Annotated in this window: 70 protein-coding genes, 2 rRNA genes, 1 pseudogene and 2 other annotated features (1 of these 75 running past the window's edge); of the genes and pseudogenes, 1 reads left to right on the top strand and 72 read right to left on the bottom strand. The window is 42.8% G+C overall.

Translation table 11 applies throughout. From position 1 onward, the window contains the following. Positions 1 to 114 carry the 3' portion of a spore germination lipoprotein GerD gene (gerD, locus tag BMZ06_RS12875; protein WP_089752399.1) on the top strand. 531 nt of this gene lie to the left of the window's left edge, so 114 of the gene's 645 nt are visible here — the last part of the coding sequence; the start codon falls outside the window, past its left edge; the stop codon is at positions 112 to 114. Between the two features lie 46 nt (positions 115 to 160). On the opposite strand, the gene BMZ06_RS12870 is transcribed toward gerD, so the two are convergent. From BMZ06_RS12870 to BMZ06_RS12510, 72 genes and pseudogenes are all read right to left on the bottom strand, one after another. Beyond that, positions 161 to 1,213 carry an Mrp/NBP35 family ATP-binding protein gene (locus BMZ06_RS12870; protein WP_014641458.1) on the bottom strand — a complete coding sequence of 351 codons (1,053 nt, stop codon included), beginning with the start codon at positions 1,211 to 1,213 and terminating at the stop codon, positions 161 to 163. 73 nt (positions 1,214 to 1,286) lie between these two features. Beyond that, positions 1,287 to 2,015 carry an N-acetylmuramoyl-L-alanine amidase CwlD gene (gene cwlD, locus BMZ06_RS12865; protein WP_089752398.1) on the bottom strand — a complete coding sequence of 243 codons (729 nt, stop codon included), beginning with the start codon at positions 2,013 to 2,015 and terminating at the stop codon, positions 1,287 to 1,289. A 134-nt stretch (positions 2,016 to 2,149) separates the two neighbouring features. Beyond that, positions 2,150 to 2,542, bottom strand: coding sequence for a 30S ribosomal protein S9 (gene rpsI / locus BMZ06_RS12860; RefSeq protein ID WP_014641454.1), 393 nt, complete (start codon positions 2,540 to 2,542; stop codon positions 2,150 to 2,152). A 19-nt stretch (positions 2,543 to 2,561) separates the two neighbouring features. After that, the gene (gene rplM / locus BMZ06_RS12855) at positions 2,562 to 2,999 is read right to left on the bottom strand and encodes a 50S ribosomal protein L13 (RefSeq protein ID WP_089752397.1); all 438 of its coding nucleotides are present in this window, start codon (positions 2,997 to 2,999) and stop codon (positions 2,562 to 2,564) included. 189 nt (positions 3,000 to 3,188) lie between these two features. Beyond that, positions 3,189 to 3,932 (bottom strand): tRNA pseudouridine(38-40) synthase TruA, encoded by a 744-nt coding sequence (gene truA / locus BMZ06_RS12850; RefSeq protein ID WP_089752396.1) that lies wholly within the window; start codon positions 3,930 to 3,932, stop codon positions 3,189 to 3,191. A 15-nt stretch (positions 3,933 to 3,947) separates the two neighbouring features. Continuing rightward, positions 3,948 to 4,745, bottom strand: a complete 798-nt coding sequence (locus BMZ06_RS12845) for an energy-coupling factor transporter transmembrane component T family protein (protein WP_089752395.1) — start codon at positions 4,743 to 4,745, stop codon at positions 3,948 to 3,950. After that, the gene (locus BMZ06_RS12840; RefSeq protein ID WP_089752394.1) at positions 4,738 to 5,610 is read right to left on the bottom strand and encodes an energy-coupling factor ABC transporter ATP-binding protein; all 873 of its coding nucleotides are present in this window, start codon (positions 5,608 to 5,610) and stop codon (positions 4,738 to 4,740) included. The genes BMZ06_RS12845 and BMZ06_RS12840 overlap by 8 nt, the downstream gene beginning before the upstream one ends. After that, the gene (locus tag BMZ06_RS12835; protein WP_089752393.1) at positions 5,586 to 6,425 is read right to left on the bottom strand and encodes an energy-coupling factor ABC transporter ATP-binding protein; all 840 of its coding nucleotides are present in this window, start codon (positions 6,423 to 6,425) and stop codon (positions 5,586 to 5,588) included. The genes BMZ06_RS12840 and BMZ06_RS12835 overlap by 25 nt, the downstream gene beginning before the upstream one ends. Before the next feature lie 197 nt (positions 6,426 to 6,622). Beyond that, the gene (rplQ, locus tag BMZ06_RS12830; RefSeq protein WP_089752392.1) at positions 6,623 to 6,982 is read right to left on the bottom strand and encodes a 50S ribosomal protein L17; all 360 of its coding nucleotides are present in this window, start codon (positions 6,980 to 6,982) and stop codon (positions 6,623 to 6,625) included. Positions 6,983 to 7,025: 43 nt separating this feature from the next. After that, entirely contained in the window at positions 7,026 to 7,970 is a 945-nt protein-coding gene (locus BMZ06_RS12825) for a DNA-directed RNA polymerase subunit alpha (protein ID WP_014641447.1), read from the bottom strand. Positions 7,971 to 8,149: 179 nt separating this feature from the next. Beyond that, the gene (rpsK, locus tag BMZ06_RS12820) at positions 8,150 to 8,545 is read right to left on the bottom strand and encodes a 30S ribosomal protein S11 (protein ID WP_089752391.1); all 396 of its coding nucleotides are present in this window, start codon (positions 8,543 to 8,545) and stop codon (positions 8,150 to 8,152) included. Positions 8,546 to 8,574: 29 nt separating this feature from the next. After that, positions 8,575 to 8,940: a 30S ribosomal protein S13 gene (rpsM, locus tag BMZ06_RS12815; RefSeq protein ID WP_014641445.1), complete on the bottom strand. Its 366-nt coding sequence runs from the start codon at positions 8,938 to 8,940 to the stop codon at positions 8,575 to 8,577. Between the two features lie 23 nt (positions 8,941 to 8,963). Beyond that, entirely contained in the window at positions 8,964 to 9,077 is a 114-nt protein-coding gene (gene rpmJ, locus BMZ06_RS12810) for a 50S ribosomal protein L36 (protein ID WP_002509257.1), read from the bottom strand. Between the two features lie 29 nt (positions 9,078 to 9,106). Next, entirely contained in the window at positions 9,107 to 9,325 is a 219-nt protein-coding gene (gene infA / locus BMZ06_RS12805) for a translation initiation factor IF-1 (RefSeq protein ID WP_035543089.1), read from the bottom strand. Next, the gene (locus BMZ06_RS12800; RefSeq protein ID WP_014641443.1) at positions 9,303 to 9,638 is read right to left on the bottom strand and encodes a KOW domain-containing RNA-binding protein; all 336 of its coding nucleotides are present in this window, start codon (positions 9,636 to 9,638) and stop codon (positions 9,303 to 9,305) included. Before BMZ06_RS12800 ends, infA begins: the two co-directional genes overlap by 23 nt. Before the next feature lie 16 nt (positions 9,639 to 9,654). Further along, on the bottom strand, positions 9,655 to 10,401 hold the full coding sequence (gene map / locus BMZ06_RS12795) for a type I methionyl aminopeptidase (protein WP_089752390.1): 747 nt from the start codon (positions 10,399 to 10,401) through the stop codon (positions 9,655 to 9,657). Then, positions 10,398 to 11,051 carry an adenylate kinase gene (locus BMZ06_RS12790; protein ID WP_014641441.1) on the bottom strand — a complete coding sequence of 218 codons (654 nt, stop codon included), beginning with the start codon at positions 11,049 to 11,051 and terminating at the stop codon, positions 10,398 to 10,400. The genes map and BMZ06_RS12790 overlap by 4 nt, the downstream gene beginning before the upstream one ends. 41 nt (positions 11,052 to 11,092) lie before the next feature. Further along, on the bottom strand, positions 11,093 to 12,385 hold the full coding sequence (gene secY, locus BMZ06_RS12785) for a preprotein translocase subunit SecY (protein ID WP_089752389.1): 1,293 nt from the start codon (positions 12,383 to 12,385) through the stop codon (positions 11,093 to 11,095). After that, positions 12,385 to 12,825, bottom strand: a complete 441-nt coding sequence (rplO, locus tag BMZ06_RS12780) for a 50S ribosomal protein L15 (protein WP_089752388.1) — start codon at positions 12,823 to 12,825, stop codon at positions 12,385 to 12,387. The genes secY and rplO overlap by 1 nt, the downstream gene beginning before the upstream one ends. 27 nt (positions 12,826 to 12,852) lie before the next feature. Beyond that, positions 12,853 to 13,038 carry a 50S ribosomal protein L30 gene (gene rpmD / locus BMZ06_RS12775; RefSeq protein WP_014641438.1) on the bottom strand — a complete coding sequence of 62 codons (186 nt, stop codon included), beginning with the start codon at positions 13,036 to 13,038 and terminating at the stop codon, positions 12,853 to 12,855. A gap of 18 nt (positions 13,039 to 13,056) precedes the next feature. After that, the gene (gene rpsE, locus BMZ06_RS12770) at positions 13,057 to 13,554 is read right to left on the bottom strand and encodes a 30S ribosomal protein S5 (RefSeq protein WP_014641437.1); all 498 of its coding nucleotides are present in this window, start codon (positions 13,552 to 13,554) and stop codon (positions 13,057 to 13,059) included. 20 nt (positions 13,555 to 13,574) lie between these two features. Continuing rightward, positions 13,575 to 13,937, bottom strand: a complete 363-nt coding sequence (rplR, locus tag BMZ06_RS12765) for a 50S ribosomal protein L18 (protein WP_089752387.1) — start codon at positions 13,935 to 13,937, stop codon at positions 13,575 to 13,577. Positions 13,938 to 13,972: 35 nt separating this feature from the next. Beyond that, entirely contained in the window at positions 13,973 to 14,509 is a 537-nt protein-coding gene (rplF, locus tag BMZ06_RS12760) for a 50S ribosomal protein L6 (protein ID WP_089752386.1), read from the bottom strand. A 31-nt stretch (positions 14,510 to 14,540) separates the two neighbouring features. After that, complete coding sequence (rpsH, locus tag BMZ06_RS12755; RefSeq protein ID WP_089752385.1) at positions 14,541 to 14,939, bottom strand: 30S ribosomal protein S8; 399 nt, start codon at positions 14,937 to 14,939, stop codon at positions 14,541 to 14,543. Positions 14,940 to 14,969: 30 nt separating this feature from the next. After that, the gene (locus BMZ06_RS12750; protein ID WP_014641433.1) at positions 14,970 to 15,155 is read right to left on the bottom strand and encodes a type Z 30S ribosomal protein S14; all 186 of its coding nucleotides are present in this window, start codon (positions 15,153 to 15,155) and stop codon (positions 14,970 to 14,972) included. A 26-nt stretch (positions 15,156 to 15,181) separates the two neighbouring features. Continuing rightward, the gene (gene rplE, locus BMZ06_RS12745) at positions 15,182 to 15,721 is read right to left on the bottom strand and encodes a 50S ribosomal protein L5 (RefSeq protein ID WP_014641432.1); all 540 of its coding nucleotides are present in this window, start codon (positions 15,719 to 15,721) and stop codon (positions 15,182 to 15,184) included. A 26-nt stretch (positions 15,722 to 15,747) separates the two neighbouring features. After that, positions 15,748 to 16,059 carry a 50S ribosomal protein L24 gene (rplX, locus tag BMZ06_RS12740; RefSeq protein WP_089752384.1) on the bottom strand — a complete coding sequence of 104 codons (312 nt, stop codon included), beginning with the start codon at positions 16,057 to 16,059 and terminating at the stop codon, positions 15,748 to 15,750. A 39-nt stretch (positions 16,060 to 16,098) separates the two neighbouring features. Next, on the bottom strand, positions 16,099 to 16,467 hold the full coding sequence (rplN, locus tag BMZ06_RS12735) for a 50S ribosomal protein L14 (protein WP_014641430.1): 369 nt from the start codon (positions 16,465 to 16,467) through the stop codon (positions 16,099 to 16,101). 42 nt (positions 16,468 to 16,509) lie between these two features. Then, complete coding sequence (gene rpsQ / locus BMZ06_RS12730; protein ID WP_089752383.1) at positions 16,510 to 16,773, bottom strand: 30S ribosomal protein S17; 264 nt, start codon at positions 16,771 to 16,773, stop codon at positions 16,510 to 16,512. A 24-nt stretch (positions 16,774 to 16,797) separates the two neighbouring features. Further along, positions 16,798 to 16,998, bottom strand: coding sequence for a 50S ribosomal protein L29 (gene rpmC / locus BMZ06_RS12725; protein WP_008636054.1), 201 nt, complete (start codon positions 16,996 to 16,998; stop codon positions 16,798 to 16,800). Next, positions 16,988 to 17,422, bottom strand: a complete 435-nt coding sequence (rplP, locus tag BMZ06_RS12720) for a 50S ribosomal protein L16 (RefSeq protein WP_014641428.1) — start codon at positions 17,420 to 17,422, stop codon at positions 16,988 to 16,990. The genes rpmC and rplP overlap by 11 nt, the downstream gene beginning before the upstream one ends. Continuing rightward, a pseudogene (gene rpsC, locus BMZ06_RS12715) lies at positions 17,416 to 18,082 on the bottom strand (30S ribosomal protein S3). The gene rplP and the pseudogene rpsC overlap by 7 nt, the downstream one beginning before the upstream one ends. A 3-nt stretch (positions 18,083 to 18,085) precedes the next feature. Beyond that, positions 18,086 to 18,427, bottom strand: a complete 342-nt coding sequence (gene rplV / locus BMZ06_RS12710; RefSeq protein WP_014641426.1) for a 50S ribosomal protein L22 — start codon at positions 18,425 to 18,427, stop codon at positions 18,086 to 18,088. Between the two features lie 19 nt (positions 18,428 to 18,446). Then, complete coding sequence (rpsS, locus tag BMZ06_RS12705; protein WP_014641425.1) at positions 18,447 to 18,725, bottom strand: 30S ribosomal protein S19; 279 nt, start codon at positions 18,723 to 18,725, stop codon at positions 18,447 to 18,449. Between the two features lie 57 nt (positions 18,726 to 18,782). After that, positions 18,783 to 19,616, bottom strand: a complete 834-nt coding sequence (gene rplB, locus BMZ06_RS12700; RefSeq protein WP_014641424.1) for a 50S ribosomal protein L2 — start codon at positions 19,614 to 19,616, stop codon at positions 18,783 to 18,785. A gap of 34 nt (positions 19,617 to 19,650) precedes the next feature. Continuing rightward, complete coding sequence (rplW, locus tag BMZ06_RS12695) at positions 19,651 to 19,938, bottom strand: 50S ribosomal protein L23 (RefSeq protein ID WP_089752382.1); 288 nt, start codon at positions 19,936 to 19,938, stop codon at positions 19,651 to 19,653. Then, positions 19,938 to 20,561 (bottom strand): 50S ribosomal protein L4, encoded by a 624-nt coding sequence (gene rplD, locus BMZ06_RS12690; RefSeq protein WP_089752381.1) that lies wholly within the window; start codon positions 20,559 to 20,561, stop codon positions 19,938 to 19,940. Before rplD ends, rplW begins: the two co-directional genes overlap by 1 nt. 22 nt (positions 20,562 to 20,583) lie before the next feature. Next, positions 20,584 to 21,216, bottom strand: coding sequence for a 50S ribosomal protein L3 (gene rplC / locus BMZ06_RS12685; RefSeq protein ID WP_014641421.1), 633 nt, complete (start codon positions 21,214 to 21,216; stop codon positions 20,584 to 20,586). A gap of 31 nt (positions 21,217 to 21,247) precedes the next feature. Further along, complete coding sequence (gene rpsJ, locus BMZ06_RS12680) at positions 21,248 to 21,556, bottom strand: 30S ribosomal protein S10 (RefSeq protein WP_014641420.1); 309 nt, start codon at positions 21,554 to 21,556, stop codon at positions 21,248 to 21,250. A 409-nt stretch (positions 21,557 to 21,965) separates the two neighbouring features. Beyond that, positions 21,966 to 23,156 (bottom strand): elongation factor Tu, encoded by a 1,191-nt coding sequence (gene tuf, locus BMZ06_RS12670; protein WP_089752380.1) that lies wholly within the window; start codon positions 23,154 to 23,156, stop codon positions 21,966 to 21,968. A 133-nt stretch (positions 23,157 to 23,289) separates the two neighbouring features. Further along, complete coding sequence (gene fusA, locus BMZ06_RS12665) at positions 23,290 to 25,368, bottom strand: elongation factor G (RefSeq protein WP_089752379.1); 2,079 nt, start codon at positions 25,366 to 25,368, stop codon at positions 23,290 to 23,292. 42 nt (positions 25,369 to 25,410) lie between these two features. After that, complete coding sequence (gene rpsG, locus BMZ06_RS12660; RefSeq protein WP_014641417.1) at positions 25,411 to 25,881, bottom strand: 30S ribosomal protein S7; 471 nt, start codon at positions 25,879 to 25,881, stop codon at positions 25,411 to 25,413. Between the two features lie 52 nt (positions 25,882 to 25,933). Continuing rightward, entirely contained in the window at positions 25,934 to 26,347 is a 414-nt protein-coding gene (gene rpsL / locus BMZ06_RS12655) for a 30S ribosomal protein S12 (RefSeq protein WP_014641416.1), read from the bottom strand. 97 nt (positions 26,348 to 26,444) lie between these two features. Beyond that, entirely contained in the window at positions 26,445 to 26,696 is a 252-nt protein-coding gene (locus tag BMZ06_RS12650) for a 50S ribosomal protein L7ae-like protein (RefSeq protein WP_089752378.1), read from the bottom strand. A gap of 143 nt (positions 26,697 to 26,839) precedes the next feature. Continuing rightward, complete coding sequence (gene rpoC / locus BMZ06_RS12645) at positions 26,840 to 30,448, bottom strand: DNA-directed RNA polymerase subunit beta' (RefSeq protein ID WP_089752377.1); 3,609 nt, start codon at positions 30,446 to 30,448, stop codon at positions 26,840 to 26,842. Positions 30,449 to 30,521: 73 nt separating this feature from the next. Next, a complete protein-coding gene (gene rpoB / locus BMZ06_RS12640) occupies positions 30,522 to 34,049 on the bottom strand; it encodes a DNA-directed RNA polymerase subunit beta (RefSeq protein ID WP_089752376.1) in 3,528 nt (1,175 codons plus the stop codon). Between the two features lie 319 nt (positions 34,050 to 34,368). After that, complete coding sequence (locus tag BMZ06_RS12635) at positions 34,369 to 34,971, bottom strand: class I SAM-dependent methyltransferase (RefSeq protein ID WP_089752375.1); 603 nt, start codon at positions 34,969 to 34,971, stop codon at positions 34,369 to 34,371. A gap of 78 nt (positions 34,972 to 35,049) precedes the next feature. Then, positions 35,050 to 35,415, bottom strand: coding sequence for a 50S ribosomal protein L7/L12 (gene rplL, locus BMZ06_RS12630; protein ID WP_014641411.1), 366 nt, complete (start codon positions 35,413 to 35,415; stop codon positions 35,050 to 35,052). Between the two features lie 54 nt (positions 35,416 to 35,469). After that, a complete protein-coding gene (gene rplJ / locus BMZ06_RS12625) occupies positions 35,470 to 35,970 on the bottom strand; it encodes a 50S ribosomal protein L10 (RefSeq protein ID WP_089752374.1) in 501 nt (166 codons plus the stop codon). 40 nt (positions 35,971 to 36,010) lie between these two features. After that, positions 36,011 to 36,164, bottom strand: a sequence feature (ribosomal protein L10 leader region). Positions 36,165 to 36,218: 54 nt separating this feature from the next. Then, the gene (gene rplA, locus BMZ06_RS12620; protein ID WP_014641409.1) at positions 36,219 to 36,914 is read right to left on the bottom strand and encodes a 50S ribosomal protein L1; all 696 of its coding nucleotides are present in this window, start codon (positions 36,912 to 36,914) and stop codon (positions 36,219 to 36,221) included. A 115-nt stretch (positions 36,915 to 37,029) separates the two neighbouring features. Next, the gene (gene rplK, locus BMZ06_RS12615) at positions 37,030 to 37,455 is read right to left on the bottom strand and encodes a 50S ribosomal protein L11 (RefSeq protein ID WP_014641408.1); all 426 of its coding nucleotides are present in this window, start codon (positions 37,453 to 37,455) and stop codon (positions 37,030 to 37,032) included. A 153-nt stretch (positions 37,456 to 37,608) separates the two neighbouring features. Next, on the bottom strand, positions 37,609 to 38,145 hold the full coding sequence (gene nusG / locus BMZ06_RS12610) for a transcription termination/antitermination protein NusG (RefSeq protein ID WP_014641407.1): 537 nt from the start codon (positions 38,143 to 38,145) through the stop codon (positions 37,609 to 37,611). 126 nt (positions 38,146 to 38,271) lie between these two features. Continuing rightward, positions 38,272 to 38,448, bottom strand: coding sequence for a preprotein translocase subunit SecE (gene secE / locus BMZ06_RS12605; RefSeq protein ID WP_014641406.1), 177 nt, complete (start codon positions 38,446 to 38,448; stop codon positions 38,272 to 38,274). A 42-nt stretch (positions 38,449 to 38,490) separates the two neighbouring features. Then, positions 38,491 to 38,655 (bottom strand): 50S ribosomal protein L33, encoded by a 165-nt coding sequence (gene rpmG, locus BMZ06_RS12600; protein ID WP_281244471.1) that lies wholly within the window; start codon positions 38,653 to 38,655, stop codon positions 38,491 to 38,493. A 61-nt stretch (positions 38,656 to 38,716) separates the two neighbouring features. Then, positions 38,717 to 39,373, bottom strand: a complete 657-nt coding sequence (sigH, locus tag BMZ06_RS12595; RefSeq protein WP_089752372.1) for an RNA polymerase sporulation sigma factor SigH — start codon at positions 39,371 to 39,373, stop codon at positions 38,717 to 38,719. A gap of 81 nt (positions 39,374 to 39,454) precedes the next feature. Further along, positions 39,455 to 39,964 carry an NYN domain-containing protein gene (locus BMZ06_RS12590; RefSeq protein WP_089752371.1) on the bottom strand — a complete coding sequence of 170 codons (510 nt, stop codon included), beginning with the start codon at positions 39,962 to 39,964 and terminating at the stop codon, positions 39,455 to 39,457. A 2-nt stretch (positions 39,965 to 39,966) separates the two neighbouring features. Beyond that, a complete protein-coding gene (rlmB, locus tag BMZ06_RS12585; RefSeq protein WP_089752370.1) occupies positions 39,967 to 40,710 on the bottom strand; it encodes a 23S rRNA (guanosine(2251)-2'-O)-methyltransferase RlmB in 744 nt (247 codons plus the stop codon). Beyond that, on the bottom strand, positions 40,703 to 41,113 hold the full coding sequence (locus BMZ06_RS12580; RefSeq protein ID WP_089752369.1) for a Mini-ribonuclease 3: 411 nt from the start codon (positions 41,111 to 41,113) through the stop codon (positions 40,703 to 40,705). Before BMZ06_RS12580 ends, rlmB begins: the two co-directional genes overlap by 8 nt. A gap of 4 nt (positions 41,114 to 41,117) precedes the next feature. Beyond that, on the bottom strand, positions 41,118 to 42,518 hold the full coding sequence (gene cysS, locus BMZ06_RS12575) for a cysteine--tRNA ligase (RefSeq protein ID WP_089752368.1): 1,401 nt from the start codon (positions 42,516 to 42,518) through the stop codon (positions 41,118 to 41,120). A 1-nt stretch (position 42,519) separates the two neighbouring features. Then, entirely contained in the window at positions 42,520 to 43,170 is a 651-nt protein-coding gene (cysE, locus tag BMZ06_RS12570) for a serine O-acetyltransferase (RefSeq protein WP_089752367.1), read from the bottom strand. A gap of 68 nt (positions 43,171 to 43,238) precedes the next feature. Next, positions 43,239 to 43,452, bottom strand: a binding site (T-box leader). A 44-nt stretch (positions 43,453 to 43,496) separates the two neighbouring features. Next, positions 43,497 to 44,966, bottom strand: coding sequence for a glutamate--tRNA ligase (gene gltX / locus BMZ06_RS12565; RefSeq protein WP_089752366.1), 1,470 nt, complete (start codon positions 44,964 to 44,966; stop codon positions 43,497 to 43,499). A gap of 56 nt (positions 44,967 to 45,022) precedes the next feature. Then, positions 45,023 to 46,213 carry a bifunctional 2-C-methyl-D-erythritol 4-phosphate cytidylyltransferase/2-C-methyl-D-erythritol 2,4-cyclodiphosphate synthase gene (locus tag BMZ06_RS12560; RefSeq protein WP_089752365.1) on the bottom strand — a complete coding sequence of 397 codons (1,191 nt, stop codon included), beginning with the start codon at positions 46,211 to 46,213 and terminating at the stop codon, positions 45,023 to 45,025. Positions 46,214 to 46,332: 119 nt separating this feature from the next. After that, entirely contained in the window at positions 46,333 to 47,433 is a 1,101-nt protein-coding gene (locus BMZ06_RS12555) for a PIN/TRAM domain-containing protein (protein ID WP_089752364.1), read from the bottom strand. Between the two features lie 156 nt (positions 47,434 to 47,589). Beyond that, a complete protein-coding gene (gene disA, locus BMZ06_RS12550) occupies positions 47,590 to 48,663 on the bottom strand; it encodes a DNA integrity scanning diadenylate cyclase DisA (RefSeq protein ID WP_089752363.1) in 1,074 nt (357 codons plus the stop codon). Next, a complete protein-coding gene (radA, locus tag BMZ06_RS12545) occupies positions 48,664 to 50,043 on the bottom strand; it encodes a DNA repair protein RadA (protein ID WP_089752362.1) in 1,380 nt (459 codons plus the stop codon). A gap of 170 nt (positions 50,044 to 50,213) precedes the next feature. Beyond that, entirely contained in the window at positions 50,214 to 52,673 is a 2,460-nt protein-coding gene (gene clpC, locus BMZ06_RS12540) for an ATP-dependent protease ATP-binding subunit ClpC (RefSeq protein ID WP_089752361.1), read from the bottom strand. Between the two features lie 19 nt (positions 52,674 to 52,692). Next, positions 52,693 to 53,763, bottom strand: coding sequence for a protein-arginine kinase McsB (gene mcsB / locus BMZ06_RS12535; RefSeq protein ID WP_089752360.1), 1,071 nt, complete (start codon positions 53,761 to 53,763; stop codon positions 52,693 to 52,695). Next, positions 53,763 to 54,311, bottom strand: coding sequence for a protein-arginine kinase activator protein McsA (gene mcsA / locus BMZ06_RS12530; protein ID WP_089752359.1), 549 nt, complete (start codon positions 54,309 to 54,311; stop codon positions 53,763 to 53,765). Before mcsA ends, mcsB begins: the two co-directional genes overlap by 1 nt. Before the next feature lie 20 nt (positions 54,312 to 54,331). Continuing rightward, positions 54,332 to 54,796 carry a CtsR family transcriptional regulator gene (locus BMZ06_RS12525; protein WP_089752358.1) on the bottom strand — a complete coding sequence of 155 codons (465 nt, stop codon included), beginning with the start codon at positions 54,794 to 54,796 and terminating at the stop codon, positions 54,332 to 54,334. Positions 54,797 to 54,957: 161 nt separating this feature from the next. Further along, the gene (locus BMZ06_RS12520) at positions 54,958 to 55,650 is read right to left on the bottom strand and encodes an MgtC/SapB family protein (RefSeq protein ID WP_089752357.1); all 693 of its coding nucleotides are present in this window, start codon (positions 55,648 to 55,650) and stop codon (positions 54,958 to 54,960) included. Positions 55,651 to 55,724: 74 nt separating this feature from the next. After that, positions 55,725 to 55,838, bottom strand: a 5S ribosomal RNA gene (rrf, locus tag BMZ06_RS12515). 94 nt (positions 55,839 to 55,932) lie between these two features. Continuing rightward, a 23S ribosomal RNA gene (locus tag BMZ06_RS12510) occupies positions 55,933 to 56,078 on the bottom strand; the annotation flags it as partial.

The raw sequence follows: 56,078 nt of genomic DNA, 5'->3' as shown, positions 1-56,078 counted from the left end.
GAAAAAATGAAAACCGGTGAAGGTTCTTCTTCCGGAGGAGAAGGCCAGCAAGGTGGAAGTGAAGAACAATCCGGCAGCGGCAGCCAGGAACAGGGTGGCGAATCTTCTCAGTAAAAATCACGCGTTTCCCTTTATTTAAGGGAAACGCGTGATTTCTTATTTAATACTTATCGATAATTTTAGCAGCAATATTCCGGTAGCTTAACCCAATTGGGTGATCGGATTGGTAAACGGAAGGAGCAAAGACATCTTCATCTTCGTACGGCTGCTGTAGAGGAATATGACCGAGCACGCCGGTTTGCAGTGTCTCAGCAAGCTTCGTTCCTCCTCCGCGTCCAAAGACAAATTCTTTATTTCCTGTTTCCTTACTTTCAAAGTAAGCCATATTCTCGATAACTCCCAAGATTTCATGCTCTGTCTTCAAAGCCATCTGCCCAGCTCGTGCAGCTACAAAGGCCGCAGTTGGGTGAGGAGTCGTCACAATAATTTCCTTAGACGAAGGAAGCATGGAGTGAACATCCAAAGCTACATCCCCTGTTCCTGGCGGTAAATCAAGAAGTAGATAGTCAAGGTCGCCCCACTCCACTTCTTTAAAGAAGCTGGTCAGCATCTTGCCAAGCATAGGACCTCTCCAAATGATCGGAGAGTTATCTTCCACGAAGAAGCCCATGGAAACGACTTTTACTCCGAATCGCTCAACAGGGATAATCTTTTCCCCGCGTACAACCGGGCGCTCTTCCACACCCATCATATCCGGAACACTGAAGCCATAGATATCAGCGTCAATGATTCCTACTTTTTTACCTAATCGCGTAAGTGCTACTGCCAAGTTGACCGTAACTGTTGATTTACCAACGCCGCCTTTACCGCTGGCAATGGTAAGGAATTTTGTATTGGAGCCGCCATCCAGTAACGATTCTTCCTGCTGACTTTCTGCTTCCGGTTGAAATTTATTGATTACGTCTTCTGGAAGCTGGTCAAACCGGAGCCCTACAGTAGCTGCTCCGCCACTCTTCAGTGCATTCACTATAGTCTGTTGAAGTTCCATTTGTTCTGCCGTGTTTGTCTTTGCAATCAAGACCTTAACACTTACATGGTTTTTTTCTTCTTTAATTGATATATCTTCAATCCCACCGGTTTCTTCTAACGTTTTATGTAAAAACGGATCTTCGATTGGATGAAGGATTTCGAGTACTTTTTCTTGTGTTAACAAAGCCGTTCACCATCCTTAGAAATGTTCAATAATGCTAGTATAACATATCTGAAACGCTTTCTAAGTAATATGCTTACAATCCATTTTCAGAAGAATATTCTCTCTCTGTCACATAGCGAAGTACACCCTGGTAAATGGAGGCGGCCATTTTTCTTTGATATTCCTCCGACTTTAGCAGCTCCCGTTCTTCTCCGTTCGAGAGAAAACCGGCTTCCACCAGTGCACCTGGTGCCTCTACATGTTTAAGAAGATAAATGGATGTCAAATCCATGGCCTGCCGGTCGGTGTTTTCAAGATTTGTTCTAATTTCAGATTGAATGAATTTAGCCAGATGTTCACTTTGGGGGTTGTTTGAATTAAAGAAAGTCTGAGCTCCTCTCCATTTAGGAGATGGAATAGCGTTTAAATGAATGCTTAAATAAAAATCCGCTTCTTTTTCTTTAATGTACTGGACTCTGTTCCGAATATCTTCTGATTTCCGTCTTGATAAACTTCCGGCATTTTCAGAAGCGAGATCCTTATCTTCGTTTCTGGTTAAATACACAAGCGCCCCTGCTTCTTGCAGATAATCACGTAAGTACTCACTCATACGAAGCGTGATCTCTTTCTCCTGTGTACCATCTGTTCCTTCTGCACCACCGTCCAGCCCTCCATGTCCCGGATCAAGAACAATAATCTTTCCCGATAAAGGAGATGACCACATAGTCCAGGCGTCTTTTGCTTCCTGCAGTGGATAAGATACAAGGCAGACAAGTATAATTATTCCCACTAACCATAAGGGGGTCTTCATTTTACGGATCATTATTCCACACTCCTTACACTCCCTAATTCACTATATGGGACAAGAGTGAAGAATATGAACAGGTGAAATGTCATACCTTTTAGAAACCAAAAAACCCTCCGGCCGGATAGGCCAGAGGGTTTGATAAAAAGATATTAACGCTTGGAGAACTGTGGAGCACGACGAGCACCTTTAAGACCGTATTTCTTACGCTCTTTCATACGTGCGTCACGCGTTAGCAATCCTGCGCGTTTTAGTGGTGTACGGTATTCTGGATCTGCTTCTAACAAAGCACGAGCGATACCGTGACGGATTGCACCAGCTTGTCCAGTGAATCCTCCACCGTCTACGTTTACATAAACATCATAGTTACCTTCTGTTTCTGTAACAGCTAGAGGCTGTTTCAGAATCATGCGAAGAGTTTCATATGGAAAGAAGTCTTCAGCATCACGTTTGTTGACTACTACACGACCAGTTCCTGGAACAAGACGTACACGAGCAGTTGATTTCTTACGACGTCCAGTACCGGAGTATTGTACTTGTGCCACTCTTGATTACCTCCTTTTATTATCCGCGAAGTTCGTAAACTTCTGGTTGTTGTGCTTCATGCTTGTGTTCGTTACCAGCATAAACATGAAGTTTTTTGCCCATCTTACGTCCAAGGCTTCCTTTTGGCAGCATACCTTTAACAGCAAGTTCTAGCATTTGCTCTGGGTATTTATTACGCATTTCGTTAGCTGTACGGGCCTTCAAACCACCTGGGTGGTTTGAATGACGATAGTAGATCTTGTCATTGATTTTGTTGCCAGTCAGTTGAATCTCTCCAGCGTTGATGATGATTACATGATCACCTGTATCAACATGGGGAGTGTACGTTGGTTTATTTTTACCGCGAAGGATCGCAGCAACTTCGCTTGATAAACGGCCAAGTGTCTGCCCTGCAGCATCCACAACATACCATTTACGTTCCACGTTGTTTTCATTTGCCATGAAAGTTGTGCGCATGTCGGTTTCCCTCCTGAATTGTTAATTTTTACAAAGCTTCGTTTATTTATCTCAAATACGATTAGTTTCCGGGGCTAATCGTGGTATAGAAATAAAATGCCATAGAATATAATATAACACTCTTATTACTAATGTCAAGAGAATACACACCAGGAATCGTTGTTATTATAAAAAAATTACTATCCGCCCTTATTCATAATCGACCTTCCATAAGAAAAGTCCATGAGGAGGAGCCGTATTTCCTGCGAATTCACGATTCTCTTTCTCAATAATAAACGGAATATCTGCTGGTTCTCTTTCGTGATGCCCTACTTCAAGCAATGTGCCTACAATGATTCTCACCATATTATACAAGAAACCTGAACCTTTGAATTGAAAGATAAGTTCTTCACCCCTCTGGGCAACAGAAGCCTGATGAATGGTGCGTACTTTGCTGCCTTTCACATCTGACTTTGGTGAACAAAAAGAAGTAAAGTCATGCTCCCCTTCTATATACCGGCAAGCATCTTTCATAGCCGGGACATCCAATTCTTTTCTAATATGATAATAGTAGTGGCGCTTAAAAATATTGGGTTCTTTAGAATTCCAAATGAAATAGCGGTATTCTTTTCCAGTGGTATCATAGCGAGCATGAAAATCACTGCTTACTGGTTCCGCTTTTGTTACCGTGATGTCTGCAGGAAGCATAGTAGCCAGAGCACGCTTCCAATTCTCCATTGGAAGCGTCAGCTCGGTATCAAAATGAATGACTTGTCCGATCGCATGCACCCCGGAGTCCGTTCGCCCCGAAGCTATTACTTTTATTCTCCGGCCCTTATGCATTTTAGTAAGAACTTTTTCTAACTCCTCCTGTACGGTGTTTCCATTTAGTTGAACTTGATACCCCGCGTAGTTGGTACCGTCATATTGAATGATACATCGTATTCGCTGCAAAACGTGTTCCTCCATTTAACTTCTGGTTAAGAAAAGCCCGATCACTAATAAAATGAACAAAATATATAAATAGACATCTGTTTTACCTAAGTGAAGTTCTCTTAATTTTGTCCGGCCTTCACCGCCTTGATACCCTCGCGCTTCCATGGCCATAGCAAGCTCCTCAGCTCTTTTGAAAGCACTGACAAATAAAGGTACCAAAAGAGGGATTACAGCCTTCACACGGTCCTTAAATGAGCCTGTGCGGAAATCTACTCCCCGGGAAGCCTGTGCCTTTGATATTTTCTCTGTTTCTTGCATAAGAGTAGGAATAAATCTTAGAGAAATAGACATCATTAAGGCCAGTTCGTGTACAGGAAAGTTAACTTTTTTCAAGGGACCTAAAAGCTCTTCTATCGCATCAGTAATTTCAATAGGTGTAGTCGTAAATGTTAAAAGGGACGTCACCATGATTAATAGAAAGAATCGAAGGGATATCGCAGCTCCCTGAATAAGACCCTCTTCATATATCTCCCACCCTAATATACTGACCAATACTTCTCCCTGTTTGGTTACTATAAGGTGAAGAAGAAAAGTGAAAATCACCAAAAACCATACGGGTTTTAAGCCCTTCATAATATAACTGAGCGGGATACGGGAAGTAGCAGCACTACCGATAGCAAATAAAGCAAGAAGTCCATAGCTCATAACAGAATTAGCAAAAAACACAATGATGACAAAGAAAAAAATAATTGCAATTTTAGACCTTGGATCCAGCCGGTGAACAAAAGAATCACCAGGGATATACTGACCGATGATCATTGAATTACTCATACACCCGGTCCCCTTTCACTATACGGGTTAATTCCTTTGCTAATTCTGCTATGCTCTGACCCGTGTATTCAAGTTCCACTCCGAGCTGATCCCTGACTTTTGTTACAAACTGTATAACCTCAGGAACATCAAGCTGCACATCTTCAAGCGCTTGTTGTTGTTTAAAGATCTCCAAAGGAGCACTTTCCATATAAACTTTCCCCTGATTGAGAATCACAATATGATCTGCATAAGCAAGTGCATCTTCCATGCTGTGAGTGACAAGAATCGTAGTGAGTTGTTTATCTTTATGCAGTCGATGGAACATATCCATAATTTCTTTCTGGCCATTAGGATCCAGACCTGCAGTTGGCTCATCAAGCACAAGGACTTGTGGATTCATAGCAAGAACTCCCGAAATAGCTACCCGACGCATTTGACCTCCACTTAGATCAAAAGGAGATCGTTCAAGGAGATCCTCATGAATTTGAGTTGCTTTTACGGCTTCTCGTGTTCTTCGGTGGATTTCTTCTTGCGGCACCCCAAAATTCTGAGGACCAAATGCAATATCCTTTGCTACGGTTTCTTCGAATAACTGGTGCTCCGGGTACTGAAAAACAACCCCTACTTGTTCACGGAGCTTTCTAAGCTGCTTGTTTTTTTCATTAGCCTTAAGGTGGTACTCTCCAACTTTTACCTCACCACTAGTCGGTTGAAGCAATCCATTCAAATGCTGGATAAGAGTCGATTTACCTGATCCTGTATGACCTATTACAGCTACGTAGGAACCGGAGTTGATCCTAAAGGAGACCTCATCCAACGCTCGGTGCTCAAACGGGGTATTAGGTTGATAGGTATAACTTACCTTGTCGAATGAAATGTCCATAATTCCTCCAGTAACTCCTGGTGATTCAGTGGCTCACGTGTTAGAGGCAGACCAGCGTCCTTTAATTCATCTGCCAGTTTGCTTACAAAAGGAGTATCTAAGCCAATTTCAATTAATTGTTCCTTCTTAGCGAAGAGTTCTCTTGGAGTACCTTCCATCCAAATCTCTCCCTTGTTCATTACAATCACCCTGTCCGCCTGTGTAACTTCTAATAAATCATGAGTAATAGTGATGAGAGAAAGATCCCGCGCGGATTGCACTTCTCGAATGGTTTCCATAATTTCTTTTCGACCTTTAGGATCAAGCATCGCAGTTGCTTCATCCAAAATAATATATTGGGGCGATACGGCTAGAACACTGGCAATGGCAACCCTTTGTTTTTGCCCTCCAGAAAGCCGATGAGGTTCATGGCGTTCATAACCATTCATCCCAACGGCTTCTAAGCTCTCTGTAATACGTTCTAACATTAAGTCTCTTGCCATACCGTGATTCTCCATACCAAAAGCCACGTCATCTCTAACAGTAGTACCAACAAATTGGTTGTCCGGATTCTGAAAAACCATTCCTACTTTCCTCCGTATATCCCATACAGTAGAAGCGGTTACGGGCTGTCCGTCTACTAGGATTTCCCCTTCTTGAGGAAATAACAAACCATTCATTAACTTAGCAATGGTAGATTTCCCAGAGCCGTTATGACCAATCATCGCTACCCATTCATTATTATAAATCGTAAAACTTACGTCTTTCAGAACCCACGGCATATCTTCCTGGTACCGAAATGAAACATTTCTAAACTCGATCTGAGTGTTCCCCATTCAATTCTCCTCCACTCATCTGACTATTTCCCAGGAAATACGACATATTTCAGGATTTCAGACTTTTGCTTACATCCATAACATATTTTTGAGACCTTCAGGCCAAAGTATATATAGTATTTTTGACAAATAAAAAAAGGGCTGGATTCAACCTCACGATGAGATTCATTCCTGCCCTTTTATACCAGTGGTAGTCATTAAACTAATTCAATGATCGCCATTTTAGCTCCATCACCTTTACGCTCGCCTAGCTTAAGCACGCGAGTGTAACCACCTTGACGGTCCTCATAGCGTGGGCCAATGTCAGAGAATAGCTTTTGTAAAGCTGTTTGATCTCCTTCTTCATCAGCGTCAGCCTTATAGAGGAATGACTCAGCTTGACGACGGGCATGAAGATCGCCGCGTTTACCTAGAGTAATCATTTTTTCTACTACAGAACGAAGCTCTTTTGCTTTAGCTTCTGTTGTTTCTAAACGCTCATGAATGATCAAGTCGGTCGCTAAATTGCGAAGAAGCGCCATACGTTGATCAGTTGTACGTCCTAGTTTTCTAGCCATTGATAATCCCTCCCTTACCGTTAACTCTGTGATGCTCTATTAATCAGTCTTCTTTTCTTAAACCTAGTCCAAGTTCATCCAACTTGTACTTCACTTCTTCAAGTGACTTGCGTCCAAGGTTTCGGACTTTCATCATATCTTCTTCCGATTTATTCGCAAGTTCCTGTACTGTATTGATACCAGCACGCTTCAAGCAGTTGTATGAACGAACGGAAAGATCAAGCTCTTCAATCGTCATCTCGAGAACTTTCTCTTTTTGGTCCTCTTCTTTCTCAACCATGATTTCAGCTTTTTGAGCTTCATCAGTTAAGCCGACAAAGATATTGAGGTGTTCCATATAGATCTTAGCTCCAAGAGAAATGGCTTCTTCGGGACGAATGCTTCCGTCTGTCCACACGTCCAAAGTAAGTTTATCGAAGTTTGAAGTTTGACCAATTCTTGTATTTTCAACTTGATACGTTACGCGGGATACTGGCGTAAAGATTGAATCAACCGGGATCACGCCAATTGGCAGGTCCTCATGGTTGTTTCCTTCTGCAGGTCGATATCCTCGACCACGTTCCGCTGTAATACGCATGCGAAGATTAGCTGTGCTATCTAATGTGGCGATATGAAGATCCGGGTTAAGAACTTCAACATCACTATCATGCGTAATATCTGCAGCTGTGACTTTTCCTTCACCCTGAACATCAATCTCTAAAGTCTTTTCTTCGTCAGAATAAACTTTCAAAGCTAGTTTCTTCAGATTCAAAATGACAGTGGTTACATCTTCTACGACACCATCAATAGTCGAGAATTCGTGAAGAACACCCTCAATTTGAACTGATGTTACAGCAGAGCCAGGAAGTGAGGATAATAGGATACGACGCAAGGAGTTACCTAGAGTTGTACCATACCCACGCTCAAGCGGTTCTACGACGAACTTACCAAAAGTGGACTCATCGCTGATCTCAACCGTTTCAATTTTTGGCTTTTCAATTTCGATCATTTACACTAAACCCTCCTTCAAAACGTCGAAACCCCGGTTAGACCTCTAGTCTAACCGAAATTCCTCAGGTAGGCAGTTCCGATACAAAGACAACTGCTTTTTTCACTGTCTACATGCGATTGATTTAAAAACCTATCATAACCCATTATAGACAGGGTGACAAATTCTATTCAGAACTATTATACGCGACGACGTTTTGGTGGACGGCAACCATTGTGTGGAACTGGAGTCACGTCACGGATTGCCGTGATATCAAGACCTGCTGCTTGTAGTGAACGGATCGCTGCTTCACGACCTGCACCAGGGCCTTTAACTGTAACTTCTAGAGTTTTCATACCGTTGTCCATAGCATCTTTCGCTGCAGCTTCTGAAGCCATTTGAGCAGCAAATGGAGTAGATTTACGGGATCCTTTGAAACCTAGGGAACCTGCACTGCTCCAGCTGATGACGTTTCCTTGAACATCAGTGATCGTAACGATTGTGTTGTTGAATGTAGAGCGGATGTGTGCCATTCCCGACTCTATATTCTTTTTCGCCTTACGTTTACGAGTACGTGTGTGTCCTTTACGTGCCATAAGGTTAGCTTACCTCCTTTATCTTTCGTTTATTTACGCTTGTTGGCCACTGTACGACGTGGGCCTTTACGTGTACGAGAGTTGTTTTTTGTCTTTTGTCCACGAAGCGGAAGCCCGCGGCGGTGACGGATTCCACGGTAAGAACCGATCTCAATCAAACGTTTAATGTTTAGAGAGTTCTCACGGCGAAGATCACCTTCAACGTTTTGGTTATCAACTGCTTTACGAATCTTAGCAAGTTCGTCTTCTGTAAGATCGCGAACACGAGTGTTCTCTGAAACGCCGGCTTCAGCCAGAATCTCAGCAGCTAGTGATTTACCAACACCATATATATAAGTTAATGAAACGACGATGCGCTTATCGCGCGGAACGTCTACACCTGCTATACGTGCCATGTGCTACGTACACCTCCTTCAGATTAACCTTGTTTTTGTTTATGCTTAGGGTTTTCACAGATTACCATGACTTTACCTTTTCGTTTGATGACTTTGCATTTTTCGCAAATTGGTTTTACAGAAGGCCTTACCTTCATCATCCATACCTCCTTTAAGATCGGAGTTTTTATTTATAACGGTACGTAATACGTCCTTTAGTTAAATCATACGGGGAAAGCTCAACCGTCACTTTGTCCCCTGGTAGAATTCGAATGAAGTGCATGCGAATTTTACCAGAAACGTGCGCTAATACGGTATGACCGTTCTCGAGTTCAACCTTAAACTGTGCATTTGGTAAGGTTTCAACGATTGTCCCCTCTACTTCAATTACATCGTCTTTCGCCATCGAGTTGATCTCCCTTCTTCAAATCAGTCACTGCTTCATTGACATATTTTGATACGGCAAATCGAAGCTTGCCATTTGTGACACGACCAGTTTCTAGAAGGCTGTTCTGGACTTCCGGAGAGATGAAATCCATAAGCTCAATATGCTGCAAATTCTTTTTCTTTGGTCGATCATACTTACGTTTCTCTCCGTCGGCAAGCAGCACAAAGCGGCCATCCAGTACATCGATAACTACCGCATACTGTCCTGCCTCACGCCCCTGCACAATACGAACAATTTGACCTATTCGTGGACTCGACTCAGATTCGTTCAAACACGATCACCTTCATTTAGGATTTTGTTAATACTTCGTAACCCTCTTCTGTAATCGCGATGGTGTGTTCAAAATGCGCACACATTTTACCATCTTTTGTGACCACAGTCCAACGATCCGGCAGGGTCTTCACATAACGTGTCCCCGCGTTCACCATTGGTTCTACAGCCAATACCATTCCAGGCTTAAGCCGAGGACCTTTATTCGGTGGACCATAATGAGGGATCTGGGGATCCTCATGAAGCTCCTTACCTACTCCGTGTCCTACATACTCACGTACAATCGAATATCCTTTCGATTCAGCATAGCTTTGAATGGCATGGGATATATTTGAAAGGCGCTCACCTGGGTTTGCTTCATCAAGTCCTTTGAACAATGATGTCTCTATCACTTTTAGCAAATCCAATGTTTTATCATCTACAGTACCGACTGGATAAGTCCAGGCGGAGTCACCATGATAACCTTGGTATTTAGCACCAATATCAATACTGATAATATCTCCTTCATCCAATACCCGATCACCAGGTATTCCATGGACGAGCTCTTCATTGACCGATGTGCAAATACTACCACGGAATCCATTATAACCTTTAAAAGATGGGATTGCATCCATACTGCGTATGAAATCATCAGCAATCTTATCCAATTCGCCAGTTGTAACGCCTGGCTGGATATTTCGTTCCAACTCCTGGTGCGTTAAGGCGACTATTCTGCCAGCTTCACGCATAATATCTAATTCCCGTGGTGTTTTACAACTAATCATTTAGACAGGTCTCCAAGTACTTCATCAATGTTTTTGAATACGTCGTTGATATCCTTATCCCCTTCAAAAGATACTAAATATCCTTTGTCACGGTAGAAGTCCAGAAGTGGCTGTTGTTGTTCCACATTCACTTCAAGGCGCTTCCTTACAGTTTCCGGCTGATCGTCTTCTCGTTGAATCAACTCAGAGCCATCATGGTCGCATTTTCCTTCCTCTTTTGGAGGATTGAATACTACATGATAAGTGGCACCGCAAGTCGGGCAGATGCGTCGTCCAGTCAGACGCTCGATGAGTTGGTCTTTTGGAACATCAATATGAAGCACATGATCTAACGTGTCATCCATATCGCTTAACAAATTTTCAAGGGCGTCAGCTTGAGCAATGGTTCTTGGAAAGCCATCCAGAAGGAAGCCTTCCTTACAATCCGGTTTGCTCAGACGCTCGCGAACGATTCCGATTGTAACTTCATCCGGAACCAATTCGCCTTTGTCCATATATGATTTTGCTTCCTTACCTAGCGCTGTTCCTTCTTTGATAGCTAAACGGAACATATCTCCAGTTGAGATATGAGGGATGTTATATTTTTCGACTATCTTCTCTGCCTGTGTGCCTTTACCAGCACCAGGAAGACCCATCAGAATTAAGTTCAACGTGTTCCCCTCGCTCTCATTATTCATTAGTTCTTCACTAATTATTTAATAAAACCTTTATAGTGACGTTTTACAAGCTGACTCTCCAGCTGTTTCATCATTTCCAGAGCAACCCCAACAACGATGAGTAAGCTGGTTCCGCCAATTTGAACGGTTGGCGGCAGTTGTGCCACAGAACCTAAGATGATCGGCAGGATTGAGACTGCTGCCAGGAAGATAGATCCTACAAACGTTAACCGGTACATCACTCGCGTCAAATACGTTTCTGTATTTGCACCAGGACGTATACCCGGGATATACCCGCCTTGCTTCTTCAAGTTCTCTGCCATTTGTTCTGGGTTAACCTGGACAAATGTATAGAAATAAGTGAAGGCAATGATCAACGCTACATAGATTATCATTCCAGGCCAATTCTGGTAATCAAAGATATATTGAATAACAGATGCTATTTCACTATTTTCGAAGAATCCAGCTACTGTTCTAGGCGCGATAATAAAGGATATCGCGAAGATTACCGGAATTACTCCCGCAGCATTAACCTTGATTGGCAAATGTGTTGAATGTCCTCCAACAGGAGAACGGTTTACCAAGCGCTTGGCATACTGGATAGGAATTTTACGCAGTGCCTGCTGGATGAAAATAACTCCAACTACAACGGCCACTATAACAAGTGCGATTAACGCAATGATCACAAGATTGATAAACAGCTGATCTCCTGCACCGGAGATATACTGATCATACAACTGGTTAACACCGGTAGGAATCGCAGCTACAATACCCGCAAATATCAGAATGGAAATACCATTTCCGACGCCGTGGGATGTGATTTGTTCACCAAGCCACATTAGGAAAGCTGTTCCGCCTGTTAATACCAGAGCAATTACCAGGAATTTCGTAACGCCTGGATCTACGATCAATTGACCGCCTGCCAGGGCATTAAATCCGATTGACATTCCAATTGCCTGAATGAAAGCGAGAGCGATCGTTCCATAGCGGGTAAACTGAGCTAATTTTCGACGGCCAACTTCACCTTGCTTTTTCCATTCCGCAAACTTAGGGACAACATCCATCTGTAACAATTGCATGATGATTGAGGCTGTAATGTAAGGCATGATCCCCATGGCAAAGATGGAGAAATTCTGTAATGCCCCGCCTCCAAATGTGTTCAAAAAGCCGAAAGCGTTTTGTTCATCCATGAAGTTAATAGCATCTCTGTTTGTAAATGGAACAGGAATGAATGTCCCTAACCGGAATACGATCAACATAGCTAAAGTGAAAAAGATTTTCCGTCGAATATCACCCACGCGCATAAAATTGGAGATTGTACGGAACATTAAATCACCTCAGTTTGACCGCCCGCTGCTTCAATTGCTTCTTTCGCTGAAGCAGAGAACTTATGAGCTTTCACTGTAAGTTTTTTATCGATAGATCCTTTACCAAGAACTTTAATTCCGGATTTTTGGTTGCTTACCGCACCAGAATCAAGCATTAGTTCAGGAGTAACCTCTGTTCCCTCTTCAAAACGGTTAAGAGCATCAAGGTTGATAATCGCAAATTCCTTACGGTGTACGTTAGTGAAACCACGTTTTGGAAGACGCTGGAATAATGGCATTTGTCCACCTTCGAAGCCTGGACGAGTCTTGCTTCCAGAGCGCTGACCCTGTCCTTTGTGGCCACGACCAGATGTTTTACCATTTCCAGAAGCCATTCCACGACCTACACGATTACGTTCTTTACGAGCGCCTTTTGCCGCTTTTAGTTCATGCAGTTTCATGCGAGCACCTCCTTATTTCTTTTCTAGTTAAACTTCTTTAATCGATACAAGGTGAGATACCTTATTAGCCATACCTCGGATCGCTGGGTTATCTTCAAGTACGACAGTTTGGCGGATCTTATTCAGACCCAGCGCCTTGACAGTAGAGCGTTGATCCTTCGGTCTACTAATAACACTGCGCGTGAGGGTAATTTCTAATTGTTTTTTAGCCATTATATTTCCCTCCTTATCCTACAGTTCTTCTACGGACTTCCCACGAAGTCTTGCAACGTCTTCTGCGCGCTTAAGCTCGCTAAGTCCAGTAAGTGTTGCACGCACCATGTTAATTGGTGTGTTAGAACCTAGTGACTTAGAAAGGATGTCTTGAACACCTGCAAGCTCAAGTACCGCACGGACAGGTCCACCTGCGATGACTCCAGTACCTTCAGCAGCTGGTTTCATCAAGATGCTTCCTGCACCGAAACGTCCAGTGATCTCGTGTGGAATAGTCGTATCTTTAATTGGTACTGTAATTAGGTTTTTCTTAGCATCATCAATTGCCTTTTTGATAGCTTCTGGTACTTCTTGAGCTTTCCCTGTACCAAAACCTACATGACCATTTTTATCTCCTACAACAACCAATGCAGCAAAACGGAAACGGCGTCCGCCTTTTACAACTTTTGCAACACGATTGATTGTTACTACGCGTTCTTCAAGATCTAATTTATTAGGGTCAATTTTGTTATTCATTTATGTCCCTCCTTTAACGATTAAAATTGTAGGCCGGCTTCACGCGCGGCTTCTGCTAGAGCTTTCACACGTCCATGGTACAAGTAACCTCCGCGGTCAAATACTACGGCTTCATAACCGTTATCAACCGCACGCTTCGCAAGCAATTCGCCGACTCTTTGAGCAGCTTCTACGTTACCTGTTACGTCTAGATCAAAGCCGTTTTCCATAGTAGATGCGCTCGCTACAGTTACTTGGCTCTCGTCATTGATTAATTGAGCATAAATGTGTTTGTTAGAGCGATATACGTTCAAACGCGGACGTTCAGCTGTTCCGAAAACATTCTTACGAACGCGTGCATGACGCTTTTTACGAACGACATTCTTATCTGCCTTTGTGATCATCTGGGTCACTCCTTTCTATACATTACCTACGAATCTTACTTAGCTGTTTTACCTTCTTTACTGCGTACACGCTCACCCTGGTAACGAATACCTTTACCTTTATAAGGTTCTGGTGGACGAATCGCACGAATTTTAGCAGCAACAGCTCCGACTAATTCTTTGTCGATACCTTTGATGGTTAACTTCGTGTTGGTAGGGACTTCAATTTCAATACCTTCGCGGCTAGGGACCTCAACAGGGTGGGAATAGCCAGCGTTAATAACGACTTTTTCCCCCTGCTTTTGAGCACGATAACCTACACCAATAATTTCAAGGGATTTTTCGTATCCTTTGGAAACACCTTCAACCATGTTAGCGATCAGGCTGCGGGTAGTACCGTGAAGAGCACGATGTTCTTTGTGGTCACTAGGACGCTCTACTGTAAGAACATTATCTTCAATCTTCACTGTCATGTCCTTGTGGAAAGTACGAGTCAATTCGCCTTTTGGACCTTTTACTGTGATTGTATTGTTATCCTGATTGATTTCTACACCTTCAGGAATTTCTAATGTTTTTAAACCTACGCGAGACATATTTTTGCACCTCCTGTCTTATCTGAGTTTTCTACCAGATATAAGCTAGGACTTCGCCACCGATGGCTTGTTCACGAGCTTCTTTATCTGTTAATACACCTTTTGAAGTAGATACTACGGCTATACCAAGTCCATTAAGAACTTTTGGAAGCTCTTCAGCTTTTGCGTAAACACGTAGTCCTGGTTTACTGATACGTTTTAGACCGCTGATTACACGTTCGTTGCTTTGTCCGTACTTAAGGAAGATGCGAAGAACGCCTTGTTTACTGTCTTCAACATATTCATAATCACGTACAAAACCTTCACGTTTTAGAATGTCAGCAATCTCTTTCTTTAAGTTGGAAGCTGGGAGCTCAAGCTTCTCGTGACGTACCATGTTAGCGTTACGAATACGCGTAAGCATATCTGCAATTGGATCTGTCATTGTCATAACTCATTTACCTCCTTCCCTGTCTCGGGTTTACCAGCTGGCTTTTTTGACACCAGGGATTTGTCCTTTATATGCAAGTTCACGGAAACAAATACGGCAAAGCTTAAACTTACGAAGTACAGAGTGAGGACGTCCGCAACGTTCACAGCGTGTGTACTCACGTACTTGATACTTCTGGTTACGCTTCTGTTTCGCGACCATTGATTTTTTAGCCACTATTTTCCCTCCTTATGGTTAGATCGTTATTTCTGAAACGGCATACCGAATTGAGTCAATAGCTCACGAGCTTCTTCGTCAGAATCAGCTGTAGTAACGATAACGATGTCCATACCACGCACTTTATTTACTTTATCGTAATTAATTTCTGGGAAAATTAATTGTTCTTTAACGCCAAGTGTGTAGTTTCCACGTCCGTCAAAAGCTTTTTTAGAAATACCACGGAAGTCACGCACACGTGGTAGAGATACTGAGATAAGCTTTTGGAAGAATTCATACATACGCTCTCCGCGAAGGGTAACTTTCGCACCGATAGGCATACCTTCACGTAGACGGAAACCTGCGATTGATTTCTTAGCTTTCGTAATGACAGGCTTCTGACCTGAAATTAATGTTAATTCTTCTACTGCTGTATCCAGAGCTTTTGCGTTCTGAACAGCATCACCAACACCCATGTTGATAACGATTTTCTCGACTTTAGGCGTCTGCATAACTGACTCATATTCAAATTTGTTCATCAAAGATGGAACAATTTCTTCTTGATATTGTTTTTGTAGTTCGTTCATCGTGTGGCCCTCCTTTCCTATCCGGATTATTTATCTAGTGCTTCACCAGATTTTTTCGCGATACGAACCTTCTTGCCGTCCTCGACTTTGTATCCAACACGGGTTGGTTCGCCAGTCTTAGGATCGATCGGCAATACGTTAGAAACGTGGATAGGTGCTTCCTGTGTCAGGATTCCACCTTGTGGGTTTTCTTGAGATGGTTTAGCGTGTTTTTTAACTTCGTTAACACCTTCAACAAGAACACGTTCCTTTTTAGGATAAGCTTCAAGGATCGTTCCTTGTTTGCCTTTATCCTTACCAGTAATAACCATTACTTTGTCACCTTTTTTTACGTGCATACTTCGCGCACCTCCTTACCAAGGCATTTCGTTCATACATTATAATACTTCTGGAGCTAGAGATACGATCTTCATGAATTTAGCTTCACGAAGTTCACGAGCTACCGGTCCAAAGATACGAGTACCGCGTGGTCCTTTATCATCACGAACGATTACTGCTGCGTTTTCATCGAAACGAATGTAAGAACCATCTTTACGGCGCATACCGCTTTTAGAACGTACGATAACTGCTTTCACTACCTCACCTTTTTTAACAACGCCCCCTGGTGTTGCTTGTTTCACAGTTGCGGTGATAATGTCACCGATATTTGCTGTTTTACGACCAGATCCGCCCAAAACTTTAATCGTTTGGATTTCACGGGCACCAGAGTTGTCTGCAACTTTTAAACGAGACTCCTGTTGAATCATACCATGTAACCTCCCTTCGGATTAACTCCGAGCGAACTTTAATTAGATAATTACGGACTCTTCTACGACTTCTAGCAGGCGGAAACGTTTCGTTGCTGAAAGCGGACGAGTTTCCATAATACGGACAACATCTCCATTTTTAGCCTGGTTGTTTTCGTCATGAGTCTTGAATTTTTTAGAATACTTTACGCGTTTGCCATAAAGTTTGTGGAATTTGTAAGTTTCAACTAAGACAGTGATGGTTTTATCCATTTTGTCAGATACGACACGGCCAGTGTAAACTTTACGATTGTTACGTTCAGTCATGTGAGGGTGACCTCCTCTCATCTATTAGTTATTTACGCCTAGCTCACGTTCGCGAGCAACAGTTTTCATACGTGCAATGGACTTGCGAACTTCACGAATACGAGCAGTGTTCTCAAGTTGACCTGTTGCCAGCTGAAAGCGCAGGTTAAAAAGTTCTTCTTTTAGAGACTTAACTTTTTGTTCAATTTCGGCAGTGGTTAATTCGCGGATTTCATTAGCCTTCATTGATTTCACCACCAATTTCTTCACGTTTTACAAATTTAGTACGAATCGGAAGTTTGTGAGATGCAAGGCGAAGTGCTTCGCGCGCCACCTCTTCAGAAACTCCTGCGATTTCAAACATGATTTTCCCTGGTTTCACTACGGCTACGAAACCTTCTGGAGCACCTTTACCAGAACCCATACGAACTTCTAGGGGTTTAGCAGTATAAGGCTTGTCAGGGAAGATTTTGATCCATACTTTACCGCCACGTTTCATATAACGAGTCATCGCAATACGCGATGCCTCGATTTGGCGGGCTGTGATCCACGCTGGGTCGATAGCTTGCAAACCATACTCTCCGAATGATACTTCAGTACCACCTTTTGCACGGCCTTTTAAGCTAGTACGGTGTTGTTTACGATATTTAACACGTTTTGGCATTAACATAATGCTTTTCCCCCTTCCTTACTTGTCTGTTTTAGTTGGAAGGACTTCTCCACGGTAGATCCACACTTTAACACCAAGTTTTCCGTAAGTGGTGTCTGCTTCTGCAGTTCCATAATCGATGTCTGCACGAAGTGTGTGTAGTGGTACTGTTCCTTCACTGTAATATTCTGCACGAGCGATATCCGCGCCACCTAGACGACCAGATACTTGGGTACGAATACCTTTAGCTCCTGCACGCATAGCGCGTTGAAGTGTTTGTTTTTGAGCACGACGGAAAGAAACACGGTTTTCTAACTGACGAGCGATATTGTCGGCTACAAGTGTAGCATCCAAATCAGGCTTTTTAACTTCCACAATGTTAATGTGAACGCGTTTGCCGGTCAAGTCGTTGAGAGCTTTACGAAGCGCTTCAACTTCAGAGCCGCCTTTACCGATAACCATACCTGGTTTCGCCGTGTGTACGGTGATGTTTACGCGGTTAGCTGCACGTTCAATTTCAACAGTAGAAATAGCAGCGTCTTTTAGACGTTTTTCAACAAATTCACGAATCTTAATATCTTCATGTAACAAGTCTGCGTAGTCTTTGCCAGCGTACCATTTGGATTCCCAATCACGGATGACGCCGATACGAAGACCTACTGGATTAATTTTTTGACCCACTGATTATCCCTCCTTTTTTTCTGATACAACCACTGTGATGTGGCTGGTACGTTTATTAATTTGGCTTGCACGTCCCATAGCACGTGGGCGGAAACGTTTAAGAGTTACACCTTCATTAACAAACGCTTCGGAAACATATAAATTCTCCGGATCCATTTCATAATTGTGTTCTGCATTTGCAATCGCAGAGTTAAGAAGTTTCTCAACTACTGGAGATGCGCCGCGCTGTTTTAAATTCAATGTCGCGAGCGCTTCACCTACCTCTTTCCCCCGAATCAGATCAATGACTAATCGGGCTTTGCGAGGAGCGATGCGAACGGTTTTAGCAACTGCTTTAGCTTGCATTAGAGTGCCTCCTCTCTACTTAGCGTTTTGTTTTCTTGTCATCGCCAGAGTGTCCCTTGAACGTACGGGTTGGCGCGAATTCACCTAGCTTATGTCCGACCATATCTTCTGTCACATAAACTGGTACGTGTTTACGTCCGTCATAAACGGCAATTGTGTGTCCGACAAAGTTAGGGAAGATGGTAGAACGACGAGACCATGTCTTCACCACTTGGTGTTTACTGTCTTCGTTCAACTTCTCAACTTTTTTCATCAAATGATCATCTACAAAAGGTCCCTTTTTCAGGCTGCGGCCCATGAATAAACCTCCCTTCGCAATTGAAAGACGGGTATTATCGCCCGCCCGACAATTCCGTTATTTTTTACCTCTTCTACGAACGATATATTTATCAGACTGCTTGTTGCGTTTTCTTGTCTTGTACCCAAGAGTTGGTTTACCCCATGGAGTAACAGGAGAAGGCATACCGATTGGCGCACGGCCTTCACCACCACCGTGTGGGTGATCACTAGGGTTCATAACAGAACCACGTACGGTTGGGCGCTTGCCTTGCCAGCGGGAACGTCCAGCTTTACCAACACTGATTAGTTCGTGTTCCAGGTTACCAACTTGACCGATTGTTGCACGGCAAGTGCTTAGTACGAGGCGAACTTCACCAGAAGTTAAGCGAACAAGCGTGTATTTTTCTTCACGACCTAGAATTTGAGCAGATGCGCCTGCAGAACGTACAAGCTGTCCACCGCGTCCAGGTTTAAGTTCTACGTTGTGAATGATTGTACCTACAGGAATATCTTTCAATGCAAGAGAGTTACCAGGTTTGATATCTGCACCTACACCAGAAATGATTTCCGTGCCTACCTTCACTCCTTTTGGAGCCAGGATATAACGCTTCTCTCCATCAACGTAGTTGATTAGCGCAATGTTAGCGGAGCGGTTTGGATCGTATTCAATCGTAGCAACGCGTCCAGGTATTCCATCTTTATCACGTTTAAAGTCGATGATACGGTATTGACGCTTGTGACCTCCGCCTTGATGACGAACTGTCAGCTTACCTTGGTTGTTACGTCCACCACGTTTGTGAAGTGGAGTGACAAGGGAGCGTTCAGGTTTGTCAGTGGTAATTTCAGCGAAATCAGATACTGACATGTGTCTGCGACCATTAGTAATTGGTCGGAACTTTTTAATCGCCATCTTTTTTCCCTCCTTTTTAATTAAGATTTATAGTTTATACTTCAAAGAATTCTAGTTCTTCGCTGTCTTCAGTCAAAGTAACTACTGCTTTCTTACGATCAGAACGGTAGCCGCCATAGCGACCCATACGTTTAAATTTACCTTTAAGGTTCATTGTGTTAACAGAATCAACACTTACACCAAAGATTTCTTCAACTGCTTTTTTAATTTCAGTTTTGTTAGCGGCTGGGCTAACTTCAAACGTATATTTCTTTTCTCCCATAAGGTCAGCAGATTGCTCAGTTATGACAGGGCGCTTAATGATATCACGTGGTTCTTTCATTATGAGAGCACCTCCCCTGCTTTTTCAGCTGCTTCCTTCGTTAGGATCAGCTTATCATGCGTTAGTAAATCTAACACACTTACTTCTTCTACAGATGAACTTTTCACTGTAGGGATATTATTAGAAGAAAGAGTTACATTTTCATCTTTCTCTGCTGTGACAATCAATGCCTTTTCGTTTACATCGAGAGCTTTAAGAAGGTTTACTACTTCTTTAGTTTTTGGAGCGTCTAGAGATAGACTCTCAAGAACGATAATGTTCTCTTCTTTTACTTTAGAAGAATAAGCAGACTGTAGAGCTAAACGACGTACTTTTTTAGGCATTGTGTAGCTGTAACTGCGTGGTGACGGACCAAATACAGTTCCACCGCCAACCCATTGTGGGGCACGGATGGATCCTTGACGTGCACGGCCAGTACCTTTTTGGCGCCATGGCTTACGTCCACCGCCGCTCACTTCAGAACGCCCTTTAACTTTGTGTGTGCCTTGGCGAAGATTCGCGCGCTGCATCAACACAGTTTCGTGTAATACGTGAGTATTAGGTTCGATCCCAAATACGGCATCATTCAATTCGACATCTCCAACATTAGAGCCGCTTTGGTTTAATAGTGCTACTTTAGGCATGACATATCCTCCCTTCCGTTAATTATTTGCTAGCCTTGATTGCACTTGAGACTTTAACGTACGATTTTTTCGCACCTGGTACATTACCTTTGATAAGCAGCAAGTTACGTTCAGCGTCAACTCTAACTACTTCAAGGTTTTGAAGTGTTACTGTTTCACTACCCATTTGTCCTGGCAATTTTTTGCCTTTTAGTACGTGGTTTGGATCGATTGGACCCATTGTACCTGGACGACGGTGATAGCGGGAACCGTGAGTCATAGGTCCAGTAGATTGGTTATGGCGCTTAATTGCACCCTGGAATCCTTTACCTTTTGAAGTTCCTGTAACATCAATTACATCACCAGCTTCGAAAATATCCACCTTAACCTCTTGACCAAGTTCATAGTCATCAAGGTTTGCATTACGGAATTCACGAACGTAGCGCTTAGGTGTTGTGTTTGCTTTTTCAGCATGACCTTTAGCTGCTTTTTTCAAACGATTCGATTTTTCATCAGCAAAACCAAGTTGGATTGCTTCATAGCCGTCATTTCCTGTTGTTTTCTTTTGAAGAACAACGTTTGGCTCAGCTTGTACAACTGTTACTGGAATTAACTCACCGTCTTCAGAAAAGATTTGAGTCATGCCGACTTTGCGTCCTAAGATTCCTTTCGTCATCCGTTACACCTCCTATATAGTTCAGTTTTATTTATAATTTGATTTCGATATCCACACCAGATGGCAGATCCAAACGCATCAATGAATCAACGGTCTGTGGTGTTGGATTAACAATGTCGATAAGACGTTTGTGTGTACGCATTTCAAACTGTTCACGAGCATCTTTGTACTTGTGTGTAGCACGAAGTACTGTATAGATAGAACGCTCAGTCGGAAGCGGAATTGGACCAGATACATTAGCTCCAGAACGCTTCGCAGTGTCTACAATCTTCTCAGCAGATTGATCTAACACCCTATGATCATACGCTTTTAAACGAATACGAATTTTCTCTTTTGCCATTATTTTCCCTCCTTCTTCGCCCATTTTTGAAATAGACATTCTCCGCGAAAAAACTTGACTCACTAGCCATGGCAAAGGGGCCGGGTGTGTCAACAACCTTTCGCTTCATCGCCTTTTATGACCAACATTACTCATTATATAGAAGAAATACGGTCAATGCAAGGATAAATCCATAATTTTTATATATGAACACCTAAATTATTATACTAACCTTTGAGATCAAATTCAAGGGTTTATATATTTTTAGGTGCTTCCTATAAAGCAAACTGTATTTTTTACGATGAAGATTAAATTTCGCTCCAAAATTTCCACCTTCCATTACAACAAAAGAAAACCCTTATTTCAACCACTTTCCCACAAAAAAATGAGCAGCAGCTTTTCAGCTGCTGCTCACTCATTTATTCAGCGATTATTTAGTGATTTCACTAACAACGCCAGAACCTACTGTACGTCCACCTTCACGGATTGAGAAACGAGTTCCGTCTTCAATCGCGATTGGGGAGATAAGTTCAACAGTCATTTCAACGTTATCGCCAGGCATAACCATTTCTACGCCTTCTGGAAGTTGAATGACACCAGTTACGTCCGTAGTACGGAAGTAGAACTGTGGGCGGTAGTTAGAGAAGAATGGAGTGTGACGTCCACCTTCGTCTTTAGCTAGTACATAAACTTCAGCTTTGAAGTTTGTGTGTGGAGTGATTGAACCAGGTTTAGCTAGAACTTGACCACGGTTGATGTCTTCACGGTTAACACCACGAAGAAGTGCGCCAATGTTGTCGCCAGCTTCAGCATAGTCTAGAAGCTTACGGAACATTTCAACACCAGTAACCGTAGTTTTGCGAGCAGCTTCAGCCATACCGATGATTTCAACTTCGTCACCGACTTTAACTTGGCCACGCTCAACACGACCAGTTGCAACTGTACCACGGCCAGTGATTGAGAATACGTCCTCAACTGGCATCATGAATGGTTTGTCTGTATCACGATCTGGAGTTGGAATGTGCTCATCAACTGCATCCATAAGGTCATAGATTGCTTGCTCGTACTGCTCTTCGCCTTCAAGTGCTTTAAGAGCAGAACCGCTGATTACTGGAGCTTCGTCACCATCGAAGTCATACTCAGAAAGTAGATCACGAACTTCCATTTCTACTAGTTCAAGAAGCTCTTCGTCGTCTACCATGTCAACTTTGTTAAGGAATACAACGATTGCTGGTACACCTACGTTTTTAGAAAGCAGGATGTGCTCACGAGTTTGTGGCATTGGACCGTCAGCTGCAGATACAACTAGGATCGCGCCGTCCATTTGAGCAGCACCAGTGATCATGTTTTTAACGTAGTCAGCGTGACCTGGGCAGTCAACGTGTGCATAGTGGCGGTTTTCAGTTTCATACTCAACGTGTGCAGTTGAGATTGTGATTCCACGTTCGCGCTCTTCAGGAGCACCGTCGATCATGTCATAAGCCATTGCAGATCCAGATCCAGAACGCTTGTGAAGTACTGTAGTGATTGCTGCAGTTAGTGTTGTTTTACCGTGGTCAACGTGTCCAATTGTACCAATGTTAACGTGGGACTTGGACCGGTCGAATTTTTCTTTACCCATAGTATATTTCCTCCTTTAATTAAGTAGCGATATATTTAAATTGAAATATTTATATGAAGCTGAGGAGCGAGCATCTAAACTGCGCTCCTAAGCTTACATTACAAGTTATACTTCAACTCGTCAAAAAAATCAATTACTCACCAGAATTTTTCTTGATGATTTCTTCTGAGATACTCTTCGGCACTTCTTCATAGTGGTCAAAGTGCATGGTGTAAGTTCCACGTCCTTGTGTGTTGGAGCGAAGCGCTGTCGCATACCCAAACATTTCGGATAGTGGTACAAATGCTTTAACAACCTGTGCGTTACCACGAGTTTCCATACCTTCTACACGTCCACGACGTGAAGTTACGTCACCCATGATATCACCCATGTATTCTTCTGGAATGACAACTTCAACTTTCATCATTGGTTCAAGAAGAACTGGTTTACATTTGTTTTTAGCTTCTTTAAGAGCCATTGATGCGGCAACCTTAAAGGCCATTTCATTGGAGTCAACATCGTGGTATGAGCCATCATATAGAGTGGCTTTGATGTCGACCATTGGGTAACCGGCTAATACACCGTTTTCCAAGGATTCTTTGATTCCCTGTTCTACGGATGGGATATATTCACGCGGTACTACACCACCAACGATTTTGTTTACGAATTCAAATCCTGCACCTTCGTCGTTAGGTTCGAATTCAACCCATACGTGACCGAATTGTCCACGGCCACCGGACTGACGTACGAATTTACCTTCAACTTGAGCGCTAGCACGGAATGTCTCACGGTAAGCAACCTGTGGAGCACCGATATTCGCTTCTACTTTAAACTCACGACGGAGACGGTCAACGATAATGTCAAGGTGAAGCTCACCCATACCGGCAATAATCGTTTGTCCAGTTTCCACGTTCGTTTCAGTTTGGAAAGTCGGATCCTCTTCCGCAAGCTTACCAAGGGCAATTGCCATTTTATCTTGGTCAGCTTTGGATTTTGGTTCGATAGCTACAGAGATAACCGGCTCAGGGAATTCCATAGATTCAAGAATAACAAGACTCTTTTCATCACATAGAGTGTCACCTGTACCTGTATCTTTAAGTCCAACAGCACCAGCAATATCACCAGCATAAACTGTTGAGATCTCTTCACGAGAGTTGGCGTGCATTTGCAGGATACGACCTACACGCTCACGCTTATCTTTCGTAGAGTTCTTCACGTATGAACCGGCATTAAGCGTACCAGAGTACACGCGGAAGAATGTAAGTTTACCAACATAAGGGTCTGTCGCGACCTTAAATGCTAGCGCAGAGAATGGCGCGTTGTCGTCAGCTTTACGTACAACAGGCTCCTCTGTCTGTGGAACATGACCTTCGATTGGAGGTACATCCAGAGGAGATGGAAGGTAATCAATTACTCCATCAATCAACAGCTGAACACCTTTGTTTTTGAAAGCAGATCCACAGAAGACAGGATAGAAATCAACGCTTAGAGTAGCTGTACGAACGGCAGCTTTAAGCTGATCATTCGTGATTTCTTCCCCTTCAAGGTATTGCATCATCAAGTCTTCATCAAGTTCCGCTACAGCTTCAAGAAGCTTCGTGCGGTACTCTTCAGCTTGCTCTTTATATTCATCTGGAATTGGACGTGCTTCCGCACGAGTACCCAAGTCATCCATGTAATAGTAAGCTTCCATAGTAATCAAGTCGATGATTCCTTCGAATTCATCTTCTGCTCCTATTGGAAGTTGTACGGCAGCCGCATTAGCTCCGAGGCGCTCTTGTAGAGTACCAAGGGAGTAAATGAAATCTGCCCCTACTTTGTCCATTTTGTTTACGAACACAATACGGGGTACACCGTAAGTTGTAGCTTGGCGCCATACTGTTTCCGTCTGTGGTTCAACACCAGACTGAGCATCTAGTACAGCTACAGAACCATCAAGTACACGCAGGGAACGTTCAACCTCAACTGTGAAGTCTACGTGTCCTGGTGTGTCAATGATGTTAATACGGTGATCTCTCCATTGAGCAGTGGTCGCTGCGGAAGTAATGGTAATTCCGCGTTCCTGTTCCTGCTCCATCCAGTCCATTTGGGAAGCTCCTTCGTGAGTTTCACCAATCTTGTGGATACGTCCTGTGTAGAAAAGAATACGCTCGGTGGCTGTTGTTTTACCAGCATCAATGTGAGCCATTACACCGATATTACGTGTTCTTTCCAAGGAGAACTCTCTAGGCATGATTCTTTCTCCTTTCCAATTGTAAGTTTATTTGTTTGATGATTACCAACGATAGTGAGCGAATGCTTTGTTAGCTTCCGCCATCTTGTGCATTTCTTCACGGCGCTTAACTGCTGCACCAGTGTTATTACCTGCATCTAGAATTTCGTTAGCAAGACGCTCTTCCATTGTTTTCTCTCCGCGAAGACGCGCATAGTTAACAATGAAACGCAATCCTAGAGCCTGACGACGTTCAGGGCGAACTTCTACAGGTACTTGGTAGTTGGAACCACCAACACGACGAGCGCGTACTTCCAATACAGGCATTACGTTTTTCATAGCCTGATCGAAGATTTCCATAGCGTCGTTGCCGCTACGCTCTTGAACTAATTCGAAAGATTTATAAAGAATCTTTTGAGCTTTCCCGCGTTGACCGTCAACCATAATCTGGTTGATCAAACGAGTGACAAGCTTAGAGTTGTACATCGGATCTGGTAACACATCACGTTTAGCTACTGGACCTTTACGTGGCATATGTTCCCCTCCCTTCCATATTTTTAATAGTTAAGCGATATCTGCATATCGATTATTTTTTAGGCTTCTTCGTACCGTATTTAGAACGACCTTGTCTACGTCCTTCAACACTTGCTGTGTCAAGGGCACCACGTACTACGTGGTAACGAACACCTGGCAAGTCTTTAACCTTACCGCCGCGGATAAGAACAACACTGTGTTCTTGCAAGTTGTGGCCGATACCAGGAATGTAGGCGTTAACCTCTAGCTGGTTGGTCAAACGAACACGTGCATATTTACGCAATGCGGAGTTCGGTTTCTTAGGTGTCATCGTACCGACACGTGTGCAAACACCACGTTTTTGTGGAGAAGACTGATCTGTCATACGTTTTTTATAGCTGTTAAAGCCTTTGTTCAAGGCTGGAGCGTTTGTTTGTTTAGTTTTGCTTTCGCGTCCTTTACGTACCAATTGATTAATAGTTGGCATGTTTGTATCCTCCCTTCTTCACATTTCTTAATACCACACATCCAGGTGGTTCATAAAAAGGCAAAAAACAAAGCTTTCGCGATTTACCGCCAAAACTTTATTGCTTTATCGCCACTGTAGCAGCTCCGACATCAATGCCGCATGCATTTCCCAGCTCCTTCATAGAAGAAACTCGTGTATGCGGAATTCTCAATTCCCTGGCTAGCCGTACTACCTTCATTGTCATCGTCTGATCAGCATCATCAGCCGTTATGACTTCATTCACTTCACCATTTTTCATGGCTTTAAGTGTTTGTTTGGTCCCAATCACTATTTCTGATTTAGCCTGTGCTACTTTTTCATAAGACATCTTTCATATCCTCCAAAGTAACAAGGATAAACGGAAGCACCTTGATTATATTATCACTACCCAAAATGCATGTCAACTGCATTTTGGGTAGTTTTTTTGTGCTTCCATTAATTTTACCCTTTGTTAACATCTATCTATTCTTTTTAAGAATGAGTGACTTCTTCCGGTTGGGTCTGTTGTTCAGGTGCTCCTTCAGACTGAGCTTGAATCTTACGGTAGCGTGTCATGCCCGTACCAGCTGGTACAAGCTTACCGATAATAACATTCTCTTTCAATCCTAGAAGTTCATCTCTCTTACCTTTAATCGCTGCATCAGTCAGGACACGAGTTGTTTCCTGGAAGGATGCTGCAGACAGGAAGCTGTCTGTTTCAAGCGATGCTTTGGTAATACCAAGAATGACCGGACGACCCACTGCAGGCTGTCCGCCTTCCACAAGAGCTTTCTGGTTCGCTTCTTTAAATTGGTGGATCTCAAGAAGTGATCCAGGAAGTACATCGGTGTCTCCGGAATCAAGTACACGAACTTTACGAAGCATCTGGCGGACCATTACTTCAACGTGCTTGTCAGAGATTTCAACACCTTGCATACGATAAACTTTCTGTACTTCTTTAAGAAGATATTGCTGAACTCCATCAAGTCCCTGGATATTCAAGAGTTCTTTCGGATCGATGGAACCTTCTGTAAGAGGACTTCCTGCGGACACAGCATCTCCTACAGTAACTTTCATACGAGCGCCATACGGAGCCGTATAAGAGCGGCTCTCTACAGCCCCTTGAACCACAATCTCTTGTTTTTCTTTCACTTCGTTAACTTCCTGTACGGTTCCGTCGATTTCTGTAATCACTGCTTGGCCTTTAGGGTTACGTGCTTCCACAATCTCCTGGATACGTGGAAGACCTTGAGTGATGTCATCTCCGGCAACACCGCCCGTGTGGAAGGTACGCATCGTAAGCTGTGTACCAGGCTCACCGATAGACTGAGCAGCAATGATTCCAACTGCTTCGCCAACTTCGACTTCATCACCTGTTGCCAGGTTGCGGCCGTAGCACTTCTTACATACGCCGTGTTTAGTATTACAAGTGAAGGCAGAGCGGATAACAATGCTTTCGATACCGGCGTCTACGATTTGTTTAGCACCATCTTCTGAAATGACTTCGTTACGACTCGCCAGTGCTTCACCAGTTTCCGGGTGTTTAACTGTTTGGAATGCCGTACGGCCAATCAGACGATCAATTAGCGGTTCTATTACCTCTGAACCTTCCGTAATTGCACTTACTGGTAATCCACGGTCTGTACCACAATCATCTTCACGGACGATTACGTCTTGCGCTACATCAACAAGTCGACGAGTCAGGTAACCAGAGTCCGCTGTTTTCAGTGCAGTATCGGCAAGACCTTTACGAGCACCGTGTGTGGAAATAAAGTACTCAAGTACTGTTAAGCCTTCACGGAAACTTGATTTGATTGGAAGTTCAATAATACGTCCAGCCGGGTTGGCCATAAGACCACGCATACCAGCGAGCTGAGTAAAGTTGGACGCGTTACCACGTGCTCCTGAATCACTCATCATGAATATAGGGTTACGCGGGTTCAAGGAACTCATCAAACGGTTTTGAATATCATCCTTAGCCCCAGACCAAATTTCAATTACTCGGTCATAACGCTCTTCATCGGTGATTAAACCGCGGCGGAACTGTTTAAGAACTTTATCAACCTTACCTTGAGCTTCTTCCAGAATTTCTTGTTTCTCCGGAAGTACTACGACGTCAGATACACCAACAGTAATACCTGCTTTCGTAGAATAAGCAAAGCCAAGATCTTTCATTCTATCGAGCATCTTGGATGTTTCACTAATAGAGAAGCGTTTAAATACTTCTGCAATAATGTCACCCAGGATCCCTTTCTTGAATGGTGATACTTCTTCACGATTCGATAGTTCTTGACGAATATCTGTACCTTTAGGAATAAAGTATTCATCCGGTGTTTTAACTTCAAGGTTCTCTTGGGTTGGCTCATTCATATACGGGAAGGAATTAGGCAGCATTTCATTAAAGATCAACTTACCAACTGTAGTAAGAAGCAGCTGCTGATTCTGCTCTTCAGTAAAGGTTTCATTTCCTAGAGAGCTTGCCTGAACGGCAACCCGTGTATGAAGGTGTGCATACCCATTCTGATACGCCATTAACGCTTCATTGAGATCTTTGAAGAACATTCCTTCTCCAACAGCTCCTTCACGTTCAAGCGTCAGGTAGTAGTTACCTAGGACCATATCCTGTGATGGTGTAACGACCGGCTTACCATCCTTAGGGTTAAGAATGTTTTGAGCAGCCAGCATTAGGATTCGGGCTTCTGCCTGGGCCTCGGAAGACAACGGCACGTGAACCGCCATTTGGTCACCATCAAAGTCAGCGTTATAAGCTGTACATACCAACGGGTGAAGACGGATGGCACGGCCTTCTACCAATGTAGGTTCAAACGCCTGGATACCAAGGCGGTGAAGTGTTGGAGCACGGTTTAGTAGTACCGGGTGCTCTTTAATAACATCTTCAAGAACGTCCCAAACTTCATGGTGAACACGTTCAATTTTACGCTTGGCTGATTTAATATTGTGGGCAAGGCCACGGGAAACGAGCTCTTTCATAACGAAAGGCTTGAACAGTTCAAGCGCCATTTCTTTTGGAAGACCGCATTGGTACATCTTCAAGGATGGACCAACAACGATTACCGAACGACCAGAATAGTCGACACGTTTACCAAGCAAGTTCTGACGGAAACGTCCCTGTTTACCTTTCAGCATGTGAGAAAGGGATTTAAGTGGACGGTTACCAGGCCCTGTAACTGGACGGCCGCGGCGGCCATTATCAATAAGGGCATCTACAGCTTCCTGAAGCATACGCTTTTCGTTCTGGACGATGATCGTCGGTGCTCCCAAATCTAACAAACGCTTAAGACGATTGTTACGGTTAATTACTCGACGATATAAATCGTTCAAGTCAGAAGTTGCAAAACGTCCGCCGTCCAATTGAACCATCGGACGAAGCTCTGGTGGAATGACAGGCAGTACATCAAGAATCATCCATGAAGGATCGTTTCCTGAATGACGGAAAGATTCTAGCACTTCCAAACGTTTAATAGCACGAGTACGTCGCTGACCCTGAGCTGTTTTTAATTCCTCTTTCAGAGTTTCTACTTCTCCTTCAAGATCGATATCAAAAAGCAGTTTACGGATAGCTTCAGCACCCATTGCTGCCTGGAAGCCCTGTCCGAATTTTTCACGGTACGAACGATATTCCTTTTCAGAAAGCAGCTGCTTTCTCTCAAGGGCTGTCTCGCCTGGGTCCGTTACAATATAAGCAGCAAAGTAAATGACTTCTTCCAAAGCACGCGGGGACATATCAAGTACAAGACCCATACGGCTTGGAATACCTTTAAAGTACCAAATGTGGGAGACTGGGGCAGCTAATTCCAAGTGCCCCATCCGCTCACGACGTACTTTGGCTTTCGTTACTTCTACACCACAACGGTCACAAACGACGCCTTTATAACGGACACGCTTGTATTTACCACAGTGGCACTCCCAGTCTTTTTGCGGACCGAAGATTCTTTCACAGAATAACCCGTCTTTTTCGGGTTTTAGCGTACGATAATTGATTGTTTCTGGCTTCTTGACCTCACCGTAAGACCAAGATCTGATCTTATCAGGTGAAGCCAAACCAATTTTCATATACTCAAAGTTATTTACATCTAGCAAGGGGCCTACCTCCCTTTCAGTATCCGGGTTTTACCCTAAACTTAGAACACGGGTGTCTGGAACAATACGTCTATTAATCGTCTAGGTTTAAATTCTCGGATTCTTTCGTTTGCTCTTCTTCGATATCCCGCATTTCTATTTCTTGTTCATCACCAGAAAGAATTTTTACATCCATACCTAAACTTTGAAGCTCTTTAATTAGAACTTTAAAGGATTCAGGTACGCCTGGTTCTGGAACGTTATCACCTTTAACAATCGCTTCATACGTTTTCACACGACCGACTACGTCATCTGACTTCACTGTCAGAATTTCTTGAAGAGTATAAGCAGCACCATATGCTTCTAGTGCCCATACCTCCATCTCACCGAAACGCTGACCACCAAATTGAGCTTTACCGCCCAATGGCTGCTGGGTTACAAGAGAGTAAGGTCCTGTGGAACGGGCGTGCAGTTTGTCGTCAACCATGTGTGCCAGTTTAATCATATACATAACACCAACAGATACACGGTTATCAAACGGTTCCCCTGTGCGTCCATCATACAAAATGGTCTTCGCATCGCGGGACATGCCGGCTTCTTCAAGTGTCTCCCAAACATCTTCTTCTCGGGCACCATCAAATACTGGAGTTGCTACTCTTTCTCCAAGGAGACGGGCAGCCATACCTAAGTGAAGCTCAAGTACTTGTCCAATATTCATACGAGATGGTACACCTAGCGGGTTTAACATGACATCTACCGGAGTTCCATCTGGTAAGAATGGCATATCTTCTTCTGGAAGAATTTTAGAGATAACACCTTTGTTTCCGTGACGACCAGCCATTTTGTCACCTTCAGATATCTTACGCTTCTGAACGATGTACGCGCGAATCAGCTGGTTAACTCCTGGCGGAAGTTCATCTCCATCTTCACGATTGAAGATTTTAACATCAAGCACAATTCCGCCTGCACCGTGAGGCACACGAAGAGAAGTGTCGCGTACTTCACGAGCTTTTTCACCAAAGATTGCATGAAGCAGACGTTCTTCCGCAGATAATTCGGTAACCCCTTTAGGAGTAACTTTACCTACAAGAAGGTCTCCATCACTAACTTCAGCTCCTACACGGATAATTCCGCGTTCATCCAAGTCACGAAGAGCATCTTCACCTACGTTCGGAATGTCTCTTGTAATCTCTTCTGGCCCGAGTTTCGTATCGCGGGCTTCTGATTCATATTCTTCAATATGAATAGAAGTGTACACGTCATCTTTCACCAGACGTTCACTCATGATGATGGCGTCCTCATAGTTGTAACCATCCCATGTCATGAATGCAACCAGCGGGTTTTGTCCAAGTGCTAATTCTCCCATATCCATGGAAGGACCATCAGCAAGGATTTCCCCTTTCGTTACACGGTCACCTTTAGAAACAATCGGACGCTGGTTATAGCAGCTTCCCTGGTTAGAACGGATGAATTTCTGAAGACGGTAACGATCAAGATCGCCTTCTACTTCTTTACCATCTACTTCAGATATGCGGCGTATAAACACTTCTTTTGCTTCTACACGCTCAACGATACCCTCGTTGCGGCAGATGACAGCAGCACCTGAGTCTTTACCTGATACATATTCCATTCCCGTACCTACAAGTGGAGCATCCGGCTGAAGCAATGGTACAGCCTGACGCTGCATGTTTGCACCCATTAGAGAACGGTTAGAGTCATCGTTTTCCAAGAATGGAATACAAGCGGTTGCCGCAGATACTACCTGTTTCGGTGAAACGTCCATATAATCTAAGCGATCGCGGCTTACTACCGTGTTTTCACCACGGAAACGAGCGATAACTTCAGGATCAGTAAAGGAACCATCTTCTTCGAGTTTTGCGTTGGCCTGAGCTACAACATAATTATCTTCTTCATCTGCTGTAAGATAATCAAATTGAGCAGTTACCTTATTAGTATCAGGATCCACTCGACGATAAGGTGTTTCGATAAACCCAAATTCATTTACCTTTGCATAAGAAGATAAGGAGTTAATCAGACCGATGTTTGGTCCCTCAGGAGTTTCGATTGGACACATACGTCCGTAGTGGGAGTAGTGTACGTCACGAACTTCAAAACCTGCACGCTCACGTGTTAAACCACCTGGTCCTAAAGCAGAAAGACGACGCTTGTGCGTTAATTCCGCTAGCGGGTTCGTCTGGTCCATGAACTGAGACAATTGTGAGCTGCCAAAGAACTCTTTAATTGAAGCAATCACTGGACGTATATTAATTAACTGCTGCGGAGTAATAGATGAAGTGTCCTGGATCGACATACGTTCACGTACTACACGCTCCATACGGGATAGACCAATACGGAATTGGTTCTGCAGAAGTTCACCTACGGAACGAAGACGACGGTTACCTAAGTGGTCAATGTCATCTGTTCCACCCACATTATGCAGTAAGTTAAAGAAATAACTGATAGAAGAAATGATATCTGCCGGTGTAATATTTTTTACATCACGGTCGATATTTGCATTCCCGATCACATTAATGGAACGTTCTCCTTCTGGATCTGTAGGGTCTACAATTTTCACCGATTGTACACGCATCGGTTCTTCAAGTACTCCCTCAGCTGGATCAAGAGCTCTTTCACTTAGTGTAGTTTCTTCATCATCGAAATGTGGAATCAATTTATTAAGCAGACGACGATCAATTTTATCGCCTTTTTCTGCCAGTACTTCGCCTGTTTCTTCGTCTACTAACGTTTCAGCGAGCGTTTGATTAAACAATCGATCTTTTATATGAAGCTTTTTATTCATTTTATAACGTCCGACGCGAGCTAGATCATAGCGTTTCGGATCAAAGAAACGAGAAACAAGTAAACTCTTAGCGTTTTCTACTGTTGGCGGCTCGCCAGGGCGCAGACGCTCATAGATTTCAAGCAACGCTTTCTCGCTATTTTCTGTATTATCTTTCTCAAGCGTGTTTTTCAAGTATTCGTTTTCGCCAATAAGATCTATAATCTCCTGGTCTGTTCCGAATCCTAAAGCACGCAGTAGTACGGTGATTGGTAATTTACGAGTACGATCGATACGGACGTGTGCTACGTCTTTCGCATCGGTTTCGAACTCCAGCCACGCACCACGGTTAGGAATAACAGTAGCTGTATAACCTCTCTTGCCGTTTTTATCAATCTTTTTGTTGTAATATACACTCGGAGAACGAACAAGCTGTGAAACGATAACACGTTCAGCACCATTAATGATAAAGGTACCGGTGTCTGTCATAAGAGGGAAATCCCCCATAAATACTTCTTGCTCTTTCACTTCCCCTGTCTCATTGTTTAAGAGACGAACTTTCACACGAAGTGGTGCATTATATGTTACATCGCGATCTTTTGACTCATCCACTGGATACTTTGGTTCGCCAAGGCTGTAGTCTACAAACTCTAATGATAAGTTACCTGTAAAATCTTCAATTGGAGAAATGTCCTTGAACATTTCCTTCAAACCTTCTTCCAGGAACCATTGGTAGGAAGCCGTCTGAATTTCAATTAAGTTAGGTAACTCTAAAACTTCACTGATACGAGCATAACTTCTGCGCTGGCGGTGTCGTCCATACTGAACTAGTTGACCTGTCAACTGATTCACCCCTCAAATCAAGCATTTTAATAACGAAAAAAGCGTTCGGCAAGACATGCCGAACAGGCTTGCGGTTGATCTTGCCACAAGCACTATTTAAACATTCGCCTCTATAGCAAATGGTAATTCTTCATTTCTCTCTAACGTTAGACAAAAAAGAAAAAGGGTCGACTTGATATAGATAACCTCATTTACTTTAATTTATTAATTTTCACCATTCTACCCTTCTACCAAGCTTTTTATACATTTCTCTAAAAAAGACTTGACAGGACGGGCATACATTGGCATTTTCCAATACTAGCATAATTAAATACCCTAGTCAAACTTTTTGAGCTTTGAAAATATAGTAGCCTTTTTCCTTGTGAACGACTTCAATATTCCCAAACAAATCTTCTATTTTCTGTTTTGCAGAAGGAGCCCCTTGCTTTTTTTGAATGACCACCCATAACTCACCGGATTCACAAAGAGCCTTCAGCGCCTCTTCGAACATAGCGTGCACAACTTTCTTCCCTGCACGTATAGGCGGATTGGTCAGTATCGCAGCAAACTGGCGGCCTTCCAACTGACGGAGCCGATCACTCTCTTTAATCTCTACATTAGTAACTTGATTCTTAGCAGCATTCTTGTCCGCAAGATTCAAAGCTCTCTCATTTACATCCACCATTACAACCTGGCGATCTGGATACTCTAGCGCAAGGGAAAGACCAATCGGTCCATAACCGCATCCAAGATCGAGGAAGTTTCCGTCCACTGGCGGAGCTGTAAACGAGTCTATAAGCAAACGAGAGCCAAAATCTACTTCACCTTTTGAGAAAACGGCGTGATCTGTGGTAAAGGTTAATAAGCGCCCACGTAATGTGTAAGACCAAGTTTTTTCATCGCTTTTTGCAGCGGTTTTCTTTGAATAGTAATGTTCCGACATGATCCGAACACCCTCTTTTCATCTAGTAAGCAAAAGAAAGCCCGCCGATGGTCAGCGAGCTTTACTTTAAAGATACAATTACTTAAGTTCGATCGTTGCGCCAGCTTCTTCAAGCTGAGATTTCATTTCTTCTGCTTCTTCTTTAGAAACGCCTTCTTTGATTGCGCCAGGAGCGTTATCAACTAGGTCTTTTGCGTCTTTAAGACCAAGACCAGTGATTTCACGTACTGCTTTAACAACTTTGATCTTAGAGCTTCCAGCTGATTCTAGTACTACGTCGAATTCAGTTTGCTCTTCTTCAGCTTCTGCACCTGCAGCAGCACCGCCGGCAGCAACTGGAGCTGCAGCTGATACACCAAATTCTTCTTCAATTGCTTTAACTAGGTCGTTAAGCTCAAGAACAGACATTTCTTTAATCGCTTCGATAATTTGTTCGTTAGACATGAGAAATTTCCTCCTTATTAATTTTAAAGGTTATAGTTTAGTCGAACGCGAGATTTACGCGCTTTCTTCTTCTTTCTGATCCGCAATAGCTTTTGTAGCATATGCGAAGTTTCGGACAGGAGCTTGTAGTACGCTTAGGAACATAGATACAAGACCTTCGTAGCTTGGGATGTTGGCAAGTTCCTGAAGCTGTTCAAGAGTTGCAACTTGTCCTTCAATTACGCCACCTTTAATTTCAAGGTTGTCGTGATCTTTAGCGAAATTGTTTAGAATTTTTGCTGGAGCTACAGCGTCATCCTCATGGAACGCAAGGGCAGTTGGTCCTTGAAGAACTTCATGAAGTTCACTTAGTTCAACTGCTTCTGTAGCACGGCGAGTCATTGTGTTTTTATACACTTTGAAATCAACGCCTGCTTCACGAAGTTGTGAACGAAGTTCTGTTACTTCTGCAACATCAAGACCGCGGTAATCTACCAATACAGCAGATTTACTATTGCGGAACTTGTCAGCCAATTCATTAACAATTTGCTGTTTCTGTTCAATAATACTGCTCATCTTTCCACCTCCTATTGACTTTTCATCATACCGTTCCGGAAGGTTTCACAAAAAAGTACCTCCATGCAGACATGGAGGTACGTATGAGAGAACAGGGCGTTTTTAGCGCTGTCCTGCTTATTCACACACCTCGGCAGGAAATTAAGCGGAGTTGCACCCGCACCTGCTGTCTACGGTATAACGTATTCATTTATACAACGTCCCTAATTATAATTTAATTAGGGACGATAAGTCAATACTAAAATTTATTATTTAGCGAAATTGGAAACATCAACTTTGATTCCAGGACCCATCGTTGATGAAACAGCAGCATTACGCATATAAGTTCCTTTTGATGCTTGAGGCTTAGCTTTTACCAGAGCATCTGTAATAGCTTCGAAGTTTTCCGCAAGCTTTTGTTTGTCGAAAGAAGCTTTTCCGATTGGAACGTGAATGTTAGCAGCTTTATCAACGCGGTATTCAACCTTACCAGCCTTGATTTCGTTAACTGCTTTTTCTACTTCAAACGTTACAGTGCCTGTTTTAGGGTTTGGCATAAGACCTTTCGGCCCTAGTACTCGGCCCAGTTTACCTACTTCAGCCATCATGTCAGGAGTGGCAACGACTACATCAAAATCGAACCAGCCTTGATTAATACTATTAATCAGGTCTTGTTCACCTACGTAGTCAGCACCTGCTTCTTCTGCTTCTTTCGCTTTATCACCTTTAGCGAAAACAAGCACACGCTGGGATTTACCCGTTCCGTGTGGAAGCACCATAGCTCCGCGAATTTGCTGATCCGCTTTTTTAGGATCAACGCCTAGACGGAATGCAGCTTCAACTGTTTCATCAAAGTTCGCTTTAGACGTCTCTTTTACAAGATCGATTGCTTCTTGTACATTATAAGATTTCGTACGATCAACAAGTTTTTGAAGTTCTTGTTGTCTTTTACTTTTTTTAGCCATTTTAATTTCCTCCTTGTTGTGGTTTTAACGGATTAACCTCCCACGAATAAAGGTTGCGAAAGAAGTTGAACTCCTATTTCGCAACCTTTAACTCCATCAGAGTGACGTTGTGGGATTAGTCTTCAACTGTAATTCCCATGCTTAGCGCAGTACCTTCAACCATGCGCATTGCAGCCTCAACGTCAGCAGCGTTTAAGTCAGGCATTTTTGTTTCCGCAATTTCGCGAACTTGATCGCGATTGACAGAAGCTACCTTGTTACGGTTCGGCTCACCAGAACCGGATTCGATACCTGCCGCTTTCTTAAGAAGAACAGCAGCTGGTGGAGTTTTGGTAACAAATGTAAATGAACGGTCTTCAAATACCGTAATTTCAACCGGAATAATCATACCCGCTTGATCTTGCGTACGAGCGTTGAATTCCTTACAGAAACCCATGATATTAATACCAGCTTGACCTAGCGCCGGTCCTACCGGTGGTGCTGGATTTGCTTTACCTGCAGGGATCTGAAGTTTTACAACTTTAATAACTTTTTTAGCCACGAGACACACCTCCTTAAAGTCCGTGATGTGGTAATAGGGTTTAACCCCTCCCACTCATCGCAATATGCATAAACACCTCTTTATCCGAGGCACATATAGAACATAAAAATTCTAGCATCTTTATATGCATAATGCAAGGGGGAGGATTATATTTTATAGTTTTTCTATTTGTGAGAAATCCAGTTCAACTGGTGTTTCCCGACCAAACATGTTGACGTGAACTTTTACTTTTTGTTTATCTGTATCAATATACTCGATCGTTCCAGTGAAATTAGCAAAAGGTCCGTCTGTCACTTTCACACTTTCTTTCACTTCTAAGTTAACTTCAGTTTTCGGTTGTTCATTCATACCCATGCGTTTTAGTACAGTCTCTGCTTCTTCGGGCAGGAGAGGGATGGGCTTTGAGCCCGAACCAGTAGAACCAACGAAGCCGGTCACACCTGGTGTATTTCGAACAACGTACCATGAGTCATCTGTCATGACCATCTCGGCTAGCACGTAGCCGGGAAATACTTTCTTTTTGTTAATTTTCTTTTTACCATTTTTAATTTCCGTTTCTTCATCTTCAGGGACAAGAACGCGAAAGATCTTATCTTCCATACCCATAGATTCAACCCGTTTCTCTAAGTTCGCCCTTACTTTGTTTTCATAACCTGAATAGGTGTGAACAACGTACCATCTTTTTTCCATTATAGCAGGACAAATGCTTGCCCTTCCCTCCCTTATTTTAAATTAAAATTTTTCTCCAACATGAAAAAACCCGCTGAACGGGTTTTTTGTAAGTCTATTTACAAGTATAGCACAAAATCAACTCTACTATTCTTTAGAAATAAGTTCAAGCACCTCAGAGATCCCAAGGTCCACAATAGCAAAGAATACGGCAACAAAAACGACTGTGCTTAATACAGTAATGGTGTACCGCGTAAGTTCCTGTCCCTTAGGCCAACTCACTTTGCGCATTTCTCGAGCTACGTTTTTAAAAAACTTAAACATGCTGCAAATACCCCCAAACTTGCGCCTGCCGGCTTTCTTTCTCTATTTCGTTTCGCGATGTAAGGTATGTTTGCCACATTTCTTACAAAATTTACGAACTTCCAGACGGTTGGATTGATTAGATCGATTTGTATATGAACTATAATTACGACTTTGGCATTCTGTACAGGCTAGCACTACTTTGTTTCTCATACGTTCTCTCCTCATAATCAGAGGTTTACACACTCAACAAATGTAGCACGCTTCAAACATACTGTCAATCTACGCCTTATAGGGTAATTTCACTTACTTCCAGATACTTTTCAAGCTTTCTTTTAACCCGTTGGAGGGCGTTATCAATCGATTTAACATGTCGATTTAATTCAACTGAAATCTCCTGATAGGACTGCCCGTCCAAATAAAGAGCAAGTACTTTTTTCTCGAGATCACTCAGAAGCTCAGAAATCTTCTCTTCCATATCGCAGAACTTTTCTTTATTCACAATTAATTCTTGAGGATCTATTGCTTTTGAACCGGCTATTACATCAAGCAAGGTCCGGTCTGATTCTTCATCGTAAATCGGCTTATCTAAGGACACGTAGGAATTCAATGGAATATGCTTTTGGCGTGTGGCGGTTTTGATTGCGGTAATAATTTGACGGGTAACACATAATTCTGCGAAAGCTTTAAACGAAGATAACTTACCTTCCTGGTAATCTCGTATCGCTTTGTAAAGACCGATCATTCCTTCTTGCACAATATCTTCACGATCTGCACCAATAAGAAAATACGTTCGGGCTTTTGCGCGAACGAAATTCTTATACTTATTAATTAAATAATCAAGAGATTGGACCTCTCCCTGATTAATTCGTTCAATGATTGCTTCGTCATCAAGTTTGCTAAGATCCAACTCGTTGATGTCTTTCTCCGTTTGAATGATGCTCACTCAGGATCCCCCCGACCGTGCTGCCTCAATATAGCAATATTATACAGTAAGCGTTTCAAAAGCGTCAACAAGTTGTCAGAATTATTTATCTCCTCGGCGCCACTTTTCAAAGAGTTCTCTTACTTCCTTATTCATTGGTATCTTTGGCTGGTACTGGACTTGGTTCTGGGTTTCGACATCTTTTTTAATTTGTTTTTCAATGTTTTTCACTTCAATGTACAGCTCTCTGGCAGACTTTCGAAAGGCTCCTTGTCCAAAAATTGTTCGCTGTTCGGCATAATCCGAGGTAGCTACATAAACTTGAGTTCGGACATCATTTAGTTCTCCCGCGAGCTTCTCAATCCGTTCATCCGCTGTTTCATTTTCTTTTGTAAAAATAACTTCAACTTTGTAATTTTTTTGTTTTTTGGCAACACCCCGGACATGATAAGCATCAAAGATCACGATGATCCGGTCCCCGGTATAGGACTGGTACTCGGCCATCATTTCTATTAGGAGATCTCGTGCCTGACCGAAATCCTCTTCTTTTAATCTCTTTAATTCAGGCCAGGCTCCAATCATGTTGTACCCATCTACTATTAGAACATTCATTGTTACTCACCGACAGGGCGGCGCTTTCTATACACTTCGTACATTAATAATGAAGCAGCAACGGATGCATTCAAAGAGGTTACTTTACCAGCCATGGGAAGACTTACGGTCCAGTCACATTTCTCTTTTGTCAGACGGCTCATTCCTCGCCCCTCGCTTCCAATCACAAGTGCGATCGGCATATTTCCATCCAGCCGTCGGTAATCTTCCGTACCATCTGCGTCTGTTCCGACGACCCACACAAATCTTTCTTTCAATTCATCGATCGTTCTCGCAAGATTGGTTACTCTAGCTACCGGTATATACTCAATAGCTCCGGTAGAAGTTTTAGCCACAGTAGAGGTAAGCGCCACTGAGCGTCGTTTTGGTATAATCACGCCGTGTGCTCCGCTCGCATCCGCAGTTCTTAAAATCGACCCCAGATTATGAGGATCTTCGATTTCATCGCAAATGATGAAAAATGGCGGCTCCCCTTTTTCTTCAGCTTTAGCAAACAAATCCTCAAGATCACTGTATTCATAAGCAGCCACCGAAGCCGCTACACCCTGATGATTGCCCTCGACAAGCTGATCAATCTTCTTTTTAGGGACTTTCTGCACAATAACCCCATTCTCTTTAGCTGCCTGCTCCAGTTTTTTATAGGCCTGGTGTTGAAGCTGCTCGGACACTATCACTTTATTAATAGCCCTTCCTGATTTCAGAGCTTCCTGCACTGGGTTCTTTCCTATAATCCATTCGTTATTCACCTTCTCCACTCCTTTCTTCTGTAAATTGGATCGTCTTTTCGATTAATTCGTCCAGCCTCTCGTTTTTTTCAGATAAATAAAGAAAACCAAGAACCGCTTCAAAACCAGTCGAGTAACGATAAGTTTGTACATTGGTGCTTTTAGGCACAGATCCAGACTTAGCATTTCTCCCTCGTCTGAGCACGGATTGTTCCTCTTCTGTCAATAATCCTTCTTCCTGCCAGTACCCTACGGCCCTCGCCTGAGAAACAGCAGATACGAATTTCACGGCTGCTTTATGCAGCCTTTGAGGTTGTATTTTTCCACTTTCTAAAAGATGCTTCCTCACATACAATTCATATACAGAATCTCCCATGTAGGCAAGCGCCAGGCTTTTCATTTGTTTAACATCATTTATGGCCATCTGGTCAGCCCCGCTTCCAGCGTGTACCCTGGGAAGTGTCTTCCAATATAATATTTCTGTCTTTTAACTCATCGCGGATCTGATCGGCTCTTTCAAAATTACGATCTTTTCTTGCCTGCTTCCTTTCTTCAATCAGGGTATCGACCTCTTCATCCAGCAATTCTGACTGGGTTTCAATCTCAAGACCAAGAACCATCATCAGTTCTTTCAACGTATTTTCATAAGCCTCAAGTACACGTGTATGGGTTTGTTCTTCCTGAAGGTAAAGATTAGCTGATTTAGTAAGATCGAATAAAACAGAAATGGCGTTTGCCGTATTAAAATCATCATCCATTTCTTGAATAAACTGCTCCTTGTGAGCTTCTATTTCCTTAATCCAGCGATCCGAATCATTTTGAAGGTTCATGCTGGCAGATTTACGATGATTTAAATTCTCATAAGCATTACGAATCCGGTCAAAACTACTTTTCGCGCCTTTTAATAATTCATCACTGAAATTAATAGGGTGACGATATTGAACACTGAGCATAAAGAAGCGAATCACCTGAGGGTCATGCTTTTTCACCAAATCATGCGCAAGAATGAAATTCCCAAGGGATTTAGACATCTTTTCATTTTCAATATTAATATACCCGTTATGCATCCAGTAACGCGCAAATGACTGGTCATTATGTGCTTCTGACTGGGCGATTTCATTTTCGTGGTGAGGGAAAGTTAAATCTTGTCCGCCGGCATGAATATCGATAGTTTCCCCTAAATACTTTTTAGCCATGGCGGAACATTCAATGTGCCACCCCGGGCGTCCATTCCCCCAAGGACTTTCCCATGATATCTCATCTGGCTTCGCTTCCTTCCATAGTGTAAAATCAAGCGGGTCTTCCTTTTTGTCGCCCACCTCTATGCGAGCACCAGATCGCAGTTCATTAACGGACTGATGGGAAAGCTTCCCATAATTATCAAAGGAGCGAGTTCGGAAATACACATCCCCTTTTGCTTCATAGGCGTAACCTTTATCAATCAACCCTTTCACAAAATCAATGATTTCATCCATGTTTTCAGTTACACGCGGATGATCCACTGCTTCTTTCACGCCTAATGCTCCTACATCTTCTTTGTAGGCATCTATAAAGCGATTGGCGATATCAGGAACTTCTTCTCCTAACTCATTGGCCGCTTTGATCAGCTTGTCATCTACATCCGTAAAGTTCAGGACGTAGTGTACGTCGTAGCCTCGGTATTCAAAGTATCTGCGTACCGTATCAAAAACAATAGCAGGGCGGGCATTGCCAATATGGATATAGTTATAGACCGTTGGGCCGCACACATACATCTTTACTTTATCCTCTTCCAAAGGACGGAATGGTTCTTTTTTTCGTGTCAGCGTGTTGTATATTTGAATACTCATGCTAGTTCACTCCTTTAGCTTCTTTTACTTCTTCTTGTAACTGCTTAATTTCCTTTTCTAACTGGTTGATACGATCATAAACCGGATCGGGCAGCTTATGATGATCGAGATCTTTCTGCTGTACTTTCTTCCCGTCCTGCACGACTACGTGGCCCGGTATTCCAACTACGGTTGAATTGTGAGGCACATCGTGGAGGACGACTGATCCTGCTCCTACTTTAGAATTTTCTCCAATTGTAATGGAACCCAGAACCTTGGCTCCTGTAGCTACCAGGGAATTATCCAATAATGTTGGGTGACGCTTCCCTTTTTCCTTGCCTGTACCGCCAAGGGTGACGCCTTGAAACAAAGTAACATTATCTCCTATTTCACAGGTTTCCCCTATGACCACTCCCATTCCATGATCAATGAAGAAGCGACGGCCGATTTTGGCCCCGGGGTGAATTTCTATCCCGGTAAAGAAGCGGCTTAATTGGGAAATCACTCTGGCCAGAAAGAAAAATTTCTTTTTATAGAATGCATGGGCAATCCGGTGGGCCCAGATAGAGTGCAACCCTGAATACGTTAAAATGACTTCAACGTAAGAACGAGCAGCAGGATCTTGATCAAAAACGACATCCACATCTTCCTTAAACATCTTAAAAAGCCCCATTTGCTCTCCTCCTTTGTTAACCAATAGTGGGAATCAAGCTACAAAAAACGCGCCTCCGTGCCCTATGGCACAGAGACGCGTTCCGCGTGGTTCCACTCTGTTTGGGAAAAACTGATTCCCCTCTTCAGCCTTGCTAACGGAAGGTAACCGCTTCAGCCTACTTGTTTCGGCAGAAGACTCAGAGGTGCATTTCGAAGCGGTCCCACATAATCACTTTCAGCCGAGGGTGATTTTCTCTGTGTATGGGAAGCCTCTTCTACTTCTCCTCATCAACGTTTCTTATTGGTATCTCTACTATATGACATAAGAAGTCATTTGTGAAAAGTTTAGCCTTGAAGTTTGTTTAATACATCATCTAATCGGACATTGACGGTTTCCAGACCAAGCAGGTGAATAGCATTAGGCAGTTCAGGACCGTGTGTCTGGCCGGTGGTAGCTACACGAATTGGCATGAAAAGCTTCTTCCCTTTATGGCCAGTTTCTTTTTGTACGGCTTTGACCTGTTTCTTGATAGCTTCTGGTGTGAATTCTTCCAGTTCATTCAGCTTTTTCTTGAACGTATCAAGCACTTCCGGCACTTGCTCGCCTTCCAGCACTTCCATAGCGTTCTCATCATATTGTATTTCTTGTTTGAAGAATAATTCCGTAAGGTCTACAATTTGCGCACCATAATCTAATTGTTCCTGGTAGAGAGCAATTAATTCATGGACCCACTCCCGGTCGGAAGCACTCATATCCTCTGAAACACGTCCCGCTTCAATGAGATGAGGCAGAGTTAAATCCACTACACGATCAAACTCAGCTGATTTAATATACTGATTGTTCATCCACTTCAGTTTTGCAGGGTCAAAAACCGCTGGTGAAGTAGAGAGACGTTCCGCATCGAATATTTCAATCAGCTTATCCTGAGTGAAGATTTCCTCTTCGCCTACTGGTGACCAGCCAAGCAAAGTAATAAAATTAAATAACGATTCAGGTAAATATCCTAAGTTCTTATATTGCTCAATGAACTGCAGAATGTGTTCATCACGCTTGCTTAGCTTTTTACGATTTTCATTCAGAATGAGTGTCATATGACCAAACTTAGGCGGCTCCCATCCAAACGCTTCGTATACCATCATTTGCTTCGGTGTGTTTGAGATATGCTCTTCCCCGCGTAGTACATGAGTGATTGCCATAAGGTAATCATCTACAGCAACGGCAAAGTTGTAAGTTGGGGTTCCGCTTTTCTTTACAATAACCCAGTCCCCAAAATCACCAGATTCGAACGTGATGTTTTCACGGACGATATCGTTAAACGTGTACGTATGGTTTTCCGGTACACGCAGACGAATACTTGGTTCGCGTCCCTCTGCCTCAAACTGTTCAATCTGCTCTTGGCTTAAGTCACGATGAGCCCCTGAATACTTTGGTGCTTCTCCACGTGCAATTTGTGCTTCTCGTTCTGCTTCCAGCTCTTCTGCTGTCATATAACATTTATATGCCAGTCCGCGCTCAAGCAAGTCATCTACATATTTTTGATAAAGATCCAGGCGCTCCATCTGACGATAAGGACCGTATTCCCCGCCCTTATCCGGGCTTTCGTCCCAATCAATCCCAAGCCAGCGTAGATAATTAAGCTGACTTTGTTCTCCGCCTTCTACATTTCGTTTTTCATCTGTATCCTCAATGCGGATTACCATCTTTCCTCCCGCATTTCTTGCAAACAAATAGTTGAACAGGGCCGTTCTTGCGTTCCCAATGTGAAGATGGCCGGTCGGGCTGGGTGCATAACGTACACGAACTTCATTCGACATAATTGTACTCCTTTCGTTACCGTTCCTTTTTTCAGTTTTATTTTATCATTTTTTTGTTAGACTTGTTGATCTTTTTGCAAAAGAACGACGGCTTGAGCCGCTATTCCTTCCTTCCTTCCAGTAAAACCTAATTTTTCAGTGGTCGTAGCTTTTACATTAATCTGTTTCGTCTCCGCGTCCAATAAAGAAGCTATATTCTCACGGATCTCCTCAATAAAGGGAGCCATTTTGGGGGCTTGCGCAATGATCGTACAATCAACATTTCCGAGTTCATACCCCTGTTCTTTTACAAATTTCCAGACATGCTGCAGAAGCATACCAGAATCGGCGTTCTTATATTCAGGGTCTGTATCAGGAAAGTGTTTGCCGATATCTCCTTCTCCAATTGCCCCTAAACAGGCATCAGCAATGGTATGAAGAAGAACATCAGCATCCGAGTGCCCGAGAAGTCCTTTTTCGTGAGGAATCTCAATTCCCCCAATGATGCATTTACGTCCTTCCGTCAGCTGGTGTACATCAAAACCTTGACCAATTCGGAACATAGGACTCTCCACTTCCTTTCCTTTACGCTGGTTTTGTATATAAGACTCTGCTTTATGTAAGTCCTCTGGCGTCGTTAGTTTAATGTTATCATAGCTTCCCTCGACAATAGCCACTTCTTCTCCCAGGATCTCGACTAAGGAAGCATCATCCGTCCCATAGTATCCGCTCTCCTGTGCTTTTTGATGCGCTTTATAGATCAATGAAAAAGTGAAACTCTGAGGTGTCTGGGCTGCCCATAGAGTTTTTCGGTCCAAGGTGCTCAGTAATTGATCATTCTTCTGTTTGATCGTATCCGTTACAGGAACCGCTAATAGAGCGGCATGCTTTTCAATCGTGCGCTCGGCCAATTCGTGCAAAAGCTCTTGTTTAACAAATGGACGTGCTCCGTCATGGATAAACACGGGCAGAGTGGTATTAATTACGGCTTTTAATCCCGCAAACACACTATCCTGCCTCTCGGCTCCCCCATCTACCAGCTGAATCTCTTTATTTAAAGAAAAAGTTTGAAGGAGTTCTTCCATCTGTTGTCTTTCCTTTGGATTAGTCACTAGAACAATTTCGTCACACCATTCGTCTTTAGCAAAAACGGAGAGCGTATGTAATATCAACGGTTGCTCTTCTATCTTTAAAAACTGCTTATTTTTACCAGCCAGCATGCGCTTGCCCTGCCCTGCCGCAAGTACTACTGCCGTATAATTTATCATAGTATCCATCCTAAACTGGTTTAAACCATAAAATAACCACTATAACTATCTCTGTAAATAACAAAAGCGATAACTCACCGGTTATCACTTTTGTGTGTCTCTATTTGTTTATACCGTTTTTAAAGGGCTTTTTCAAGTGATTTCGGTTTAGCAAAGATCATTCGTCCGGCAGATGTCTGAAGGACACTGGTAACGACAACTTCAATTGTCTTTCCAATATAACTTTTTCCTTCTTCTACTACGATCATCGTACCATCATCTAAATAGGCAACGCCCTGATTTTGCTCCTTGCCATCTTTGATAACCTGAATACTCATTTCTTCACCCGGAAGTACGACTGGCTTCACTGCATTAGCCAGGTCATTAATATTCAATACTTGGACATTTTGAAATTCACATACTTTATTTAAATTAAAGTCATTCGTAACAACAATTCCATTCATAACCTTAGCCAGTTTAACCAGTTTACTATCCACTTCCTGGATATCCTCAAAATCTCCTTCATAAATCTCCACATTGACTGGAAGGTCTTTTTGAAGACGGTTCAAAATATCAAGTCCACGCCGACCACGGTTCCTTTTCAATCCATCAGAAGAATCTGCAATATGCTGAAGCTCTTCCAGGACGAACTGAGGAATCACAATTGTACCTTCAAGGAAATGGGTCTCACAAATATCTGCAATACGGCCATCAATAATCACGCTCGTATCCAGGATTTTTTCTTTTGGAATTAATGAACTGTCCATTCCCGCAGGCGTAAGAGATGAAGAAGCTCCTTCATCGGCTTTCTCTTTTTTCGAAACCATATTCAGGAACTCGTCCTTCCGTTTGAATCCCACCTGGAAACCGAAGTAACCCAGTAAAAAGGTTAAGAAAATCGGCACCACCTGATTAACCACTTGAATTTGAATATCTTGCACCGGGATATTGACTAGATATGCAACGATCAGACCAACAATTAACCCCAGGCTGCCGAATAATAGATCGGCGACAGGCGCCCGGACCAAGGTGTCCTCAATCCATCTTAGTAAATCTACAATATAATCCACGATCCAAAACGTTAATAAAAATAAAATAAGTGCTCCAAGTACGGCCCCTAAAACTGCTTGCATCCAATTCTGCCAAGTGAGTCCCATGGCTGTAAACAATTCTGGAAAATAGAGGTAACCGATCGTTCCACCGGTTATGACAATAAACAACTGTACAATTCGTTTAAGCACTTGTATCCACCTCCTCACTCACAGTATGACCAAACCTCACACCTAATAACCGTGTAATAAGAGGAATGATGCTTTATAAAATAGCATAGTTTCCAAAAAAAGTCAATCTTCAAAACGATTTATCATACCATATTCATAGTAAATAAGTCAATAGAATCATATGTGGCGATCTACAAATAGCTGCTCTTGTATCCGTTCTAAACCATCCCGAATTTTCGTAGCCCTTATCTCTCCTACACCATCTACACCTACCAGATCCTTTTGAGAAGCCTGAATCATATCGTCCAGGGTTCCAAATCTTTCTACTAAATGCTCAATAATTAAAGGCGGAAGACGGGGGATACGGCTTAAAATCCTGTAACCTCTAGGGTGAAGTGGATCTGACATCTTTGTATTAGGAGAATAACCTAACAGCTTGAGCACCTGCTCATCTGACAACAACTCCGGATTTGTAACTTCCTGCATTTTTCTTAGAATATAGTATGGTTCGTAGTCTGGACGCTTACTGTAATCTTTCAAAAGTAAAGCAGCCTCTTCTTCAATATTCGACACCAGCTCTGTCATCTGCAGTTGAATTAAACGTCCTTCTGTTCCGAGTTCATTCACATAGTTGAGAATTTCTGTTTTCGTACGAAGCACCATTTCCACACGGTGCACCACTTGGATCACTTCAGAAAAGGAAACCATGTTTTCAAATTCCATCGCACCCAGGTTGGTAATGGACTGATCCAGCACATTCTTGTATTTTTCCAACGTTTGAATGGCTTGATTAGCCTTAGTCAAAATTACGCCAATGTCCTTCAAGGAATACCGCAGAGATCCTTTATACAAGGTGATAACATTTCTCCGCTGTGATATGGCAATAACTAAGGATCCCGTCTGCTTCGCTACACGCTCAGCCGTACGATGGCGCATTCCGGTTTCTGTAGAAAGAATATCCGGGTCGGGCATGAGCTGCGCGTTCGCATACAAGATTTCCGTAGCTTCATCGTTTAGAATAAGGGCTCCGTCCATTTTAGCCAGCTCATACAGGTGTGCAGGCGTGAAGTCAGAGTGAATGTTAAAGCCGCCATCCACTAAATCCCGAATGACCTCATCATAGCCAAGAACGATTAATCCTCCCGTATTGGCCCGCAGGACATTATCGATGCCATCACGGAGCGGCGTGCCTGGAGCTACGAGCTTCAGAATTTCTCCTATTCCATTTTCTTTCATATTGTGCCATTCCATTTACGCGTCCCCCAATGTAACCTTCATAGCTTCCTGTACCGTACTTACACCTACCACTTCGATTGAAGAAGAAGGCTTCCACCCATCCAGGTTTTTCTTAGGAATAATAACACGCTTAAACCCTAACTTCGCCGCTTCTTGCACCCGTTGTTCAATACGTGCAACACGGCGTACTTCTCCTGTCAGGCCGACTTCTCCAACCACTACATCTTCAGCCTTGGAAACTTGATCTCTAAAGCTTGAAGCAATACTGAGTGCCACTGCCAAATCTATCGCAGGCTCATCCAGTTTTACTCCCCCCGCTACTTTCACATAAGCATCCTGGTTTTGTAAGAGAAGGCCAGCCCGCTTTTCTAAAACGGCCATCAGCAATGGTACACGGTTGTTATCGAGCCCTGTAGCCATTCTCCTTGGATTTCCATAGGCGGTAGGAGATATGAGGGATTGTATTTCTACAAGTACAGGGCGTGTTCCTTCCATAGAAGCAACAACAACGGAACCTGCCGCTCCTTGAGACCTTTCCTCAAGAAAAATTTCAGATGGGTTTAATACTTCCACTAAACCTTGTTCTTTCATTTCGAAAATACCCATCTCATGTGTACTTCCAAAACGGTTTTTTACACTTCTGAGTATGCGGAACGTGTGGTGCCTTTCCCCTTCAAAATATAAAACGGCGTCCACCATATGCTCAAGAAGCCTAGGTCCTGCTATAGAACCTTCCTTAGTAACATGCCCTACAATAAAAATCGGAATACCTTTGTTTTTGGCTATTCTCATTAATTGACTGGTACATTCTCTAACTTGAGATACGCTCCCTGGAGCAGATGTGACATCTTCCTTGAAAATGGTCTGAATGGAATCAATCACCACAAACTCTGGCTCTATAGCTTCGATTTGGTTAATGACATCCTGCAAATTTGTTTCAGATAATACATAGAGTTCATCTGAGGTTATATTTAACCGCTCTGCTCTTAACTTTGTCTGTCTTGAAGACTCTTCACCAGAGATATAAAGAACAGGCTTATCTTTATTGGCAATCTGAGCCGATACCTGAAGTAATAATGTTGATTTCCCTATCCCCGGATCTCCACCTATTAAAACCAGGGACCCGGCTACAATTCCCCCTCCAAGTACACGGTTAAACTCTGGCATATCAGTGGGGAGACGTGGTTCTTTCTCTGATTTTATGGAATTTATCTTTTCTGGTTTTGTTTTTGTGGAAGTGGAACTCGTCTGAAACACATGGCGGGAATTGGTACTTGGAGCACTCACTTCCTCAACGAGCGTATTCCATTGTTGACACCCAGGACATTTGCCCATCCATTTCGCTGTTTCGTAACCACATTCCTGGCAAACAAACTTTGTCTTTCTTTTTGCCAAGATTACTCGCCCCTTCCCTTCTAATTTATACGATTATGATTGTGAAAAAGTTTCACAGGCATATCAATTAGATTAATTTCCTCTTACTAAAAGCATATAGGAATAAGAAAAAAACCGGAAGGCAAACGCCTTCCGATTTTAAAATTTAGCACTAAACAGCTAGAGTTTATTTAATTTGTAGATTCCTGCTCTGAATAAACGACAAATTCATTATTGTCATTCAAGTCAATTTTCACGGATTGACCTTTAGCAATATTCTCTTTTAATAACTCTTCAGATAGAAGATCTTCTACGTTCTTCTGAATGGAACGGCGAAGCGGGCGTGCCCCGTATTCAGGATCAAATCCTGTTTCTGCAATATGCTCAATTGCTTTTTCAGACAAGGTGAAGTTGATCTCCTGCTCCTGCAGACGTTTTCTCAACTCGTCTGCCATTAAGGTCACAATATCCTTCATGTGTTTTCTTTCAAGGGAATGGAACACAATGGTTTCATCAATACGGTTTAGGAACTCTGGACGGAACGCTTTCTTCAGTTCATCCGTAACTTTAGATTTCATGTCTTTATAGCTCTGGTTCGAGTCATCCATACTGAAGCCGACGTATTTATTACTTTTCAGCTCCTGTGCACCTACGTTAGAGGTCATAATCAGTACGGTGTTACGGAAGTCTACCACGCGTCCTTTGGAGTCTGTTAAACGACCATCTTCCAGCACTTGAAGTAGAATGTTAAATACTTCAGGATGTGCTTTTTCCACCTCATCCAACAGGACAACAGAGTAAGGTTTGTTACGAACTTTTTCAGTCAGTTGACCGCCCTCTTCGTAACCTACATAGCCAGGAGGTGAACCTACCAGTCTGGAGGTGCTGTGTTTTTCCATATATTCAGACATGTCTATACGGATCATAGCATCCTCTTCACCAAACATGCTTTCTGCCAGCGCACGTGCTAATTCAGTTTTACCTACTCCCGTTGGTCCTAGGAAAATGAAGGAACCAATTGGGCGTTTTGGATCTTTTAGGCCTGCCCTTGCACGACGGATAGCTTTAGATATTGATTTAACAGCTTCGTCCTGGCCAATAACACGGTTATGAAGTGTGTCTTCCAGTTGAAGAAGACGTTCACTTTCATCTTTAGTCATTTTGGATACAGGAACTCCTGTCCAAGTGGATACGACAGAAGCAATATCTTCTACCGTAACTTCTGAATCCTCTTGTCCTTGCTTTTCTTTCCATTTATCTTTGGTTTCTTCTAGTTCATCGCGTAAGCGCTGTTCACTATCTCTCAGAGAAGCCGCTTTTTCAAATTCCTGGCTTTGAACAGCTGCATCTTTTTCCTTACGAACTTCTTCAAGCTTTTGTTCAAGTTCTTTTAAGTTCGGCGGAGCTGTATAAGAACGCAGACGAACTTTTGAAGCTGCTTCATCAATTAGATCGATCGCTTTATCTGGAAGGAATCGATCTGTAATATAACGGTCTGAAAAACGAACAGCAGACTCAATAGAGTCATCAGGTATTGTTACTCGGTGGTGTGCTTCATAACGATCGCGCAGACCTTGAAGGATTTGCACTGATTCATCCAAGGTTGGTTCATCTACTTGGATAGGCTGGAAACGACGTTCAAGTGCAGCATCTTTTTCAATATACTTACGATATTCATCAAGAGTAGTTGCCCCGATACATTGTAATTCTCCACGGGCAAGTGACGGCTTCAGAATGTTGGAAGCGTCAATGGCGCCCTCTGCACCGCCTGCACCAATTAAGGTATGCAGCTCATCAATAAATAGAATGATATTACCAGCCTGGCGAATTTCTTCCATTACTTTTTTCAAGCGGTCTTCGAATTCACCACGGTATTTTGTGCCTGCAACAACGGTTCCCATATCCAGGGTCATCACCCGTTTATCACGAAGAATCTCAGGTATTTCATTATTTATAATCTGCTGGGCAAGTCCCTCTGCAATGGCAGTTTTACCTACACCAGGTTCACCTACAAGCACCGGATTATTTTTGGTACGACGGCTGAGAACCTGAATGACGCGCTCAATCTCTTTGCTTCTTCCAATAACGGGATCAATATTGCCTTCTTTAGCAATTGTTGTTAAGTCTCGAGCCAGCGAGTCAAGGGTTGGTGTGTTCGCACTGGCTGCCTGACCTCCAGAGCCGCCTCCACGACGATTTTGACCGCCGGTAGACTCATTATTGCCAAGAAGCTGCAACACTTGCTGACGTGCTTTATTCAGACTTACACCGAGGTTATTAAGCACCCGGGCAGCTACCCCTTCTCCTTCACGGATTAAACCAAGCAGAATGTGTTCTGTTCCTACATATGAATGACCAAGTTTACGTGCTTCATCCATGGATAATTCGATAACTTTCTTGGCGCGGGGAGTATAATGAATGGTTTGGGAAACCTTTTCACCTTTTCCAATCAGCTTTTCTACTTCCTGCTGAATTTTTGAAGCTTCCAGACCTAATGCGGTTAATGACTTAGCCGCTATTCCTTCTCCTTCACTTACTAAACCAAGCAGAATATGCTCTGTGCCGATGTTATTGTGTCCTAAACGAACAGCTTCTTCTTGTGCTAGTGCAAGTACTTTCTGAGCTCTTTCTGTAAAACGCCCAAACATCATGGACATTCCCTCCTAACATTTATTCTTCATTTTCTAATTGAAGTCGTTCTCTAATTAGTGAAGCTCTGCGTACATCACGCTCATCTGGATTTAGAGAGGCTTTAGCATATTGTTGCAAAAAGCCGGGCTGAGTTAAAATCATCAGCTCATTTAAAATAGTTCTTGGAATGTGGTCAATGAGCTTAAGATCAATTCCAAGCCTTAAATCAGATAAACACTTGGCAGCCTCTTTAGACTCTATGATACGGCTGTGCTTTAAAACACCGTAAGAGCGAAATATACGATCCTCCAGTTGAACTCCTGAGCGGCTTATTAATGCCTCTCGCGCTCGTCTTTCCTGATCAATTAATTGTTTTACTACACTATGCAGATCCTCTACAATGTCCTGCTCTGATTTTCCAAGCGTAATCTGATTGGAAATCTGATAGATGTTACCAAGAGCCTCGCTTCCTTCACCGTATATTCCTCTGACTACAAGTCCAAGCTGGTTAATTGCCGGGGTCATACGATTAATTTGCTGGGTCATGGATAAAGCAGGAAGGTGCATCATCACAGAAGCTCTCATCCCCGTTCCAACATTGGTAGGGCAAGCCGTCAGATAGCCTCTTTTTTCGTCAAAAGCATAATTAATTTTTTCTTCAAGCCAATCATCCAGCTGGGAGGCCTGTTCCAGAGCTCTATCCAATTGAAAACCAGGAAAATACAACTGCAATCGTATATGGTCTTCCTCGTTAATCATAATGGAAACCTGCTCATTTTCGGATATCAAAGCAGCTGAATGCTTAGGTTTCTCCGCCAAATGTGGACTAATAAGGTGCTTTTCAACCAGCACCCTTTTTTCCACAGGCTCAAGATCATTCATTTGGACAATCTCAAAGCCTTTGTAATCACGGAAGGATTGACCTTTATATTCCTCTTTGAAGAAATCCAGAACTTTTTCCAAAGTCTCATCAGAAGCGATCAGCGGGAATGGAGAACTGGAAAAATTTCGAGCCAGTCGAATGCGGCTGCTTAATACAATATCGCTGTCAGGCCCATCCTGTTTCATCCAAGGACTAAGAGCCTCGTTCATAAATTGCTGCAATGACATTATTGCTCACCATCCTCCCCCTCATGAAATTGGCTTTCCAAAGTTCGGATCTTATCTCTAACTTTCGCTGCTTCCTCGAATTCTTCCTGCTCAATTAATTGTCGAAGATTAGATTTGTGTTCATCCAGTTCTCTTTTTAAATGCAAATGGCCGCCTTCACGCTTTGGAATCTTACCGTCATGAGTAGTATTTCCGCTGTGAACCCTTCTCAAAACAGGGTTCAAGCGTTCGTCAAATGTTTCATAACAATTCCCGCACCCAAATTTCCCAATTCGCGCAAATTCCTGGTAAGTCATTCCGCAAGTAGGGCATTGCAGCTGAGGAGTTTGCTGCTGGGTGTGAGCTTGTTTTCCTTTAAATGTAGACGGACTTTCAGAATGGAATAGTCCTGACAAAAGGTTACTGAGAGAAAAATTTTCTTCTCCGTAACTCATATAACCTTTATCTTTAGCACAATGTTCACAAACGTGAACTTCTGTTTTTTGACCATTAATTACCTGAGTTAAATGCACCGTAGCTTTCCTTTGGTGACACTCTTGGCATTCCATAACGCTCTCTCCCTTCCAATTCAGCTTTTATACTTTAGAGTGAAGAGCATAGCCGTCATCATTCGAGAACGGACTTCATCACGCAGAGGAAGGGGGAATGTGAGGACTTCACGATCAATAATGCTTCCCATAAGCTTTGCTTCCCTCTCTGTGATAATTCCACTCTCTAATAACCTCTCAATCACATCCGCAGCTGCTGTTTGAGAAACGAGGGGATTAATCATGTCAACAATCTCTTCAATCATATCCGATTCCTTGCGATGCTGGATACGGCTAATACGAATATATCCGCCACCGCCACGCTTACTTTCTACTATATAACCTTTTTCCACAGTAAACCGAGTTTTAATCACATAATTAATCTGAGAAGGCACACATTGAAATTGATCAGCTATTTCACTGCGCTTAATTTCAATTGTCTTTTGCTGGTTCTTATTCAGAACTTCTTTCAGATATTCCTCTATTACATCAGAGATATTCCTCATTTTCCCTCCTCCTCTTTTGACTTTGACTATCTTTGACTTTAATTTTATTATACTCAATTTTGTCAGTTACGCAACTAAAATGTTTTGATTTCATACACATTCATGATTCCCTAATTTCTTTTCTGCTAAAACAAAAAACCATGCCGAATTTTGGCATGGTTTTAGAATTTATGAATGATCTGAAGGACTTCCTCTTTACGGGAAAGCTGTTCGATTAATTGAGTACGGTTATATTTTTGGCCTTTCTCTATTTCAATAATAAGTTTGTTATGATCCTCCTCTTGTTTCTTAATATTAATTCCTTTAATTTTCAGTTCTTTTTCCTCAAATATCGCAGTGATCGCTTGCAATTTAACTTCAGGTTTTACCTTTAGTTGAAAAATATATGGTTTCTTCTTATTAAAATTCTCTTTTTCAATTTTATTTAATAGAACCAAACTTAATAAAACGATAATAGTGGCTAATATTGCAACATCATACATACCTGCCCCGACCACTAGGCCTATACCCGCTACTGTCCATATCGAAGCTGCCGTGGTCAGGCCTCTAATAGTTAAACCGTTGACTATAATTGTCCCTGCGCCTAAGAAACCAATACCATTAATTACATAGGAAGGAATACGTGCCGGATCAAAACGTACATTATCAAATTCATCCAGGTAAGATTCAAATCCGTATAAGGAAAGAAGCATCATTAAACAGGCCCCTACCCCCACTAAAATATGAGTCCTGAATCCTGCGGAATGATTTTTTAACTCCCTTTCGAATCCAATCAGCCCGGCTAATAGCAGAGCCACTACGATTCTTATAGTAAATGTAAGGAAATCATCATCAAAGAAACTGCTCCATTCCATAAACGGCCCTCCTCTTATTCATTAACTTTTAAATACAGAAAAAACCAGAAGTCTGTACTTCTGGTTTTATATTAACGTGGCGGCGTCCTACTCTCACGGGGATCGACCCGACTACCATCGGCGCTGAAGAACTTAACTTCTGTGTTCGGCATGGGAACAGGTGTGACCTCTTCGCCTTCACCACCACATCATATACAGTTTGAGGTAAACCCTCAAAACTGGATAAGGCAATCATTCAACCATCGGACGAGCGAACGTCTCTTCCGACTTCTTTATTAAAGGATAGATAAGTCATCGATCCATTAGTATCCGTCAGCTCCACGTGTCACCACGCTTCCACCTCGGACCTATCAACCTCATCGTCTCTGAGGGATCTTACTTACTTGGCGTAAGGGGAAATCTCATCTCAAGGGGGGCTTCATGCTTAG

Source organism: Halobacillus alkaliphilus, from assembly GCF_900113125.1.
Classification (GTDB): domain Bacteria; phylum Bacillota; class Bacilli; order Bacillales; family Halobacillaceae; genus Halobacillus; species Halobacillus alkaliphilus.
Note: the sequence above shows the minus strand (reverse complement) of the source record. Positions and strands in the feature narration are given on the sequence as shown.

Coding starts and splice junctions, on each gene's coding strand:
- cwlD (WP_089752398.1), bottom strand. CDS start 2,015: ATGATCCGTAAAATGAAGACCCCCTTATGGTTAGTGGGAATAATTATA.
- rplM (WP_089752397.1), bottom strand. CDS start 2,999: ATGCGCACAACTTTCATGGCAAATGAAAACAACGTGGAACGTAAATGG.
- BMZ06_RS12845 (WP_089752395.1), bottom strand. CDS start 4,745: ATGAGTAATTCAATGATCATCGGTCAGTATATCCCTGGTGATTCTTTT.
- BMZ06_RS12840 (WP_089752394.1), bottom strand. CDS start 5,610: ATGGACATTTCATTCGACAAGGTAAGTTATACCTATCAACCTAATACC.
- BMZ06_RS12835 (WP_089752393.1), bottom strand. CDS start 6,425: ATGGGGAACACTCAGATCGAGTTTAGAAATGTTTCATTTCGGTACCAG.
- rplQ (WP_089752392.1), bottom strand. CDS start 6,982: ATGGCTAGAAAACTAGGACGTACAACTGATCAACGTATGGCGCTTCTT.
- BMZ06_RS12825 (WP_014641447.1), bottom strand. CDS start 7,970: ATGATCGAAATTGAAAAGCCAAAAATTGAAACGGTTGAGATCAGCGAT.
- rpsK (WP_089752391.1), bottom strand. CDS start 8,545: ATGGCACGTAAAGGACACACACGTACTCGTAAACGTAAGGCGAAAAAG.
- rpsM (WP_014641445.1), bottom strand. CDS start 8,940: ATGGCACGTATAGCAGGTGTAGACGTTCCGCGCGATAAGCGCATCGTC.
- rpmJ (WP_002509257.1), bottom strand. CDS start 9,077: ATGAAGGTAAGGCCTTCTGTAAAACCAATTTGCGAAAAATGCAAAGTC.
- infA (WP_035543089.1), bottom strand. CDS start 9,325: ATGGCGAAAGACGATGTAATTGAAGTAGAGGGGACAATCGTTGAAACC.
- map (WP_089752390.1), bottom strand. CDS start 10,401: ATGATTAGTTGTAAAACACCACGGGAATTAGATATTATGCGTGAAGCT.
- secY (WP_089752389.1), bottom strand. CDS start 12,385: ATGTTCCGTACAATCTCCAATTTTATGCGCGTGGGTGATATTCGACGG.
- rplO (WP_089752388.1), bottom strand. CDS start 12,825: ATGAAACTGCATGAACTAAAAGCGGCAAAAGGCGCTCGTAAAGAACGT.
- rpmD (WP_014641438.1), bottom strand. CDS start 13,038: ATGGCTAAAAAACAATTAGAAATTACCCTCACGCGCAGTGTTATTAGT.
- rpsE (WP_014641437.1), bottom strand. CDS start 13,554: ATGAATAACAAAATTGACCCTAATAAATTAGATCTTGAAGAACGCGTA.
- rplR (WP_089752387.1), bottom strand. CDS start 13,937: ATGATCACAAAGGCAGATAAGAATGTCGTTCGTAAAAAGCGTCATGCA.
- rplF (WP_089752386.1), bottom strand. CDS start 14,509: ATGTCTCGCGTAGGTTTAAAAACATTAGAAATTCCTGAAGGTGTAGAA.
- rpsH (WP_089752385.1), bottom strand. CDS start 14,939: ATGACAATGACAGATCCAATTGCAGATATGCTTACGCGTATTCGTAAC.
- rplE (WP_014641432.1), bottom strand. CDS start 15,721: ATGAACGAACTACAAAAACAATATCAAGAAGAAATTGTTCCATCTTTG.
- rplX (WP_089752384.1), bottom strand. CDS start 16,059: ATGCACGTAAAAAAAGGTGACAAAGTAATGGTTATTACTGGTAAGGAT.
- rplN (WP_014641430.1), bottom strand. CDS start 16,467: ATGATTCAACAGGAGTCTCGTTTAAAAGTTGCAGACAACTCTGGTGCC.
- rpsQ (WP_089752383.1), bottom strand. CDS start 16,773: ATGACTGAACGTAACAATCGTAAAGTTTACACTGGCCGTGTCGTATCT.
- rpmC (WP_008636054.1), bottom strand. CDS start 16,998: ATGAAGGCTAATGAAATCCGCGAATTAACCACTGCCGAAATTGAACAA.
- rplP (WP_014641428.1), bottom strand. CDS start 17,422: ATGTTAATGCCAAAACGTGTTAAATATCGTAAACAACACCGTACTAGC.
- rplV (WP_014641426.1), bottom strand. CDS start 18,427: ATGCAAGCTAAAGCAGTTGCTAAAACCGTTCGCATCGCTCCTCGCAAA.
- rpsS (WP_014641425.1), bottom strand. CDS start 18,725: ATGGGCCGCAGCCTGAAAAAGGGACCTTTTGTAGATGATCATTTGATG.
- rplB (WP_014641424.1), bottom strand. CDS start 19,616: ATGGCGATTAAAAAGTTCCGACCAATTACTAATGGTCGCAGACACATG.
- rplW (WP_089752382.1), bottom strand. CDS start 19,938: ATGAAAGAACCACGTGATATCATTAAGCGCCCTGTCATAACTGAGCAA.
- rplD (WP_089752381.1), bottom strand. CDS start 20,561: ATGCCTAAAGTAGCACTATTAAACCAAAGCGGCTCTAATGTTGGAGAT.
- rplC (WP_014641421.1), bottom strand. CDS start 21,216: ATGACGAAAGGAATCTTAGGACGCAAAGTCGGCATGACTCAAATCTTT.
- rpsJ (WP_014641420.1), bottom strand. CDS start 21,556: ATGGCAAAAGAGAAAATTCGTATTCGTTTAAAAGCGTATGATCATAGG.
- tuf (WP_089752380.1), bottom strand. CDS start 23,156: ATGGGTAAAGAAAAATTCGACCGGTCCAAGTCCCACGTTAACATTGGT.
- fusA (WP_089752379.1), bottom strand. CDS start 25,368: ATGCCTAGAGAGTTCTCCTTGGAAAGAACACGTAATATCGGTGTAATG.
- rpsG (WP_014641417.1), bottom strand. CDS start 25,881: ATGCCACGTAAAGGTCCAGTAGCTAAACGTGATGTGTTACCAGATCCG.
- rpsL (WP_014641416.1), bottom strand. CDS start 26,347: ATGCCAACTATTAATCAATTGGTACGTAAAGGACGCGAAAGCAAAACT.
- BMZ06_RS12650 (WP_089752378.1), bottom strand. CDS start 26,696: ATGTCTTATGAAAAAGTAGCACAGGCTAAATCAGAAATAGTGATTGGG.
- BMZ06_RS12635 (WP_089752375.1), bottom strand. CDS start 34,971: ATGTCGGAACATTACTATTCAAAGAAAACCGCTGCAAAAAGCGATGAA.
- rplL (WP_014641411.1), bottom strand. CDS start 35,415: ATGTCTAACGAACAAATTATCGAAGCGATTAAAGAAATGTCTGTTCTT.
- rplJ (WP_089752374.1), bottom strand. CDS start 35,970: ATGAGCAGTATTATTGAACAGAAACAGCAAATTGTTAATGAATTGGCT.
- rplA (WP_014641409.1), bottom strand. CDS start 36,914: ATGGCTAAAAAAAGTAAAAGACAACAAGAACTTCAAAAACTTGTTGAT.
- nusG (WP_014641407.1), bottom strand. CDS start 38,145: ATGGAAAAAAGATGGTACGTTGTTCACACCTATTCAGGTTATGAAAAC.
- secE (WP_014641406.1), bottom strand. CDS start 38,448: ATGTTTAAGTTTTTTAAAAACGTAGCTCGAGAAATGCGCAAAGTGAGT.
- rpmG (WP_281244471.1), bottom strand. CDS start 38,655: ATGAGGAGAGAACGTATGAGAAACAAAGTAGTGCTAGCCTGTACAGAA.
- BMZ06_RS12590 (WP_089752371.1), bottom strand. CDS start 39,964: ATGAATGTTCTAATAGTAGATGGGTACAACATGATTGGAGCCTGGCCT.
- BMZ06_RS12580 (WP_089752369.1), bottom strand. CDS start 41,113: ATGGCCATAAATGATGTTAAACAAATGAAAAGCCTGGCGCTTGCCTAC.
- cysS (WP_089752368.1), bottom strand. CDS start 42,518: ATGAGTATTCAAATATACAACACGCTGACACGAAAAAAAGAACCATTC.
- cysE (WP_089752367.1), bottom strand. CDS start 43,170: ATGGGGCTTTTTAAGATGTTTAAGGAAGATGTGGATGTCGTTTTTGAT.
- gltX (WP_089752366.1), bottom strand. CDS start 44,966: ATGTCGAATGAAGTTCGTGTACGTTATGCACCCAGCCCGACCGGCCAT.
- BMZ06_RS12560 (WP_089752365.1), bottom strand. CDS start 46,213: ATGATAAATTATACGGCAGTAGTACTTGCGGCAGGGCAGGGCAAGCGC.
- disA (WP_089752363.1), bottom strand. CDS start 48,663: ATGGAATGGCACAATATGAAAGAAAATGGAATAGGAGAAATTCTGAAG.
- clpC (WP_089752361.1), bottom strand. CDS start 52,673: ATGATGTTTGGGCGTTTTACAGAAAGAGCTCAGAAAGTACTTGCACTA.
- mcsB (WP_089752360.1), bottom strand. CDS start 53,763: ATGTCATTGCAGCAATTTATGAACGAGGCTCTTAGTCCTTGGATGAAA.
- mcsA (WP_089752359.1), bottom strand. CDS start 54,311: ATGGAATGCCAAGAGTGTCACCAAAGGAAAGCTACGGTGCATTTAACT.
- BMZ06_RS12525 (WP_089752358.1), bottom strand. CDS start 54,796: ATGAGGAATATCTCTGATGTAATAGAGGAATATCTGAAAGAAGTTCTG.
- BMZ06_RS12520 (WP_089752357.1), bottom strand. CDS start 55,650: ATGGAATGGAGCAGTTTCTTTGATGATGATTTCCTTACATTTACTATA.